Genomic DNA, 57671 nt, shown 5'->3' with positions numbered 1-57671 from the left:
CAATTTGCCGAATTCGGCAAGATTTGTTGCTTGAGAAGCAGAATGTGCAGAGCGGGGAGGGCGCTGGCGCCCTGTGAAGGACGGGTTGAAACAGGTATAATGCCGGCACATGCGATCGGCCCATTCAGCGCCGGCGCAATTTGCGTGATTCCGAACCGCCGTTGAGCCTCAGTTCTGTGCCTATTTCAGTGCCCATTTCTTTAATCCGCAGCCTCGCTGCATCAACTCGCTCCCAACCATGTTGATACTCCCGGGCTCCAATGCCCTGTCCGCGTTTCGTAGCCAGCGTCTTCTCACCCAACTGCAGGCCGTGCTTCCCGCCGTGACCGCGGTCCAGGCCCGGTACGTGCACTTCGTCGATACCCAGGCGGCGCTGTCCGAGCAGGACCTCGCACGCCTCGACGGCCTGCTGACCTATGGCGAACCGGCCCAGCCCGACGTCGACGATGGCGTGGTGGAGGAGTTCTTCGTGATTCCGCGCTTCGGCACGATCTCGCCATGGGCATCGAAGGCTACGGACATCGTGCACAACTGCGGCATGACGCACATCCACCGCGTCGAGCGGGGCGTGGCCTACCGGGTGATCCTGAAGGGCGGCATCCTGGGCAGCAGTATCGGCGCGGCGAAAGCCTTGAGCCCGGAGCAGGCACAGGCTGTCGCGGCGCTGCTGCACGACCGCATGACGGAGTCGGTGCTGCGCGACGCAAGCCAGGCGCAGGACCTGTTCCGCAGCCTGGAAGGCAAGGCGCTTGAATCGATCGACGTGATCGGCGCCGGCCGCGACGCGCTGGTGCGCGCCAACACGGACCTGGGCCTGGCCATGTCGATCGATGAAATCGACTACCTGTACGAAGCGTTCACGGCGGCCAAGCGCAACCCGACGGACGTGGAACTGATGATGTTCGCGCAGGCGAACTCGGAGCACTGCCGCCACAAGATCTTCAACGCCGACTGGACCATCGACGGCCAAGCGCAGGACAAGTCGCTGTTCAAGATGATCAAGAACACGCACGAGAAGCAGCCGAAGGGCACGATCGTCGCGTATTCGGACAACTCGTCGATCATGCAGGGCGCCGAAGTGACGCGCTTCCATCCGCGCGGCGAAGGCCATGAATACGGCGCGTCGACGGAACTGATCCACACCTTGATGAAGGTCGAGACGCACAACCACCCGACGGCGATTTCGCCGTTCCCGGGCGCCTCCACGGGCGCCGGCGGCGAGATCCGCGACGAGGGCGCGACGGGCCGCGGCGCCAAGCCGAAGGCCGGCCTGACGGGCTTCACGGTATCGAACCTGATGCTGCCGGATGCCGTGCGGCCATGGGAAAACGCGCAGGATGTGACGAATTCGGTCACGGCCAGGGACGCGCGTACCGAAGCAGCCTACGGCAAGCCGGAACGCATCGCGTCGCCGCTGCAGATCATGATCGACGGCCCGCTGGGCGGCGCCGCGTTCTCGAACGAATTCGGCCGCCCGGTGCTGGGCGGTTACTTCCGTACCTACGAACAGAACGCGGGCGACGCCGTGTACGGCTACCACAAGCCGATCATGATCGCGGGCGGCATCGGCAATATCTCGGCGCAGCACACGCACAAGAACGACATCCCCGTCGGCAGCCTGCTGATCCAGCTGGGCGGCCCCGGCATGCGCATCGGCATGGGCGGCTCGGCCGCATCGTCGATGGCGACCGGCACCAATACGGCCGACCTGGACTTCGACTCGGTCCAGCGCGGCAACCCGGAGATGGAGCGCCGCGCCCAGGAAGTCATCAACGGCTGCTGGCAGCTGGGTGACAAGAACCCGATCCTGTCGATCCACGACGTGGGTGCGGGCGGGCTGTCGAACGCCTTCCCGGAAATCACGAACGACGCCAAGCGCGGCGCGATCTTCGACCTGCGCAAGATCCCGCTGGAAGAATCGGGCATGGCGCCGAAGGAGATCTGGTCGAACGAATCGCAGGAGCGCTACGTGCTCGCGATCGCACCGGAAAGCCTCGACACGTTCCGCGCGCTGTGCGAACGCGAGCGCTGCCCGTTCGCCGTCGTCGGTACGGCGACGGAAGAGCGCCAGCTGCAGCTGTACGATCCGGAGCAGGACAATTCGCCGGTGGACATGCCGATGGAAGTCTTGCTCGGCAAACCGCCGAAGATGCACCGCGATGTGCAGCACGTGCAGCGCGACTACCCGGCCGTGGACCTGACCGGCGTCGCGCTGGAAGAGGCGGCCGAACGCGTGCTGCTGAACCCGACCGTGGCGGATAAAAGCTTCCTCATCACGATCGGCGACCGCACCGTGGGCGGCACGTCGGTGCGCGACCAGATGGTGGGCCCGTGGCAGGTGCCGGTGGCCGATTGCGCCGTCACGTCGCTGTCGTACGAAGGCTACCTGGGCGAGGCGATGGCGATGGGCGAGCGCACGCCGCTGGCCGTCATCGACGCACCGGCATCGGGCCGCATGGCCGTCGGCGAGACGATCACGAACCTGGCCGCGGCACCGATCGAGAGCATCGAGACGATCAAGCTCTCGGCCAACTGGATGGCCGCGTGCGGCCAGCCGGGCCAGGACGCGGCGCTGTTCGACACCGTCAAGGCCGTCGGCATGGAGCTGTGCCCGGCACTCGGGATCTCGATCCCCGTCGGCAAGGATTCGCTGTCGATGCGTACCACGTGGAACGATGACGGCGAGCAGAAAGCCGTGGTGTCGCCGGTGTCGCTGATCGTGTCCGGCTTCGCGCCCGTGTACGACACGCGCAAGTCGCTGACGCCGCAGCTCCGCACGGACCTGGGCGAGACGTCGATCATTGTGATCGACCTGGGCCGCGGCAAGCACCGCGTGGGCGCCTCGATCCTGGCGCAGGTGCTGGGCCAGCTGGGCAACGATGCGCCGGACGTCGACAATCCGGACGACCTGAAGGCGTTCTTCGCGGCGATCCAGCAACTGAACCGCGAAGGCAAGCTGCTGGCTTACCACGACCGTTCCGACGGCGGCCTGTACGCGACGCTCGTCGAGATGGCGTTTGCCGGCCGCGCCGGCCTGTCGATCAACCTCGACATGCTGACGCACGAAGGCGACAACGCCGACTGGGGTGATGCGAAGAACTGGGCTGGCCAGGTGGCCGAGCGCCGCAACGAGCTGACGTTGCGCGCGCTGTTCGCCGAGGAACTGGGCGCCGTGATCCAGGTACGCGCCGACGAGAAGTCGGCCGTGATGGACGTGCTGCGTTCGTACGGCCTGGGCGCCTGCAGCCACATCATCGGCAAGCCGAACGACCGCGGCGTCATTGAATTCACGCGCGACGCGAAGATCATCTACAGCCAGGCGCGCGCCGCGCTGCATCGGCTGTGGAGCGACACGAGCTGGCGCATCTCGCGCATGCGCGAGAACCCGGCCACGGCGGACCAGGAATACGAACGCCTGCTGGACGAAGCGGATCCGGGCATGACGCCGAAGCTGACGTTCGACCCGGCCGAGAACGTGGCCGCGCCGTTCCTGGCGACGGGAGTGCGCCCGCGTGTGGCGATCCTGCGCGAGCAGGGCGTCAACTCGCACATCGAGACGGCGTGGGTGATGCACCAGGCAGGCTTCGCGGCGATCGACGTGCACATGAGCGACCTGATCGCGGGCCGCGTCAAGCTGGACGACTTCCAGGGCATCATCGCCGTCGGCGGCTTCTCGTACGGCGACGTGCTGGGCGCCGGGGAAGGCTGGGCCAAGTCGATCCTGTTCAATCCGGCGCTGTCGGAACAGTTCGCGCGCTTCTTCCAGCGCAAGGACAGCTTTGGCCTGGGTGTCTGTAACGGCTGCCAGATGATGAGCAACCTGAAGTCGATCATCCCGGGTGCGCACGCGTGGCCAAAGTTCACGACCAACAAGTCGGAGAAATTCGAGGCGCGCTTCTCGATGGTCGAGGTGCTCGATTCGCCGTCGATCTTCTTCAACGGCATGGCCGGCACGCAGACGCCGATCGCCATCGCCCACGGCGAGGGTTACGCGGACTTCACCCAGACGGGCAATATCGCCGAGGCGATCGGCGCGCTGCGCTTCGTCGACAACCGCGGCAACACGACGGAAGTCTACCCGTTCAACCCGAACGGTTCGCCGCAGGGCCTGACCGCCGTGACGACGCCGGACGGCCGGTTCACGGTGATGATGCCGCACGCCGAACGCGTGTTCCGCACCGTACAGCACTCGTGGGCGCCGGACGGCTGGGGCGAGGATTCGCCGTGGATGCGGATGTTCCGCAACGCGCGCAAGTTCGTCGGCTGATCGCTGGAGACGCCAAAAAAGAAGCCGGGCTTGCCCGGCTTTTTTCATGCTGCGCCGTATTGCTGCCGCGTGCTACCATTGAAAAGTTTTCTTTTTTATCACAGGAGCACACGATGCCAATTTCGATCCGCCAGACCCTCGCACTCGCCGTGTTCGCGGCCGCCGCCCATGCGCAAGCCGCTGACCTGACGGTGCAGATGCATGCCGTCGACACGACGACGGGCAAGGGCAAGGCACTGGGGTCCATCACGATCGCCGAATCCGCCGGCGGGCTGACGTTTACGCCGTCGCTGACTGGCCTGCCGCCGGGGCCGCACGGCTTCCACGTGCACATGAACGGCAGATGCGAGCCGAACGAGCAGGATGGTAAGAAGGTACCGGCCGGCGCGGCGGGTGGGCATCTCGACCCGCATGGCACCAAGGCGCACCAGGGCCCTGGCAAGGCAGGCCACACGGGCGACCTGCCGGCGTTGCAGGTGGCGGAAGACGGCAGCGCGAAACAGCCGGTGCAGGCACCGCAGCTGAAAACCCTGGCCGACGTGAAGGGGCGCGCGCTGATGATCCATGCCGGTGGCGACAACTACGCCGACCAGCCGGCCCCGCTGGGCGGTGGCGGCGCGCGGATCGCGTGCGGCGTGATCGGCGGCTGAGTACCGTCCACCCAACCAAGCCGGGCGCCGCCCGGCTTTTTTTAAGGGCGCTGTCACCCGGTGACTGCGCCTTTTTATTGCGCGCTCAGCGCAGCCAGACGAGGTTCGCGAAGATCCGCTTCAAAGTACTGGAGTAGCTGGGCACCGGCTGCGGCGCACTCTGGCTCGGTGCCTCGGCGGGGCGGCACGGCACGGCGTTCTGGCAGCCTGGGGCGGCGCTCTGGGGGATGGGCTTGTACATGTCGCGCTCCTTTTGCGGATTCTTGCTGTAATCGAAGGCGGCTACCGCTGATAGCCGCCGGGTGAGGTATATTCTCCGCTGGTGCCACGATGTGAACAAACGAGTAATTTTGTGGGGAAGGCCAAGTTATCCTTATGCTAGATGGCGGTTCGAGAACCCTGCGCAGCCTGTCAGGCCTGATCGATTTCGATTGCGCGGCGCGCTGGGGCAGCTTTACCCTGGCGGCCCAGGAGCTGCACAAGACGCCGGCCGCCATCAGCCTGCAGGTCAAGCAGCTGGAGGAGGTGATGGGGTTCGCGCTGTTCGTGCGCCACCCGCGCCACATCACGCTGACGGAGAAGGGACAGGAGCTGGCGATCACGGTGGCGCGGCTGCTGAAGGAACTGCGCACCAAGGTCGACGCGCTGCGCGGCGGCGACGAGGAACACGTGCTGCGCATCTCGACGACCCATTCGTTCGCGCTGAAGTGGCTGGCACCGCGCCTTGGGCAATTCACGCAGCTGTATCCGGAGATCGACCTCCAGCTCGATTCGAGCGAGCGGCTGGTGGACGTCGAGCATGGCGACGTCGACGTGGCGATCCGCCATGGCGTCGTGGCCGAGCACCCGGGCATGCTGTTTCACGAACGGATGGTCGTCGTGTACAGCCCGGCGTTGCTGGCTGACGGCCAGGAAGAGCTGACGCTGCCGGACCTCGGCCGGCATCCGCTGCTGTATGACGACTCGACGCAATTCTGGGCGCAGCTGCTGCGCGCCTACGGCGTGCTGGAGGGCGAGTTCGAGTTCTCGCGGGGCTTCACGAACATGGCCGTGGCCACGCAGGCGGCCGTGGCGGGGCAGGGGATCGCATTGGTCACGTATTCGATCGCGCGCGACGACCTCCACCGCAGCGCGCTTCGGCTGATGCGTGGACTCAGCATCCCTTATCCGCGCAGCTACTTTCTTGTCATTTCCAGCCGCAAGGCGCAGCGCGAGAAGGTGGTGCGCTTCCGCGGCTGGATCGAAGAACAGATGGCGGCCATGCAGCGCGAGTTGGATGAGCTGACGGCCACCACCCCTTGATGCCAAGGCGGCTCACGATGTGCTGCCGCTAGCCGCGCGACCTAGCTACGACGTCGCGCCGCGATGCCTACCGCCACCAGGTCGGCGCCCAGTAGCCAGGCCGCGGCTGGTTCCGGGACCGGTGGGGGAGAAATTTCAAAACGGGTCTGGTCGGTCCACAGCCACGTCACGCTGGTGCTGCCCCAGGGCGAGTAGCCACCGAAGCTCACTCTATCGCCGGCCACCATGGTGTAGGAGCTGTATGAGATCTCGTCCTCGTACACGATGTTCGCCCTGAAGGAGAGCTGGCCGCGGTGCAGGTCATAGCTAAAGCCCGTCAACGTGCAAAAGCGATTGGGGTTGCAAGCACGCGGATCCATCAGGTCGGGGAACTCGTCGACGGAGAAGCTCATCAGCTCGGACTGTTGCAGGACGCCATTTGCATCGATGTCTTCGCCGACGAAAGTGCCGCGGTAGTTCCAGTCGGCGACAAACTGCCCGGTCTCCGCATTCTCGAAGCCGGTGTAGCGGAACGTCCACCTGGTTTCCAGGGCGCTTGCGGCTCCCGCAGCGATGCACAGACCCACGGCGCATAAAGTCGTTTTGAGCATGTGTCACTCCTGATCGAAAAGTTACGTTGATCAAAAATTAACTTGAGCGCCAATTGTAGTGGACTGGCAGGTAGAAATGGGATTTCGGTCGAACGATTTTTGCCCGAAGCCTGGCGCAATCGGTAACGGGGATGGCGTCTTCGCCAGCGCTGGCGGCCGGCAGCCCATCAGATCTTTGTTGATGACGCGCCGCGGGCGGCGAACCAGGCGGTCATCGCAGCCGCGAGTGGCAGCGCAAGGAGGGTGCTTTCGCAAGGAGGCAGATGACCGGGAACTGGATGAGTTGGCCGTGTCGCCCGTGACACCGCGGCACCGCCGGCACGAAACGCCCGGTGCCGGCGATGCTGCCGGGTAGTGCTCAGCGGCGGCGTCGCGCCGCCACGCCTACCGCCGCCAGGCCTATGCCCAATAGCCAGGCGGTCGCAGGTTCCGGCACCGGTGCCGGCGTGATCTCGAAGCGGGTCTGATCGGTCCACAGCCACGTCACGCTGCCGCTACCCGTGGGGGTGTAGCCGTCGGCACTCACGTAACTCCCCGCCACGATCTCGTAATGGCTCGCGGCTGCCTCGTCCCGGTACACGGTGCTCGCCGTGAAGGTCAGCTCCCCGCTGCGCAGGTCATAGCTAAAGCCGGTCAATTCACACGAGTTGTAGATGGCTTTGCACTCGTCGGGACCTATCAAGTCTCGGCTAGAGTCTACCCAGAACCTGCTCAGCTCGGACTGTTGGAGGACGCCATCCCCGTCGACGTCTTTCCCGGAGAAGGCACCAAGGTGATGCTCTGTGGCGACAAATTGCCCGGTCTCGGCTCTCTGGAATCCCGTATAGCCGAACTGCCACACGGTATCAGCTGCGCTTGCCGTTCCAGTGGCGACGCACAGCGCGACAGTGCCCAGCAGTTTTTTAAGCATGAGTAACTCCACTTTGAGAAGTTTATGTTAAAAAAAAGTAAATGCGCCCGTATTGTAGCGTGCCGATGCGTAGAGGTGACGTTACCAAATGCGTAGAGAATGGTGGCGCCGTGCAGCATTCCGGCCGACGCGCATAAAAAAAGCGCTCCACACGGGAGCGCTTTCTTGTGCCGGGCGAGACGGCTTACTGCACCTTGGCCTTCTTCACCAGCTCGTCGCGGTAAGCGGCGATCTTGCGCTGGGTCAGGCCTTGCTCGATCTGGCCTTTGACTTCTTCCAGCGTCGGGAACTTCGCGGCGCGCGAGCCTTCCAGCTTGATCACGTGGTAGCCGAACTGCGATTGCACGGGCTTCTCGGTGATCTGGCCATCCTTCAGTGCCACCATCGCGTCGGAGAACGGCTTGACGAAGTTGGACGGGCTGGCCCAATCCAGGTCGCCGCCGTTGGCTGCCGAACCCGGGTCCTTCGACTGCTTGGCCAGGTCCTCGAACTTGGCGCCGCCTTTCAGCTTGGCGATGATGTCCTGCGCTTCCTTCTCGGTCGCAACCAGGATGTGGCGGGCGTGGTATTCCTTGTCGCCGTTGGCTGCCTTCGCCTTGTCGTACTCGGCCTTGATTTCGGCATCCTTGACCGGGTTCTTCTTCACGTAGTCGGCCAGCATCGCATTGATGACGATGCTCTGGCGGGTGTTTTCGAGCGCCTGCTTGACGTCCGGCTTGTTGCTGTAGCCTTGCTTGTCCGCTTCCTGCACCAGCACTTCGCGGGCGATCAGGTCTTTCTTGATCGCGTCGCGCAGTTGCGGGCTGTCCGGCTGCTTGCTTTGCGCGGTCACGGTCTTGACGGCGGCTTCCAGGCGCGATGCCGGGATCGCTTTGCCGTTAACGGTGGCCATGTTCTGAGCGAACGCCGGCGCGGCGGCGATGGCGATCAGTGCGGTCAACAGGCGGGCTGGCTTCAAAATCATTATCACGTCCTATAAAAAAACTTCAGATCGCCCCTCGGGGCGGAGAATCCGACCAGAGCCGGCGCCGGGCGCCGGCATCCGGGCAATTTACTGGATCTTTGCCTTCTTGACCAGCTCTTCCTGGTAAGCCTGCAGCTTGCGCTGCGCGAGCGCTTCCTCGATCTGCGGCTTGACTTCTTCCAGCGTCGGCAGCTTCGCCGCGCGCACGTCGTCCACCTTGATCACGTGGAAGCCGTTCTGCGTCTGCACCGGCTTCTCGGTGACCTGGCCCTTTTGCAGGCCGACGAACGCCTTCGAGAACACTTCCGGGAATGCGGACGGGGTTGCCCAGTCCAGGTCGCCGCCGTTATTGGCCGAGCCGGTGTCTTTCGACTGCTTGGCAAGGTCCTCGAACTTGGCGCCGCCTTTCAGCTTGGCGATGATGTCGTTGGCTTGCGCTTCCGTCTCCACGAGGATGTGGCGCACGTGGTATTCCTTGTCGCCCGTCTCCTTGACGAAGCGGTCGTACTCGGCCTTCACGTCGGCGTCTTTGACGGGATTCTTCTTCATGTAGTCGCCGATCATCGCCTGCACCACGATGCTCTGGCGCGCATTCTCCATCTGCTGCTTCACCTCGGCGCTTTTCGCGTAACCCTGCTTTTCCGCCTCCTGCATCAGCACTTCGCGGCTGATCAGTTCCTTCTTGATCGCGTCGCGCAGTTCCGGGCTATCCTTTTGCTGGCCCTGAGCGACCACCTGCTTGACGATCGCGTCCACGCGCGTGGTAGGGATGCCCTTGCCATTGACGACGGCGATGTTCTGTGCAAATGCGGGGGCGGCCGCGACGGCGAGCGACGCAACCAGAATACGGGCAGCAAGGGCAGAACGGGCTGGCTTGAGAGTCATTATTATTTCCTACGGGAAAAGTTCTTGTAAATCGCGGGAAGAGAAGGGACTTAAGACGCGGAGTGGCCTCTGCAATTCATTCGTACCAAAACATCACGCACATCATTCAAGTGAATCAGATTTCCGATGGAGCCACTGCGGTGATGGCCAATGCATGAATTTCTTTATGCATCATATCGTGCACGGCATCATACACCAGACGATGGCGCGTGACGAGGTTCAGGCCCGCGAATTTCGCTGAGGAGATCCTTAAGCGGTAATGGCCCCCGCCGGAGGCGGCGCCGGCATGGCCGGCGTGCAGTGCCGACTCGTCCTCGAGGACGATGTCGGCCGGACCGAACGCGGCCAGCAGGCGCTCGCGGATTTTATCGAGGCGCGGATCGCTCATGCTTCATCCTTGATATGTTTGGCCAGATAAAAACCCTGGGCGACAAAGAAAGCCAGCATCAGGCCGGTAACGCCGAATGCCTTGAAACTCACCCACGCATTCGTGTCCGCCTTGAACAGCACGAATGCCACGAACAGGTTCAGCAGGCCGAGCGCTATCCAGAACATGATCCAGGCCGTGTTCAGCCGGTGCCAGATCTCGTCCGGCAGGCCGATCTGCTTTTCCATCGCGGCACGAATCAGGTTCTTGCCGAAGAAGCGCTGTGCGACGATCATCGCGATCGCGAAGCTCCAGTAAATGATCGTCGGTTTCCACTTGATGAAGTCGTCGTCGTGGAAGTAGATCGTCAGGCCGCCGAAGAACAGGAACACGACCATCGACACCCACAGCGCGCCGTCCACCTTGCGCCGGCGCAGCAGCAAATAGCCGATCTGCAGGGCGGTGGCGACAATACCGGTGATCGTGGCCACGATGATCGGCGCCTGGCTGGCCGTGATCGCGCCGCCGGAAATGATGCCGGACAGGTGGCCGTTGACCAGCGCCTGCGCCATCTCCTCGTTGCTGCCGGCCCATTTATAGCTGCCGAAGAAAACCAGCAACGGGAATATATCGAACAGGAATTTCATCATGGTTATTCAGCTTCCGGAGTAAAACGCAGCGACGCCGAATTGATGCAGTAACGCAGACCCGTCGGCGGCGGGCCGTCCGGAAATACATGCCCCAGGTGGGCATCGCAGACGGCGCAAATGATTTCGGTGCGCAGCATACCATGGGAGCGGTCGATTTTCTCGATCACATTGGCGGGATCGAGCGCTTCAAAATAACTAGGCCAGCCGCAGCCGGAATCGAATTTCGCGTCCGAGCGGAACAGCGGGGTATTGCAGCACACGCAGGTGTAAATGCCGCGCTCGTGATGGTCCCAGTATTTGCCGGTGAACGCGCGTTCCGTCGCGGCGTGGCGGGTGACCTGGTATTGCATCGGATCGAGTTCGGCGCGCCATTCGGCGTCCGATTTCACTACTTTCTTCGTTGGATTGCTCATGGCTCGCTTCGTTCGTTATGCTTGGTTCGTTCGTTGTGCTTGGTTAGTGCGTTGCGCTTCGTTGGTCAGGAGGAGCAGCTCACTTCCACTTCGGTCGCCCAGTCCGGCGGCAGCGCGGCATACTGCTCGTGCTCCGGTTGCTCGTCGAACGGCCGCTGCAGCACCTTCAGCAAGCGCTCCACCTCGGAGAAATCCTTGTGCTGTGCCTTTTCGATCGCCACCTGGGCAAGATAGTTGCGTAAAACGTACTTGGGATTGACGCCGTTCATGGCAACGCGGCGTTCCGCGTCGACGCTGCCTTCCGCGCGCAGCCGTTGCCGGTACTTGCCCGCCCATGCGTCGAAGGCCGGCCGGTCGATGAACAGGTCGCGCAGCGGCTCGTCGCCCGCATCCGAGGCGGCGTGGACGCCGGAGAGGCGGCGGAAGAACAGCGTGAAGTCGGTGTGGTTCGCTTGCAGGATGCCGAACAGCTCGTCCAGCAGCGCGCGGTCCTCCTCCCGTTGCTCCTTCATCCCGAGCTTCGCGTGCAGCAGCTCGTCGACCTTGGTGCCGAACGCGCCCTGGTAGACGTCCAGCGCCTGCTGGGTGGCTTCGACGCTGCCGATCAGCGGCACCAGCGCCTGCGCCAGCGCATAACAGTTCCAGTGGCCGATCTGCGGCTGCATCGCGTACGAATAGCGGCCCTGCTGGTCGGTGTGGTTGCAGATGTGCTGCGCGTTGAACGCTTCCATGAAGCCGAACGGGCCGTAGTCCAGCGTCTGGCCGAGGATCGACATATTGTCGGTGTTCATCACGCCATGCATGAAGCCGACTGCCTGCCAGTGTGCGATCAGGGTGGCGGTGCGGCGCGTGACTTCTTCCAGCATTGCCGCGTAGGGATTGTCCTCGTCGCGCAACTCCGGGTAGAAGCGGTCGATGACGTAGTCGGCCAAGACGCGCAGGCGCGCTTCGTCGTTCCGATAGAACCAGTGTTCGAACGAGCCGAAGCGCACGAACGTGGGCGCCATCCTGACCACGACGGCGGCCGTCTCGATCGTCTCGCGCACGACGCCGTGGTCGCTGCCGATGACCGACAGCGCGCGGGTCGTCGGAATGCCCAGCGCATGCATCGCCTCGGAACACAGGAACTCGCGGATCGACGAGCGCAGCACGGCGCGGCCGTCACCCATCCGCGAATACGGCGTCAGGCCGGCGCCTTTCAGCTGCAGCTCCACGGGGCCCGCTTCGGTCGCCACATCGCCCAGCAGGATCGCGCGGCCGTCGCCCAGCTGCCCGGCCCAGACGCCGAACTGGTGGCCCGAATACACGGCAGCCAGCGGGCTGGCGCGGTCCGGCACGCGGTTGCCGGCCAGGACGTCGATCGCGTCCGCGTCCAGCTGCGCCGGGTCGAGCCCGATCAGCCGGGCCGCATCCTCGCTGACGCCGACCAGGTAGGGAGCGGGCAGCGGCGTGGGCATCAGCCTGGTGAAGAACTCGGGCGGCAGGGCCGCGAACGAATTTTCAAAGGGGAGGGTGAGGGCAGCGATGGCGGTTCCTGACGATGAAAGAAGGTTATCAGAAGCGGATTTTACCGCAGGCGGCCGGAACACAGCGGACGGTGGCGCGCGAAATAGCACGGTCGAACTATTGCAGCGTATTGTGCGGTATAGTGGATGGATTCCCTGACAACTTACAAGAGGAAACGAGACATGAGTGCGGATTACGTAGTCCACGGCGACGTCGCCGTCATCACGCTGAACAACCCGCCCGTCAATGGGCTGGGCCTTGCGACGCGCACCGCGGCCGTCGACGGCCTGCGCCGCGCGCAAATGGATGCCAACGTGAAGGCCATCGTCATCACGGGGGCCGGCAAGGCATTTTCCGGCGGCGCCGACATCCGTGAATTCAATTCGCCGAAGGCGCTGACGGAACCCACGCTGCACACCCTGATCCGCACCGCCGAGGAAGCGGTAAAACCCGTGGTCGCCGCGATCCACAGCGTCTGCATGGGCGGCGGCCTGGAACTGGCGCTCGGCTGCCACTACCGCGTGGCGCTGCCCGGCGCCCAGATCGCGCTGCCGGAAGTGAAGCTTGGCCTGCTGCCCGGCGCTGGCGGCACGCAACGCCTGCCGCGCGCGCTGGGCCTGGAGCCTGCGCTGAAGATGATCGTGACGGGTAATCCGGTACCGTCCGAGAAGCTGCCGGCGTTGTTCGACGAAGTGTATGCCGCCGGCACCGACCTGGTTGCCGCGGCGGTTGCCTTCGCCGAGCGCATCGCCGACGTCCGCCCGTTGCCGAAGGTACGCGAGCGCAAGGTGGACCACCCCGACCTGGAGGCGTTCCTGCGCAAGACGCGTGAAGAAGTGCTGGCCACCTCCGCCCGCTTCCCGGCGCCGGCCGAATGCGTCGACACGGTCGCCGCGTCCGCGACGATGCCGTTCGAGGACGGCCTGAAGTTCGAACGCGAGCGCTTCATGCACCTGATGGGCACGACGGAATCGAAGGCGCTGCGCCATGCGTTCTTCGCCGAGCGCGAAGCGGCCAAGGTGCCGGACGTCCCGGCCGATACGCCGCAACGCCGCATCGCCCAGGCCGCCGTGATCGGCGCCGGCACGATGGGCGGCGGCATCGCGATGAATTTCGCGAACGCAGGGATTCCCGTGACGGTGCTGGAGACGAAACAGGAAGCGCTGGACGCCGGCATTGCGAAGATCCGCGCCGTCTACGAGGCGTCGGTCGCGAAGGGCAAGCTGACTTCCGAGCAGCTGGCGCAGCGCATCGCGCTGATCACGCCCACGCTGCGCTACGAGGACGTGGCGCAGGCCGACATCGTCGTCGAGGCGGTGTTCGAGGAGATGGCCGTCAAGGAAGCCGTGTTCCGCAAGCTGGACGACGTGATGAAGCCGGGCGCGATCCTGGCAACCAACACGTCGACGCTGGACGTCGACCGCATCGCAGCGTTCACGCGCCGGCCGCAGGACGTGATCGGCACGCATTTCTTCAGCCCGGCCCACGTGATGAAGCTGCTGGAGATCGTGCGCGGCAAGGCCACCGGCAAGGACGTGCTGGCGACCACCCTGGCGCTGGCGAAGAAATTGAAGAAGACGGGCGTCGTCAGCGGCGTTTGCGATGGCTTCATCGGCAACCGGATGATCGAGCAGTACGTGCGCCAGGCGGGCTTCCTGCTGGACGAAGGCTGCCTCCCCGAGCAGGTGGACCGGGCGATCGAAGCGTTTGGCTTTGCGATGGGGCCGTTCCGGATGGGCGACCTGGCCGGCAACGACATCGGCTGGGCGATCCGCAAGCGCCGCCAGGTCGAGCAGCCCGGAATGCGCTATTCGAAGACGGCCGACCTGCTGTGCGAAATGGGGCGCTTCGGCCAGAAGACGGGCGCCGGCTGGTACGACTACCCGGCCGGCCAGCGCACGCCGCAGCCGAACGCACAGGTCAACGACATGATCGTCGCGCACTCGCAGGCGCTGGGCATCGCGCGGCGCGATATCGGCGACGACGAGATCGTCGAACGCCTCGTCTACGCGCTGGTCAACGAAGGCGCGCGCATCCTCGAGGAAGGCATCGCGCTGCGGGCGTCCGACATCGACATGGTCTACCTGACGGGCTACGGCTTCCCGCTGTTCCGCGGCGGGCCGATGTTTTATGCCGATACGGTCGGCCTGCCCAACGTGCTGGCCGCGATCGAGCGCTTTGCGGCCGGGCGCAATGGCGAAGCGTGGCAGCCGGCGCCCCTGCTGGCGCGACTGGCCGCGGCGGGCAAAGGCTTCAACAGCAAATGAGCACGCGCTGACACCGGTCGGCGGATGCGTCAGGCGATCGCCTTGCGCATCCGCGCCAGCGGCACCTTGACGCTGCCGGGCAGGTCGATCTCGAACTCCTCGACGCTCTGGTAGCCGACCGAGCGATACAATGGCACGCCCGGCATCGTCGCCGCCATCTCCAGTGCCGTGAAGCCGGCCTGCGCCGCTTCCGCCTCGCAATGGCCGATCAGCATCGTGCCCAGGCCCTGGCGGGGCACGGACGGATCAACGAAGAACGCGCGGATGCGGCCCGGCTGCGTGGCCGGATCGAGCAGCGGATCGGCATCGGCCTTCATGCGGTCGGCGCCGAACAGCGTGGCGCGCTTGCTCCAGCCGCCGCAGGCCAGCAGCGTGCCATCGCGTTCGATGACGAAATACGTGCCATCCTTGAGCAGCTGAGTATCGACGCCGAACACGTGCCGGGTCACCGCCGCGGCCTGTTCGTCCGTATAAAAGCCTTTGCTGAGGGCGATGCCGGAACGCGCGATCAGCGCCTCCATCGCCGGCAGGTCGTCGAACGTGGCGGTGCGCACCTGCACCGTTGGCCCGAACACGAAGCTGGCGTTGGCGATGCGGCCATCCTTCACTTCATACAACCCCATCAGCTCGACGCGGGTCGTACCGCTGAACACGTATTCATGGTCGATCACCGTGTCGCCCAGCACGGTGCGGCGCAGCAGCCGCGCCCGCGGTTGCGATTGCGCGAACCGGTTGGCGAAGCGCTCGCGGATCGCGGCCGTACCGCGTGCCAGCAAGGTGGCCGGGTGCTGGTACTGGCAGGCGTCGTCGGCATAGATGCGGCACAGCGCGTCGACGTCGTGTGCGTTGAATGCGTCCAGCTGCGCCTGGACGACTTGTTCGGGGCTCTGGTTCATCGGCGGTTCGGCGTCAGGATCGTCGGCAGCGCCTTCGGCAGCGTGCCAGGATAGTCGCGCGAGTAGTGCAGGCCGCGGCTTTCGCGCCGCTGCAGCGCGCTGTTGACGATCAGCGCGGCCACGTCCACCAGATTGCGCAGTTCCAGCAGGTCGGCGGTGATGCGGAAGTTGCGGTAGTACTCGTCGATCTCTTCCTTGAGCAGCGCGATGCGGTGCTGCGCGCGTTCCAGGCGCTTCGTCGTGCGCACGATGCCGACGTAGTTCCACATGAAGCGGCGCAGCTCGTCCCAGTTGTGGGCGATGACCACTTCCTCGTCCGCATCCGTGACGCGGCTTTCGTCCCAGTCAGGCAGGTACGGCGTGCCGTTCTTGTCCTGGGCCAGGATGTCCTGGGCACAGGCACGGCCGATGACGACGCATTCGAGCAGCGAGTTGCTGGCCAGCCGATTGGCGCCGTGCAGGCCCGTGCACGCCGTCTCGCCGACCGCGTACAGGCCGGGCAGGTCGGTGCGGCCCAGCATGTCGGTGACGACGCCGCCGCACGTGTAGTGCGCCGCCGGCACGACGGGAATCGGTTCCTTCGTGATGTCGATGCCCAGTTCCAGGCAGCGCGCGTAGATGGTGGGGAAGTGCTCGATCAGGAATTCGGCCGGCTTGTGGCTGATGTCCAGGTGCACGTAGTCCAGGCCGCGCTTCTTGATCTCGAAGTCGATCGCCCGCGCGACGACGTCGCGTGGCGCCAGCTCGGCGCGCGGATCGTGCGCCAGCATGAAGCGCTGGCCGGCGGCGGCGCCCGCCTCGGGCGGCAGCTTCAGCAGGCCGCCTTCGCCGCGCATCGCCTCGGTGATCAGGAACGATTTCGCATACGGGTGGTACAGGCAGGTCGGGTGGAACTGGATGAATTCCATGTTGGCGACGCGGCAGCCGGCGCGCCACGCCATCGCGATGCCGTCGCCGCTCGCGGTGTCCGGGTTCGTCGTGTACAGGTACACCTTGCCGGCGCCGCCCGTGCACATCACCGTGTGTTCGGCGGCGACCGTGTGTACTTCGCCGGTGCGCACGTCCTGCACGTACAGGCCGTGGCACTTCGGCTGCGCGTTGCCGTGCACGGGGCGGGGCCCAAGCTTGTCCGACGTGATCAGGTCGATCGCGCAATGGTGCTCGAACAGGCTGATGTTCGGATGCGCGCGCACCTTCGATTCCAAGGTCACCTGGACGGCGTGGCCCGTCGCATCGGCCGCATGGATGATGCGGCGCTGGCTGTGGCCACCTTCACGGGTCAGGTGGAAGCCCAGTTCGGCGCTGGTGTCGCGGGTGAACGGCACGCCTTGCTCGATCAGCCACTCGATCGCCTCGCGGCCATGTTCAACGATGTAGCGGGTGGCGCCTTCGTCGCACAGGCCCGCGCCGGCGACGAGCGTGTCGGCGATGTGCTCGGCATGGCTGTCGCCCGAATCGAGCACGGCGGCGATGCCGCCCTGCGCCCAGTTGCTGGCTCCATCCAGCAATTCGCGTTTGGAGATGATGGCAACCCGGCGCGTTTGCGCAAGGTGCAATGCTACCGACAGGCCGGCCAACCCGCTGCCGACGATGGCGACGTCAAATTTCATGATGAGTCAGATTCATTCACGGTAAAGAAGCAAGACTATAGACCATTTGCAAACATGCGTCATGCCCGGGGCCGTTTTGCGACCGCTCAAGGCTGAGGCGGCAGCAGTCCGGCATCATGGCTGAGCCATCGGCAGCACGATGGCGGGACGCCCACCGGACGGGCGAAGGAGCCTGACCGTGATCCGGATCTTCAATCATTACGTCTCGCGCACTGGTTTCATCCTGTTGCTGTTCGAGATGCTGATCCTGCATGCCGCCGCCAGCGCGACGGTGCTGTTGTGGGGCATCGCGCCGCGCAATCCCACCAACGTCTACTTGTCCGGCCTCGTGTTCGCCCTCGTGAACGTGTTTGCGATGAGTGCGCTGGGCATGTACCAGCAGCAGTTGCGCGAGGACCTGCGCTCGATGGCGGCGCGCATTGCGCCGGCGTTCGTGCTGGGCTTCCTGTTGATGGCGGTGCTGGCGCAAGTCCTGCCGGCGGCCCGCTTCGCCGGCGCGGGTGGGGTCGGCTTCGTGCTGGGCGGCGCCTGTGTGCTGCTGACGCGCGTGCTGCTGTTTACATCTTCCCAGTCGAACATCCTCGTCGAGCGCCTGATCCTCGTCGGCGACGGCGCACTGGCGCGCGAATGCCTGGAGCTGGCCGCGAGCCGGGGCGGACCGCGGCGCTTCGACGTGGTCGGCTGCGTGCCGATGCCCGGCGAGGTGCGCTGCGTGCCGGCGGCCAAGGTCCTGCCGCCCGGCGAGTCGCTGCTGTCGCTGGCGCGGCGGCACGGCGCCAGCGAACTGGTGGTGTCCGTCAGCGAGCGGCGCAGCGGCGCGTATCCGGTACGCGAACTGCTCGATTGCGCGCTGGGCGGCGTACGCGTCACGGATGCGGCTGCGTTCTTCGAGCGGGAGGCAAGCCAGATCCGCGTCGATTCGCTGCAACCGAGTTACCTGATCTACGGCGGCGGCTTCGACCAGAGCTTTTTCCGCGCCTTCGTCAAACGCTCGTTCGATCTGGTGGCCAGTGCGGCCATCTGCGCGCTGACGCTGCCGGTGATGTTCGTCGCCGCGCTGTGCATCGTGCTGGAAGATGGCGGCCCGGTGATCTTCCGCCAGGAGCGGGTCGGCAAGGATGGAAGGCTGTTCCAGGTGCTGAAGTTCCGCAGCATGGGCACGGACGCGGAGCGCGACGGCCAACCGCGCTGGGCGAGCGCCGGTGATCCCCGCGTCACGCGTGTCGGGCACTGGCTGCGCAAGTTGCGCATCGACGAACTGCCGCAGATGATCAACGTGTTCCGTGGCGAGATGAGCTTTGTCGGTCCGCGGCCGGAGCGCGCGTACTTCGTCGAGAAGCTGGGGCGGGACATCGCCTATTACGACGTGCGCCACAGCATCAAGCCGGGCATCACGGGGCTGGCGCAGGTGCGCTACCAGTATGGTGCGTCGGTGGACGACGCCGTGCGCAAGCTGCAGTACGACTTGTATTATGTGAAGAACAACAGCCTGTTCCTGGACCTGCTGATCCTGATCGACACCGTGCAGGTCGTCCTGTCGGGCAAGGGCGCCAGGTAATGGAAGCGACCGCGCTGGTGGCCGGCGTCAGCCACGGCATCGGGGCCGGCGCCTTTGCCGCATTCGCATTGCTGCTGGTTCTTGGCCGGCGCACGCGCGGCCAGCACCGCGTGCTGCTGCTCGCATGCCTGCTGACAGCGGCGTGGGCGGCCAGCGTCGCGTTCCACGGCTGGCAGGTGTCGGGGCTGGACATGGCGCAGTTGTCGCGCGTGCTGGAAACGCCGCGCACGGTCGGCTGGCTCGTGTTTCTGCTGCTGTTGCTGGTGCCGGCCGGCTTGCCGGTAAGGCCGTTGTTCGGCGTCGTCGCCGTGCTGGCGACGGTGCAGTTGGCGACGGGCGAGCTCGTCACCGGTACGGCGCTGCTGCCAAACGCACTGCAACCGGCCGACGCGGAGCCGGCCGCGCTCGCGGCGATCGCCAGCCGTCTGCTGCTTGCCGTGCTGGGCATCCTGCTCGTCGAACAGCTGTACCGCAGCACGCCGGTGCGCGAGCGCTGGGGCATCAAATATGGCTGCCTGGGCCTTGGCACGCTGTTCGTCTACGACTTCTACCTGTACAGCGATGCGCTGCTGTTCCGCCGCATCCAGCCCGATATCTGGGCAGCGCGGGGCCTTGTCGACGCCCTGTGCGTGCCGCTGCTGGCGATTGCCGCGGCGCGCAATCCCGGCTGGAAGCTGGGCCTCGCGCTGTCGCGCAAGATGATGCTGCGTTCCGCTGCGCTGATCGGCTGCGCGCTGTATCTGTTTGCGATGGCGGCCGGCGGCTGGTACCTGCGGCGCGTTGGCGGCGCGTGGGGCCCGGTGATGCAGCTGGCCTGCCTGTCCGGTGCCGCGCTGCTGCTGGTCGGCGTGCTGTTCTCCGGCACGGCACGGGCGCGCCTGCGCGTCTTCGTCAGCAAGCATTTTTACCAGACCCATTTCGACTACCGCGACGAGTGGCGCCGTTTTACGCATGCGCTGTCGGCCGGTGGCGAGACGCCCGGCGAGCGGGCGATCCAGGCGGTCGCCGCGCTGGTGGAAAGCCCGGCCGGCGCGCTGTGGATCTGCCGCGATGGCGAATTCCGCCCGGCCGCCCAATGGAACGTCCCGCCGCAGTCGGGCTGGGAGCCGGAGGGCAGTCCGTTCTGCCGGCTGCTCGAGGAACGCCAATGGATCGTCCAGCCCGGCGACGGCGATGCCGTCCCGCCGCCGCCCTGGCTGCACGGCATTCCCGGCTTGTGGCTGGTGGTACCGCTGACGCTGCAGGGGCGGCTGTTCGGCTTTGTCGCGCTGACGACACCCCGCACCGACGTCGCGCTGAACTGGGAAGTGTTCGACCTGCTGCGGCTGGCCGGCAGCCAGGCCGCCAGCTGCCTCGCCCATGGGGAGCTGGCCGATCGGCTGGCCGTGGCGCGGCAATTCGAGTCGTTCAACCGCATGTCGACGTTTGTCGTGCACGACCTGAAGAACCTGCTGTCGCAGCATTCGCTGCTGCTGGCGAACGCGGAGCGCCACAAGGCCAATCCCGCCTTCCAGCAGGACATGCTGGAGACGCTCGCGCACTCGGTCAGGAAGATGACGGCGCTACTGCAGCGGCTGTCGCGCGCCGAGCACAAGGATATCATGGTGCCGGTACCGCTGGCCGACGTCGTGCGCAACGCGGCGCGCGGCTATGCCACTGCGCAGCCCCGCCCATCCGTCGTGATCGACGACGCCGAAGCTTGCGCGCTGGCCGATCCGCAGCGACTCGAGCGCACCTTGGCGCACCTGGTCCAGAACGCCGTGGATGCGACGCCGGCCGATGGCGAGATCGCACTGATCCTGCGGCGCCAAGGCGCCAGCGCGGTGATCGAAGTACGCGACAGCGGCGTCGGCATGACGGAGGCGTTCGTCCGCGAGCGGCTGTTCCGCCCGTTCGAGACGACCAAGACGGCGGGCATGGGCATCGGTGTGTATGAAAGCCGCGAATACATCCGCGAGCTGGGCGGGCGGCTGGACGTGGAAAGCCGGCCGGGGCACGGCAGCACGTTCCGGATCGTGCTGCCGCAGTGGCAAGGGACGGCGCGCGGCGCCGCATTGGAACGAACGGAGGCGAACGATGCCGAAGCGTAAATTGTTGGTCGTGGAAGACGATGTTGGCCTGCAGAAGCAGCTGCGCTGGAGCCTGGACGCGTACGACGTCCTGGTCGCCGGCGACCGCGAGAGCGCGCTGACCTTGCTGCGGCGGCACCAGCCGAGCGTCGTCACGATGGATCTCGGCCTGCCGCCGGACGCCGACGGTGCGTCCGAAGGGCTTGCGCTGCTGCAGCAGGTGCTGGCGATCGCGCCGGATACGAAGATCATCGTCCTGTCCGGAAACAAGGACCGTGCCAATGTGTTGAAGGCGATCGGCATGGGGGCTTACGACTTCCACCAGAAGCCGTTCGATGCGGACCTGCTGGGTCTGGTGATCGAGCGCGCGTTTTTCCTGTATGGGGTCCAGCAGGACAACCGGCGAATGCTGCAGACCGCGGCCGATTCGCCGCTGGCCGGCATCATCAGCCGCGATCCGGGCATGCTGAAGGTGTGCCGCAGCGTGGAGAAGGTGGCGCCGTCGTCGGCGACCGTGCTGCTGCTCGGCGCTTCCGGCTGCGGCAAGGAGCTGATCGCGCGGGGCCTGCACCGGCTCTCGGCGCGCCACGACAAGCGGTTCGTCGCGATCAACTGCGCGGCGATTCCCGAGCACCTGCTGGAAAGCGAGTTGTTCGGCTACGAGAAGGGCGCGTTTACAGGCGCCGTGCGGCAGACGCCGGGCAAGATCGAGCTGGCCCAGGGCGGCACGTTCTTTCTTGACGAGATCGGCGACATGGCGATGGCGCTGCAGGCCAAGCTGCTGCGTTTCCTGCAGGAGCGGGTGATCGAGCGTGTCGGCGGGCGCAGCGAAATCCCGGTTGACGTACGCATCGTCTGCGCGACGCACCGCAACCTGAAGGCGCTGGTCGACGAGGGAACCTTCCGCGAAGACCTGTTCTACCGCCTCAGCGAGATCGTGCTGATGATCCCGCCGCTGCGCGACCGTGTCGGCGACACCGTGCTGCTGGCGCAGCACTTCAAGAACCGCTTCTGTGCCAGCGAAGGCCGTTCGACGATGCACTTTTCCGCGGATGCGATGAAGGCGATCGAGGCCTATACCTGGCCTGGCAACGTGCGGGAAATGGAAAACTGCATCAAGCGCGCGGTGATCATGGCGGATGGCACGCAGATCACAGCAGCCGATCTCGGCCTGCCTGAAGGGGCGCCGACCGAGGAGAGCATCGACCTGCGCACGGCGCGCGACGCGGCCGAGTATTGCGTGATGGTCAAGGCGCTGGCACGGTCAGGCGGCAACATCGCCCGCGCGGCCGAGCTGCTCGGCATCAGCCGCCCGACGCTGTACGACCTGATGGCACACCACGGGATCAAGTAGCGTCGGGCGCGCTCATCCGGCACCCGGCAGTTCAGTTCTGCCACTGGCCGGCGGCGACCAGCTTGTTCTTCAGGCCAGGCAGCGGGAAGCCCAGCTCGTAGGCAAGCTTGGCGGCCTCGCGGGCTTTGGGATAGTCCTGCTTGAGGACATACACGAGGCCAAGGTTGTACTGGTTCGTCGCGTTGCGCGGTTCCAGCCGTGCCGCCTCTTCCAGTTGCGCCAGTGCCGCATCCTGCTGGCCAAGGGCGAGCAGGTAGCTGCCGAAGATCGCGCGCACCCGCGCATCGTCGGGGCGGTAGCGGATCGCGCGGTCGAAGTAGCACTCGATCGTGTATTTCGATCCCTTGGGCCGGGAGGACTTCTCGCGCAGGGCCAGCCGCGACAGCGACGTCAGCGCCCGGTGATGGTTGGGGAAGTGCTCCAGCGTATAGCCGATGTCGCCGCCGATATAGCCGGACTGGCCACGCTCGAGCCGTTCTACCTGCGGCGTGAAATGGAAACGCTCGACGACGTCGAGACGCGAGCGGTGCTCGGGATTCGTGTAGTCGCCGCCCGTGATGGTGTTGTTGAACGGCGGGCAATCGTCCGCGGCAAGCGCCAGGCCGGGCAGCAGCAGGGCGAGCATCAGGATTTTCCGGTGTGGCATACGACCTCCGTAACGGGTGAACGTTCCAGCACGTCGGTGTCGAAACGCAGCTGTGGACAGGTGCCAGGGCCCAGCGAGACATGCAGGTACGGCGCGAGCGTGGCGACCATGCACTGATAGCGGCCGATCGTCACGAACGTGGCGCTGCCCATGCGTACGGTACCGAGCCGGGCGTGCGCACGCAGCGAATGGGCGTTGAATGCGGAAATGCGGCTGCAGGTCCAGCGCACACCGCGCGCATGCAGGCGGAAGTGGGCTTCCTCCCACAGCCGGCAAAAAGTCGGGCCGAGGCGCAGGTGGGGCTGCACGAACACGTCGTAGTCCCACGCCGAATACGGCGACGTGAGGCAGTAGCGGACCCGTACTTCGTCCTCCCGGTAGGCGCCGAACTGGTACCACAGGAAGCCCGCGAGTTCGTCGCCGCGCCACGCTGCCAGACTGTGGCCGCCCTGGCGGAAGCGCTCGGCGAGCACGTCGCGCGGCCGCGGATAGCCCCACGGGATATCGGCAAGCATCGCCAGCGGCCGGACCTGGATCGCCTTGCCCCAGCCGCTGCGCTGCGGCGTGGCCGCCACCCGCTGGGCGACGAAGTAATAGCGGTGCAGCCGGATGCCGCAGTGCGCTGCGAGCCGTGCGAAGCAGTAGAGAAGGGCGTTGAACCAGCCCAGTTCCACGGTGGTTTGAAGGAAGCGATTGTTCATCGCTTCATTAAACCTCCGGCCTGCGGCGCGGTATTTGTCCCGACTCAACCGTAGCGGCGCGCGTGGCGGCCGGGTGCCGGATTTGCGACAGGCGGGTGGTCCGGACACCGGGGTGGGCCTGGACCGCGGCGCGGGTGGCCATGATGGCCGCCATCAGGTAATACGGCACGTCCCAGTACAACAGGCTCAGAAACGCACCGCCGACCGCGAAGCCGATCAGGCTCGCCTGGATCATCGCGGCCAATGAGCCTGCCCATTGCAGGTCAGCGTGACCGCGGCTGTGGCGGACGATCCACGCGGCCGAGCGCCACGTGAAAAACCCCAGCAGCAGGTAGAGGCCGAGCCCGATGAAGCCATGTTCTCCCATCGCCTGGAAGTAGATGCTGTGCGCGGCATGTACGTCCGCGGGATTCGGCGCGTACATCGCGAACGTCATCGGCTCGTACATCGCGTAGCCGCCGCCGAAGAACCGGTCCTTCGCGAGGTTGTAGGCCATCTCCCAGGCATTGAGCCGGCCCATCGCGGACTGGTCGGCGTGGTATTCCGTGATCGTGTCCATCCGCGCGCTCCATTGCTGGGGCATGAACAGCAGGGCGAGCGGCACGAGTAACGTCAGCAGCGCGGCGCCCGCCAGCTTGTGCCGGCTCTTCTTCCACATGAACGCCAGCATCGCGACGATCGCCAGGACCCCGCCGCGCGAGTAACTGCCCAGCGCCGCCAGCGCGCACAGCGCCATTGAAGCAAGCATCAGCTGACGCATCCAGCGCTTCGGCAAATCCTGCATCAGGTAGTACATCAGCGGGATCGTCATGATCAGCGCGAGCGCAAGCGCATTGTTGTCGCCGATGAACGTGCCGAGCGGGCCCCACACGCGGTCGTTTCCGCCGCTGCGGATCGTGAAGATGCCGCCCTTGACGCCGTAGTAGCCGAGCGAGATCACCAGTACCCAGATGAGCTTGCGGACGTCGTCGCGTTTGCGCACCACCATCATGACGACGAACGTCATCAGCATGATCTTCATGACCTTGCTCCACTGGTCGAAGGCCGCATGAGGAAACAGCGCAAATGGTGTCGTGATGTTCATCCACAGCACGAAGAACATCAACGTGACGCTGATCGGTGTCATCGCCAGCGTGTTTTTCTCCCGCGACTTCAGCACGCTCAGCAACGTGGTCGCGGCGATCAGCTGGGCAAACGGAAAGGTGGTGGCGAATCCCCAGCCTTGCGTGTGGGGATTCATGACGCTGATCCAAACCCACATCAGGCCACCGACGACGGGGCGCTGCAGCGCGAACGGCAGGCCGGCAAACACGAGCAGGGTGACGAGGATATCGCGCATGGCTGGCTTGTTGACGGGCCTCAACGAAAGGGAAAGGGCCGCCGGTACACTGGTTCAGCCTGGCAGTCCATCTTAAGTCACGGGAGAAACGCCCTTGTTGACCGTTCTCATGGCGACCTACAACGGCGCCGCCACCTTGCCCAAGGTGCTTGATGCGTACTGCCGGCTGATCGCGCCGCGCAGCGGCTGGCGCGTCGTCGTCGCGGACAACGGCAGCACGGACGGTACCCGTGCGCTCCTTGCCACCTATGCCGACCGCTTGCCGCTGTGTGTCGTGAGCGAGCCACGGCGCGGCAAGAATGTCGCGTTGAACGCTGCGTTGCTGTGCGCGCTGTCGGGCGACGATCAGGCGGGGTTGTTCGTCTTCACGGACGACGATGCGACACCCGATCGCGACTGGCTGCTGCGGCTCGAGGAAGCCGCCTGGACCCAGCCGGACTACGACATCTTCGGCGGCGCGATCGCACCCGACTGGGCGACCGAACCGCCGGCATGGCTCGTCCGCCTGGTACCGCTTGGGCTCACGTTCGGCATCACACCGCCCGACACGCCGGAAGGTCCTGTGTTCGCAGGACTTGTCTGGGGCGCGAACATGGCGATCCGCCGCGCGCTGTTCGCGCAGGGATTGCGCTTCGACGAGGCGATCGGTCCGACGGCCGGCGCCTATGCGATGGGCAGCGAGACCCAGCTGACGCGTCACCTCGCCGATATCGGGCATCGCGCGTGGTTTTGCCCCGGCGCCCGGGTGGCGCATCATATCCGCGCGGCGCAGATGACGCGTGAATGGGTGCTCGAACGGGCGTTCCGTTTTGGTCGCGGCAAGTTCCGCCAGGAGTGTCCGGGACGGTTTCCCGAATGGTTCGGCGTGCCGCGCTGGATGTACGCCCGCTACGCCCGCGAAGCGCTGGGCCTTGCCGGTGCCTGGCTGCACCGGGACGCCGACGGACGATTCCAGCGGCGCTGGGAGCTGGCCTACCTGCGCGGCCATTTCCACGAGGCGTGGCGCGGCACGAAGGCGGTCGGCAAGCGCCGCGTGCTGATCACCAGCTATTCAGGTGAGCTGGGTGGCATGGAGCTGCGGATGGCGCAGGAAGCACGGTTCCTGCGCGCGGGCGGGTACGACAGCATGCTTGGCATCCGTGCATTTCCGCGCAGCGAGGAGTGGGCGGAAGAGTTGCGCGCCCGCCGGGTGCCCGTCACCCGCTTCGATCCACCGCCGGTGCTCGAGGACTGGCAATGGCGACGCGTGAACAAATGGCGCGCGCTGTTGTGGGGCCGCCCGGCGCTGCGCCGGCACCGGGCCGACCTGGTGCACGTGGCATTCTGCTGGAACACCTATGGCGCGACCGCATTGTGGCTGGCCGGACGCTGCGGGCTGCCGGCCGTCGTCAGCGTGCACAACACGTTCCCGCCGTGCGAATTCGGCGCCTGGCACCACCGGCTGCTGCGCGAAGCCTTCGCCACGGTACGCGGCATCTATGGCGCCACCGAGTCCGCATTACAGCACTTCCTGGTGCTGTACAAGCCTTACCTGCGTGCCGATGTACGGCTGGCCGTGATCCCGAACTGCGTCGATACGGCGCGCTTCCAACCCTCGCCCGCCATGCGCAGTGCAGCCCGCGAGCGCTGGGGAGTGCCGTCGGACGCGCTGGTCATCGGTTCCGTCGCGCGGCTGTCGCCGCAAAAGCGCCCCGAGGCGCTGGTCACGCTGTTGCACGCATTGCGCCCGCGGTTCCCCAACCTGTTCCTCGTGCTGGCCGGCGCCGGGCCGCTGGAGGCGGCGGTACGCCGGCACGCGGCGGCACTGGGCGTCGAGCGGTACGTCATCTTCGCCGGCTACCAGCAGCGCGTCGAGGAGCTGATCCCGGCGTTCGACCTCCATTTGCTGCTGAGCCGCCGCGAGGGTTTCGGCATCGCGACGATCGAAGCGCTGGCGTGTGGCGTGCCGGCGGTCGCTTCCGACGTGCCCGGCAACGCCGACGTGCTGGCCGGCTGCGCCGGTGGTGAGCTCGTCCCGCTGGACGACGAGGCTGCCGTCGCCGGTACGGTCGCCGCGCTGCTGGCCGATCCGGTGCGGCGCGAACGGATGGGGAAGGAGGGCAGGGAGGATGTCGTCCGCCGGTTCGCGGCGACCCACGTCCAGGCGCTCGTGCACGAGTTTTATCGGGGCCTGGTCTGATGAGCGCCGCGCGCCGGTCGCTGCTGGTGTCGTTCGGCGAACGGTACACGGCGCTGCTGATCGGCACGGCGGGGACGATGATCATCGCGCGGCTGCTGCCGCCCGCGGAAATCGGGGTGTTCTCGATCGGTGCGGTACTGGTCGGCCTGGCGCAGGCACTGCGCGACTTTGGGGTGGGGCAGTACGTCGTCTCGGCGCCCGCGCTGGAGCGGGCACAGCTGCGGGCGGCGCTGGGCGTCTCGTTACTGGCCGCGTGGTCGCTGGCGGCGCTGGTCGCGGTGCTGGCCGCGCCGATGGCAGTCTTCTACGGTGAGCCGCGGCTGCAGGACGTGATGCGCCTGCTAGCGATCAATTTCGTGCTGGTGCCATTCACGTCGCTGACGCTGTCCTGCCTGCGGCGCCAACTGCGCATGTCGGCCATCTACCTGATCAATACGTCGCACAGCCTGACCCAGCTGACCTGTACGGTATGGCTGGCCACGCGCGGTTTCGGCTGCCTCAGCCTCGCATGGGGTACGGTGGCGGCCGCTATGGTGGCGATCGTCGTCAGCCTGCCGTTGCGGCCGGCAGGCCTGCCGTGGCTGCCGTCCTGGCGTGGCGCGCGCGCAGTGCTTGAATTCGGCATGTATGCAACGGGCGGCAACCTGATCGACGAAGCCGGCGTCGCCGCGCCCGACCTGGTCATCGGCAAGCTGCTGGGCCCGGAATCGGTGGCGATGTTTGGCAAGGCGCAGGCCTTGCTCAACCTGTTCAACCAGGCTGTCACCAGCGCGATCTCGCCCGTCCTGCTCCCGTTGTTCGCGGCGGACGCCCGTGCGGGGCGCGATCCGCGCCATGGATATCTCACGACGGTAGCGTGCGTGACCGCGGTGGCGTGGCCATTTTTTACATTGCTGGGCTTGCTGGCGTTGCCCGTCCTCCGGCTCGTGTACGGCGAGCAATGGGACTCCGCTGCGCCGTTGATACGCATCATGTGTTGCTCCGCAGCGCTGTATAGCATGTTCAGCATGGCTCGCTATTTGTTCATCGCAACAGGACACGTACGCGACCAGGCCCGGCTGGATACCTGGGCCGTGGCGGTCCGCGTCGGCGTGCTCGTACCCGCCGCCGGGCTGGGGTTGCGGTGGGTGGCCGGGGCGGTCGTCGTTGGTGCCGTGTTCCGCTGCTGGTTGACGGCGCGCTACCTGGCCCGGTTGGCCTGCGTCGACGTGACGGCGCTGGCCAGGGCCGTCGCGCGCAGTGGGGGATTGACGGCATTGACGGCACTGGCGCCCGCCGCGGCGCTGATGTCGATGCGCCCGGGGACCGCACAGGTATTGGCGGCGGTCGCCGGAGCAATACCGCTGTGGTTTGCCGGTGTCGTGCTGTTCCGGCATCCGCTGGCGGAGGAACTGGAGCTTGCATGGCGCAAGGTCCGTCGTCGCGATGCAGTTTGAGAGGGAGGTTCGCCATGCGTGTAGGCATATTGTCATATCCGATGCTGTTCCAGCGCGAAGGGGGCCTGCAAGTGCAGGTCCGCGAGACGATCGCCGCGCTGAACCGGCTGGGCGCCGACGAGGCCCATCCCCTGCAGGCGCAGCTCGTGGACCCGAACCGCCAGCGGCTCGACGACTTCGACCTGATCCACGTCTTCTCGGCGATTAACGGCAACTACCGCCTGGTCGAAGCCGCCAGCGAAATGGGCGTACCCGTTGTGCTGTCGCCACTGCTGTCACCCGGCTGGGATCGTTCGTCGGGCTTCCGTGCACGCGTGGCGGACCGGCTTGCCGGACGGTTGACGGCTTGGAACGTCCAGACGAGCTATGCGCAGACAAAACGGGCGCTGCAACTTGCCCGGCTGGTCATCGCGCTGGGTGAGGCCGAGCGGGACGCGATCATTTCCGGCTTTCTCACCGATCCCGCGAAGATCCGGGTGTTCCCGAACGGGATCAGCCGCCACTTCTTCACCTCCAAGCCTGAATTGTTCCGGCATCGCACGGGGATCACGGGTCCTTTCGTGCTGATGGCCGGCGCCATCAATCCTTACAAGAACCAGCTCGGCCTGGTGCAGGCGCTGGCCGGTCTGGACTTGCCGATCGTGCTGATCGGCCGGGTGGCGCGGCAGGACCAGGTGTACCTGGAAACGGTAATGCGGTCGCCATGGGTCAGGTGGCTGGGCGAACTGCGTCACGACGACCCGTTGCTGGCCAGCGCATTTTGTGCCGCTTCCGTTGTCGCGTTGCCCAGCCATGGCGAAGTGTTCCCGCTGGCCGTCCTGGAGGCGCTGGCCGCTGGCACCCCGGTCGTCATGACGGACGAGAACGCGCTGGACTTGCGCGAAAGCGCTTTTGCCTTGCGCAAGGTGCCGTGGCACGACGCCGCAGCACAGCGCGAAGCGATCCAGGCCTTTGTTGCGGAGCCACCGGAGCGCGAAGCGGTTCGTTCGCTGGTAGAGGAATACACGTGGCAGCGCGTCGCGTCGGAGATCGCCAACTGCTACTTTGAACTCGACGCGCAACTGCGCAGTGAGCGCAGCCAGGCGCAGACGCTCGCCGTCCCTGCCGCCAAGGCCGCCGATGCCGAGGCACTTGACGCCACGGTCGTGACGGCGGCGCCGGAGCCCGAGCGGACGCTGTCCTGAGTGTAGTGTTGTGCGGCGTCGCGATGCGGGCACGACGTCCGTGTTGCGACGTGCCGGGCGACGGGCCAGGCCTCTGCCGATCGTCGTTGTTTTTGCTCTGCCAGCGTTTCCTCCGCCAGCGTTTCCCGCCGCTTTCCCCCTGCGCTCGACCCAATAGTTCCTGCGCGCATCCGCTCCGGATTCGGCTGGGCTTTCTGCGAGCTCCGCGCTCCCATTTTTCCATGCTCAGCCGGCGTCCGCCGTGCTGTAGGTTTGCCTTACCGACATCAAGCCCGCGGCCGCGTTGTTCGCGGTGAACGCGCACGGTCAATGTGGAGCGATTCCTGCCGGCGCTGCGCTACGGGCCGCGGTACCGAGCCTTCAGTCAGGTCGCGAGCTGCCCGTTCGAGGACCTTGGGATCCATGCGCAACGAGGGGCAGCGAAAGGATTGAGCGGAACGGATGGCCTGGCCAAGGCCTGAGAAGTGTGGCCGGGCGCAGGCGTGGGGGATCAGCAGGCGTAGTGAGGAGCAGGCGTGGCTGGGGTAGCAGGCGCGGGAGCCGGATCCAGCCCTGGGGTCATGCACAGCGCGATAAGCGTCGCGTGGCGCGCCGGAGGTTGCTGCGCGGTCAGGCCCGTGGGCGGTAGCGCAGGACGGCAGCGCCTTTTTCACAGGCGAGCGGGCGCTGTTCGATCTCGGGGTACTCGTCGGCCCAGCGGCGCAGGATCTGCTGCTCGTCGGGACGCCGCGCATCGTCGAGGAAGATCGCCGCGCCAGGGGCCAGGCGGCCGAACAACGCCGGGCCGGCCGGGTAACGGGCCAAGGCGCGTGTCGCTTGCGGCGGCCCATCGATGACGAGCATGTCGATTTCGCCGGCGGCCGGCAAGCCGGTAGTGGAATACCACGGCCACGTGGCGCCGCCGAAATCCTGTGCCGTCAGCGGCGCATCCAGCACGACCGCCCAGTCGGACAGCCCGTGGCGCGCCAGTTGCTGGCGCGTCTGGCGGGCGAAGATCGGATCGTGTTCCAGGCTGTACACCTTGCCGGCGCCGTTGATCTGCATGCAGCGCGCCAGGACCAGCGTCGACGTGCCGCTGCTGCATTCGACGACGAACCGCGGTCGCTCGGCCTGCGCATGGCGCGTCAGCTCCAGCAGGAAATCCGGCGACGCGGCCCAGCCGCGCGTGTCGGGCAGGCTGTGCGTGAGGCCGAGGTCCGTGTACAGACCTTGCAGCGCTTCCAGCTGGCGGAACAGCCCCGCGTTATCGCGATGGGTCTGGTCGCGGACGTCGTGCAGCATCAGGTGAATCAGCCGGACCTTGTGCAGCGTGTAGGCGCACAACAGCAGGACCGCGCCGATGAACAGGAAGGACGTGAGTGGAAACATGGCATGCCTAGTCGTAGTAATCGTAGTGGTCGTTGCCCGTGAACGACTGGATCTTGTTGTAGATCAGGTTGACATGCCGGCACGATTCGATCTGGCGCAGGGCCTCGCGCACCGCGCTGTGCGTCGTGCGCTCCGCCTCGACGACCATGACGACCTGCCCCATTTGCGCCGCGAGCACGGACGCCTCGGACGTGATCAGCAACGGTGGCGAATCAAAGATGACGATCCGGTCGGGATAGCGGGTGGCGATGTCGTCCAGCAGCCGCGACATGCCACGGCTGGCCAGCAATTCCGTCGCGTGCTTGTTGCGCCGGCCGGCCGGCAGCAGGCTCAATGCCGGAACGTTCGTCTTCAGGATGACGTCGGAAAGATCGAGGTCGTCGTCGAGCAGCACGTCCATCAGGCCGGCCCGCGCCTCGAGCCCCAGCACGTTGAGCAGCGATGGCCGGGCGACATCCGCGTCGACCAGCAACACGGTGGTGTCGCGCTCCATCGCCATGCTCATCGCCAGGTTGATCGCGCAAAAGGTTTTGCCCTCGCCCGGCAAGGCACTCGTCACGACGATCAGGTTGCCATGCCGGATCGGCGGGCCATCGGCGCCCCGTGCGCTGCGCAGCAGGGGACGCTTGATGATGCGGAAATCCTCGGCGACGCCCGTGCGTCCACCGTCGTGGGTGACCATGCCCAGCTGTTGCAGGCGGGTCAGGTTGATGTCGGCGTACCGGCCCTCAGGGCCGGCCAGTTGCGGCTCCAGGCGGGGGCCGTCCGTGAATGGGATCATCGCGGGCTCCCGCTACGAGTAAATGAAGGTCAGGGCCATCACCCCGCCGTACGATGCGAACAGGCAGGCGACGCCTGCGCCGAACCCGATTTGCGCGCGGCGCCGTTTCTTGCGCTGCGGCTCCGTCCACGTCATCGCCACCGCACCCAGCACGCGCAGCCCCGTCGCGTCGCGTAGTTCCGCCGGACTCAGATAGGTCGGGCGTACCTGGCTGACCAGCAGCGCCGTGGCCGCACCGGCGACCAGGGCAACGCCCAGTACGATGCTGTACAACATCAGCCGGTTCGGGCCGATCGGGCGCAGCGGCATCGTCGGCGGGTCGATGATCTTGAAGCTCATCATGTCGCTGGTGGTGGTGAGGTCGCCCGACAGTTTTGCCGCCTCGCGCCGGCCGATCAGCTTCTCGTAGTTTTCCTTGTTGATCTGGTAGTCGCGCGTCAACTGGGCGAGCTGCGACTCGACTTCCGGCACAGCCTTGCTTTGTTCGAGCAGCCCGTCGTGCCGCTGCTGCATCTCGGCAACGCGTGCCTTGATCGATGCGACGCGCGCATCCGCCTCCGCCAGCGCCACCTTGAGCTGCTGCAGCATCGGGCTGTAGTTCTTGCCGGGATCGGCCGGCGCGACGTGATTCTTCGCATCCTGCACCTTGCGCTCTTCGAGCAAGGCGATCAGGCGCCGGGTCGAGATGATGTCGGGGTGTGCCTCGGTATATTGCAGCAGCAGTGCGTCGAGCGACTTGTTCAGCGCGGCGATGCGCCCGTCGATCTCGGGATTGTCGATCGACGCGGGATTCGGTTCGCCATCGAGTACCGGCACGTCGCCCTGGATCTGGGCGTTGATCGCGTTACGTGCCTGCTCGGCCTCGACCAGCTCCAGCTTCGCATTGTTCAGCGCATCGGAGGACATCAGCAACTGCGCGCCGTAGTCGATGCCCTGGCGCGGCAGCAGGAAATTGTGCTTCAGCTTGAACTCCTTGACGGAATTCTCGGCCGCCAGCAGCTTGTCCTCGTAGGCGCGAATCTGGTCGTCGATGAATTGCACGGCCTTCTCGGACTCGCCCCTCTTGCCCTTGAAACTGCCTTCGACGAAGATCGTCAGCAGCGATTGCACGACGTCGCGCACCTGGCGGGGATTGCTGTTGTTGTAGCTGATCGTGTAGATGTCGTAGGTGCTGGTGCCGCCGATGCGGATCTTCTGCATCAGCTCATCGACCTGCTTCTCGTGGTCGCGCGGCGTTTTCGCGCTGATGTCCATGTCCACCATGCGGATCACGCGCTCGACGTTGGGGCGGGACAGGAGCGTGCGGCTCATGATCGCGACCTGCTGTTCCACGTTCGGCACGGACGTCATGCCCGACAACAGCGGCTTCAGGATGCTCTGCGTGTCGACGAACACCCGGGCCGTCGTCTGGTAGTCGTCCGGCAGCATGAAGACCCTTGCCCAGCCGGCCGTCGCCACGAGCCACGTGACGATGACCGCGCACCAGCGGTATTTCCAGATGCCCTTCAACCCGGATTGCAGCTGGGCGATGATTTCTTCCATAACCAGTCTCTCCGAGTGAAACCTAGTCCGTCCGATTATATGGCTGGGGTCGCGCGCCTCGCGGCGTACCTGCCCGGTCATTGAGTCGCATCAAAAACGGCGTACCGTCAAGACTTCCGACGGTACGCCCGTAAGTGACGAGGGGGATGCGGCGTATCAGGTACGGCGCCGGCGGCTGACGAACGACATGCCCAGGAGGCCACCGGCGATGATCGCCAGCGTTGCCGGTTCCGGCACTTCCTGCTGCAGCGCGTTGGCAAGCGTGTTGTGCTGGATCGTGATCTGGTACGTCGTGCCGGCGGTCAGCAGCGGGGTCGTGGCCAGGAACGAATATACGGTGCCAGCGGCGTTGTACTCCAGCAGGCCGGTGTCGCCGTTGGTGCGGCTGACGGCCGACAACGCATTCAGCTCGTCAGGCGCGAAGGTAAACACCGAGGTGCCGGTGGTCAGGTTGACGATGTTGATGCTCCACGACAGCCGCGCATTCGCGTTCGACGTTTCGCCGGCTCCCGGCGATACGAAGGCCGCGGAGTAGGGGGTCGCATCGAACGACACCGTCATCGAGTCGGCTGCGCCCAATGTGAACTCGAACGTCGTCGACGTGCCGACATCGGAGTTGCCCGAGGCGACCTGGATATTCTGCGAGGTCGACGCATCGGCGCGGGTCTGCGCGTGCGCGCCGGCGGGGCCGCCGTTGATGGAGATCGACGAGCCGACGAGGCGCTGGTCGGCGTAGCCGAAGTTACCCGGCACCGGCGGCGGCGCGCCGAAGCGCGTGAAGTTGTTTTCGCCGACCGGCGGGCACGGTGCGCCCACGCATTGCTGCGGCACGTCGGGCTGGATGCCCGACAGGATCGGACGGGAGTCGGCGGCGGCCGCGAAGACACCGTTCAGCGACGCCGTGGCGTGGGCATCGTTGGTGCCGGTCAGCGTCGCGAAGTCGGCGGTCGAGTACACGGCGCCACTTGCATGCAGCAGGCGGAAGTTGTTGATGTCCAGGATCGCCGACGCAAAGGTGTCAGCGCGGGCGCTGCTCATCGCTCCGATACCGAGAGTCGCGGCGGCTGCCGTGACCAGAAGACCCTTTCTGATGATGTTCATGGCGTGCTACTCCTTGATAAGTGGTTACGGCCGCAGGGGTGTGCCGACGAACACTACTCAGCAGCATTCGTGCCACTTTCGATGGGTACGCAGAATCAATCACTTAGGGTGCGGAACTGGCGCGGATGGACAAACTTGAAAAAAAGTCCGACGGTGTGCGGAACTCCAGGCTCCGACAGCGGTCTGAAGAGCATCCACTCTTTCATCACCACCGGGAGCAGACGTGCAACACGACGACACCATCATATCCTTCGAAGCCGCGGCCAAACTGCGCGACCTGGTCATCCGCGAGCAGGACGCCAGTGCGACCCATACCCATCCCATCGACATGCAGGTGTTTCATATCCGGATGGCCAGCACCGCCGGCCGCAGGGAAGCGGCAAGCCTGCTGTTGCGCAAAATGTACGGCTGGCGGGGGTATGACGTCGAAGCGGGCACCGAGCACGCCCCGAACCGTATCACGCTGTACGCGGAGACCCAGGGGGCGACCGTCGGTACCATGTCGTTGTGCCTGGACGATCCGGAACTGGGCCTGCCGGCCGACGATAACTTCCGCGACAAGCTCGACGTGCTGCGCGCGGAGGGCCGGCGGCTGTGCGAACCGTCGCGCCTCGCGATCGACAAGGACGTGACGAAACGCGTGTTCGCGGCGCTGATTCACATCTCGTACATTTACGCGCACAACATCCACGGCTTTTCCGACTACGTGATCGAGGTCAATCCACGCCACGTGATGTTCTACAAGCGGATGCTGGGGTTCCGCGACTTCGGGGGCGAGCGCCCGTGCACGCGGGTCGGCGCGCCGGCCGTGCTGCTGCGGCTCGAGCTGGATTACATGGGTGAACAGATCCGCAAGTTCGGCGGCCAGATGGAGCACGCGCCGGGCGAGCGTTCGTTCTATCCATACTTCTTCCCGCTGCGCGACGAGCCGGGTATCACCACGCGTCTGATCCAGGGGCGCGACTGAAATGGCCGGCGCGACCGAGGCGCTGGCGTTGTGGCGCGCGCTGCTGGGGCCCGAGCGCGTACTGACGGACGACGCGACGCTGGCGCGCTATGCGGCCAGCACGTCGTCGTGGAGCACGCGGCCATGCGCCATCCTGCGTCCGCGCAGCACTGCTGAAGTGGCGCAGGTGGCGCGGCTCGCCACCGCGCACCGGGTGCCGCTGTATCCGATCAGCGCGGGCCGCAACTGGGGGTATGGCGATGCCTGCGCGCTGACGGACGGCCATGCGATCGTCGACCTGTCCGGGATGAACCGCATCCTCGAAGTGGATGCGACGCTGGCGTACGTGGTCATCGAACCCGGCGTCACGCAGCGGCAGTTGTCGCGTCATCTGATCGAGCACGACCTGCCGCTGTGGATGGATTGCACGGGCGCGGGGCCGGACACGAGCCTGATGGGGAACATCCTCGAACGGGGCTTCGGCCATTCGCCTTACGGCAACCGCTTCCAGAACGTGGCCAGCATGGAGCTGGTGCTGGCGGACGGAGAGGTGGTGCACACGGGCTTCGGCCACTACGCGTCGTCGGTGAACCGGCGCGTGTATCCGTATGGCGTCGGGCCGTATGTCGACGGATTGTTCACGCAGTCGAACATGGGCATCGTCACGAGCCTCGGCCTGTGGCTGATGCCGAAGACGGAGGCGTTGAATCACTTCCTGTGCATGGTCGACGAGCATGCGCGGATCGCTCCCGTGATCGACGCATTGCGCCCGCTGCGGCTGGACGGCACGTTGCGCAGCATTCTCCACATCGGCAACGACCTGCGCATCATTTCGGGCGGTACGACATACCCGCGCGAACTCGCCGGCGGCAAGGTACCGCTGCCGGACGCGGTACGCGCACAGCTGCGCGCGGCCGCCGGCGTGGGCGCATGGGCGGTGTCGGGGGCCCTGTACGGCAGCAACGCGCAGGTGGCCGCTGCGCGCCGCGCGCTGCGCAAGGCGCTGGCGCCGACGGCGGCGCGAGTACAGTTTCTCGATGAGCGCAAGCTCGATCTGGCGGAGCGGATGGCGCGCATGCTTGGTGCCACGGGGCCCGGCCGGCGCCTCGCGGCGAAAGTGGCGCTGGGCCGCTCGCTGTTCGAGATGAACCGCGGCATTCCGAATGGCCGCTTCCTCGCCGGAGCCTATTGGCGCCGGCGCGGCGGCCTGCCGCCGGGGTTTCCGGCCGACGCCAACCCGGCGCTGGACAACTGCGGCATGCTGTGGGTGTCGCCTGTGCTGCCGATGCGCGGCGCGGACCTGCTGCGCGTGCATGCGCTGGCCGAACCGATCTTCCGTACGCACGGCTTCGACCTGTTCGTCACGTTCAGCATGATCAACGAGCGCGCGCTGGGCGGTGTGCTGACGATCGCCTACGACAAGGAAGACCCGGCGGAAACGGAGCGTGCACGTTTGTGCTACCGCCAGGTCTTCGAGACGATGATGGGAGCGGGCTATATTCCGTACCGGGTGGGATTGCAGTCGATGGCCGACCTGGACGACGGCAACGACTCCTATTGGCGCATGGTCGGGCGGATCAAACGGGCCCTGGACCCGGCCAACGTGATCGCGCCCGGACGGTACTCACAGCGTGCGCCGGAGTGATGGGCACGCGCCGCTGTACGGCCGGTCCGCCTGGACGCCATGAGCATACCGGCGGTTCGCCGGCAGCCATGGCGTCGCCCGTCCTGCAGCGCAACCAATGGGGGAGGGCACGGTGCGGGCCAGTGATCGTGGCTGGGCGCAGCGCAGCCCATCGTGGGCCGGGTGGGCGCCGGGAGCGCGCCGGGAGGGCCGTCGCACCCGCCCGCCGCGCCGTTTGCGGTAGCGGGCGCGGCGCCGCATGTCACATCTGCGCCATCAGTGCGCGCACCTCGGCCTGCCCTTTGAAGTCGGGCATCGCCAGGAGTTGCTCGCACTGACCCCGTGCGCCCTTGCGGTCGCCCGCCTTGAGCAGCGCCTGCGCCAGGTGCAGCCGGATGTCGCCGGCGGACGGGGCCTGTTCGACGGCCTTCTTCAGCAAGGGCACGGCGCGCGCCGTATTGCCTTTGTCGAGCAGGATCGCCGCCAGCGTGTCGGCGACCGCCGGATTCTTCGGCGCCAGCTGGTACGCCTTCTCGGCGAAACCGAGCGCACGGCCATCCTTCAGCTGCAGCAGCGACCACGCGAGGTCGTTCAGCGCGATCACATTGTCCGGCGCGCGCTGGACGATCAGCTCGTATTGCGCGCTGGCGCTCCTGAAATCGCCGCCCGCCAGCAGCGCGCTGGCGTAGTAGATGCGGGTCGGCTGGTCCGCCGGATACTTGTCGAGCCATTGCCGGATCGCGGCGGCGGCTTCGTTTTGCTGGCCCGCTGCCAGCAGGGCGCGGTGCCGCGCGATCACGAGCGGGCCGGACGGTGCCAGTTCGAACGCGCGCTCATAACGCTGCAGCGCCTCGCGATGCTTCTGCTGGGCCATCAGCACATCGCCCTCGAGCTTGAAGCCGACCGGCGAGTCCGGCTGCCGGCTCTGCACACCTTGCGCCAGGGTGGCCGCTTCGAACAGCGCTTTTTTCTCGATCAGCAAGCTGTTTTGCAGCAGCAGCGCGTCGACGTTTGCCGGTTCGGCCGTCACGGCCCGGCGCGCCGCGTGCAACGCGTCGTCGAGCCGGTTTGCCTGCAGATACAGGCCGGCGACCCGCAGCTGTGCGGCTGCCGACTTCGGTTGCAGGCCCGCCAGGCGCTCGTAGCTTTCGATTGCCGCGTCGTTCTGGCCGTTGTCCGCCTGCGCCTGGGCGAGCAGCGCAAGCGCTTCCGGATTTTCCGTGTCCGTCGCCTGCAGCTTCTGCGCGAGCGTCAGCGCCTTCTGCTTGTCGCCGGCCCGCAGGTAATACGCGGCCAGCAACTGGGCTGGCGCCGTCGCGTTGGGGTTCTCCCTGGTTGCCTGTTCCAGCCACTGGGCGGCTTGCGCGGTACGGCCCAGGCGTGTTTCCAGGCGGGCGAGGGCGGTCATCACCGCGACGTTCTTCTTGTCGCGGGCCAGCGCCTGTTCATAGCGCTTGCGCGCCTCCTCCGGCTTTTTCTCGACGATGTCGAGCTGCGCCAGGTTGTCCAGCGCCGGCAGGTACAGCGGATCGAGTTCGAGCGCCTTCAGGAAGCCGGCCCGGGCGCCGTCGACGTCGCTGCGCGCCAGCAGTACGCCGCCGCGCAGGTTCTGCAGCATCGGATTGTCGCCGCTGCGGATCATCGCGTCGACCGCTTCGAGCGCCTTGTCGAACTGCTTGCCGCGCAGTTGCGTCAGTACGAGCAGCACGCCGGCCCGGCCGCCGGCGGGGCCGCCCTGGCTCGCATGCTCGAGTTCCGCGATCGCCCGCGGATTCTCGCCCAGCCCCAGCCGGCTGATGCCGTGCGCGAGGCGCAGTTCCGACGCTTCCGGCTTCAGTTCGCTGGCCTTTTCGAAATACGCCGCGGCCTTGTCGAAGTGCCGCGCGCGCATCTCCGTTTCACCGGCCAGCGCCAGCAATTCGACGTCGTCGGGCGTCTCCTTCATCAGTGGGCGGACCAGTTTCAATGCCTCTTCCGGCTGACCATTGCGCAGCGCGACGGTGGCCAGCAGCTTGGTGGCGTAGGCGTTGCCGGGATTAGCCTGCAGGAACCGCGTCAGGTTTTGTTCCGCCTCCGTGTAGGAGCCCATCGCCAACTGGACGGCGCCCGTCAGCAGCACGCTTGGCATATGGTCCGGCACGGCACGCAAGACCTGCTGCAATTGCTCCAGTGACGTCTTGAAATTCCCTTCGCGGAAGTCGAGCAAGGCTTGCGAATACAAGATCAGCAAGCTGTTCGGTTGGGACTTACGGGCCAGCTTGATCTGCTCCCGTGCATCCTTGAACTGGCCTGCTTCGATGTCGAGGTTGGCCAGGTCGACGCGCGCCTGTACGTTGTCCGGCTTCATGCTGAGGATGCGTTCGTACGTGGTGCGCGCCGCCGTGCGATCGTTGCGAGCCCGCTGCAGATCGCCCTTCAGGCGCAGCGCATCCACGCTGTCCGGGTTTTGCGCGGCCGCCTGCTCGACGAGCTGGTTGGCCTGGTCCGTGTGATTGGCCGCCAGCGCCACCTTGGCCAGGCCGAGTGTGGCCTCGGCCAGCCCGGGCTTGCGCTGCAGTGCCTGCTGGAACTGCGCCTTCGCCTCGTCGCGCCGGTCCAGGCCCAGCAGTGCCTGGCCGCGCAATGCCATCGTCACCGCATTGGCCGGATCGTCCGGAATCTCGTTCAGCAAGCGTTCGTACTGTCCCTGCAGCAGCAAGGCCTTGCCCAGTGCGGGCAGCACATCCCCGGCCGGCGTGCCCAGGTCACGGGCGCGCCGCAGCTCCTTTTCCGCGGACAGCATGTCGCCGCTCTCGATGTACAGCTGGCCTAGCATCAAGCGGGCCGGCGCATGGTCCGGCTGCTGCTGGACGACGTTCTTCAGCTGGATGATCGCGGCCTTCGCATCCCCTTGGGCGCGGTAGCGGCGCGCGTCGGCGATCAGGTCGTCGGTGGCCTGGGGCCGGTGGCAGGCACCCAGCGCCAACAGCAGTGGCAGGGCGGACAGGGCGGTAAGTAGGCGTTTCGACATGGCGGTCTCCAGTGCGGGCTGAACTGCCAGCGTAGGAAATCGCAGGGCGGGCTCGTTGATCGCCCTCAACAATGACCATTGTCGAGCTGGGGAAGTGCGCTTGCCGTCGGACCGCGCTCAGTCGCGCACTTCCCCGGGGAATGGCAAACCTTACTGTAACGTCGGGGCCTTTTGCTGGCGTTCGGCGCGCAGCGCGGGCCCGCCGATCAACCCGCGCTGGGCGGCGACGACGACGGCGTGGGTACGGGCCGTCGCGTCGAGCTTGCTCATCAAGCCTTTCACATGGGTCTTCACCGTGCCGACGCCAATGCCAAGCTCGCGGGCGATCGACTTGTTGCAGCAGCCTTTCGCCAGCAACTGCAGCACGTCCGTCTCGCGCCCCGTCAGCGTCTCGCGGCTCAGGCTGTCCGCGACGCAGCGCGTCACGGCCTCGGCCAGGTAGCGCATGCCCTGGCTCAGCTGTTGCACGGCCTTGTGCAATTCGTCCGCGCTGCAGCCCTGCAGCAAATAGCCGTGGACGCCGCTGTCCATTGCCGTGCGCACCTGCCATTCCTTGTCCAGTTGCGTGACGATCAGGATGCGTGGGCCGGGGCCGTGGCGGTCCTGGGCCAGCTGGCGTGCCAGCGCGATGCCGGCATCGTAGTCGGCCACGATGACCCGGGCGTGTGCCTGGCCCTGGGGTTGGCGTTCCCGCGTCGTCAGATAAAAACCGCCGCGCTCGGCGAGCAGGGCATGCAGCCCGGCCGTCATGACGGCATCGGCATGCATGATGTGGACGGAAGGCTGGTTCGCTTGCATGTCGTTCTCCTGTTCCGCAACAGCGCCATGCTGTTGCTTCTCATGCATTCATGATGGAACTGCAAGAGCACAATGGCAAGTTAAGTGATGTTAAAAGCGTTAACGTGAGCGGAACGCGGCCAACCTTGAAGCTAAGCGGACGACAAAAACGGCAGCGGCGGCACCGGGCCGCCGCGCAGGGTCAATGACGAAGGGAGAATTACTTCAGCTGGCTGCTGGCCGCAAGCCAGCGGGCGGCTTCTTCGCTGCCGTCCTTGGCCAGCGCGGCAAGCCGCAGCGCCGCCTTCGGATGCTGGTGACCGGCGGCCTGGGCGTACAGCGGCCAGGCCTTGTCGGGCTCGCCCTTGTCCGTCGCGTGGTACATCTCGGCAAGCTGGAACGCCGACTCGGCGTCGCCGGCACGGGCTGCCTCCTCGAACAGGCGCATGGCTTCCTGCCGCATCGGAGCCTTGTTCTGGTACAGCATGCCCAATTCCCGTTTCGCGACAACGGAACCCTGTTCGGCCCACTCGCGCAAGCGGCGCTCGGCGGCGACGCCGCCGTGTTCGTTGAGGCGTTGGGCGACCGCTTCGATGACGGGCGCCGGAGGCACCACGTCCTCCTTGGCCTGGCAGGCTATCAAGGCGCCTACCATGACGAGAACCGACGACAACAGGACGCCGGACTTATTGAATAATTCCATGTTCTTCTTCTTGCCTTATTCAAGCCTGCACAGCTCGGATGAAAGGGTGGCAATGATACCAGTTCGTGCACAATTTCCCTAAAGAAAATGGTGCGCCGCAATGCATCCGGTGTCGGCGTGCGGTTCAAACGCGCCAGATCGTTATCGATCTTAACATGTTGACTTTGCGGAAAGGCAGGAGAAGTTCAGCGGTGCGGGTAACAATTGTAACGATTCGTTAGTACGGTTCAGGCGCGATCGCTCGCGCGGCCGGCATGCTGGTCGAGCCAGGCGCCGGCATGTTCCATCACGAGGCGCAGCTCGCTCTCGGCCGCCGTGAACAGCAGCGGGATCTCGATGACCTTGCCCTCGGTGAGCGCCAGTTCAAGCGCAAGGCAGGCACCGACGAAGCGGCTGGCGCCCAGTTCGCTGACTTCGTTGCGCAGATTGTGCAGGATGCGGCGCGCCTCCATGAAGCGTGCTTGCTGGACGGCTTCGCCGGCCATGTTCAACGGGTCGATGCCGTTGCCGATCACTTCGCGTACGCGCCGTATCACTTTCGCGACCGCACGGGCGTCGTTGCCCATCTCCTCGACTAGCTCGTCGACACAGAAAATTGTTTCATCCGAGGCACTTGCATAGGCCGTCATGTGGCTCTCCTACTCGTTGAAGGTCCAGTAGCGTCCGCCGGGACCGTCCACGGCATGCAGGCCGGGGCGCTGTCCGGCCCGCAACTGCTGGCTGATCAGGTAATGCATGTCCGCCAGCGTCGAACGGCCCTGCGCGTAGTACGAATGGCCGATGAAACTGGTATCGACCTTGCTCGCATCGATCGTCTCCACTCCGGGCACCACGACGAGCCCCGCGCCGCTGTCGCCGGCCCGGGCATGGCCATGCATCCGCTGCGACACCTGCAGCGCGCTGTCTTCGGACGATGCGTACAGCGTCACCGGATTGCCCGCCGTGGACAGGGCCGGCGCGATATCGTGCCGGAACACGTCGGCATCGATGTCCGGCGCTGTCAGGATGATCTCGCGCAGCCTCCCGGCAAGGTCGGGCCGGTCGGCAATGATCGCGGCGGCAGCCCGGACCAGTGCCCGGTTGCCCATGCCGTGGCCCAGCAGGTAGACATGCTCGGCCTGCGTCTGCTCCAGGAAGTCCGTCAGGAACTCCGTCAGTTGGGACTGTGCCCACTCGATATTGGTTTCATCGATCATGTAGCCGGATAGCCGGCCCTGCGACGGCCAGCTGTAGAACACGGGTACGCCAGTGAACTGCAGGTCGTAGGCGATCTGCCCGGTACGCCGCGCGGCATCCTCGAAGCTGACGCGGTAGCCATGCACGAACAGCAGTGCCGCCTGTGTGGCACCGCGGCCGACGCGGTCGGCAACCGTGGGAAAGAACTGCTCGCGGGTTGCCGTCTCGATGCGCAGCAGCACGACGTGGCGGTCCGGGTCGGGCCGGAACTGCAGGCGCAACACGGAAGGGGATTCCAGCGCACCGACCCGGTGGTCGCGCGGGATGCCGACTTCGCAGCTGCCGTAGCTGAGCGGGCCGCGGGCGGCGCCGAACAGCCGGGCCGGGTGGCGGTCGCCCGTCTGCTGGCGATCGGTGGCAAAGAACACCTGCATGACGACGTGGTTCGGTTCGCCCGCTTGCGCCTGCGCCGGGTGCAGCGGCCGGCGCCGTTCGGTCTCTTCGATCAGGTTGCGGGCGGCGGCGCGCAGGTAGCGGTCGCCGGCGAGGCCCGCCGCCGCCAGCGCATCCGACACCGCGAACTGGCGCGACAGCGAGCCCGGGTCTTCCTCGAGGTCGGCGATGGCTTCATCGACACGCGGCGACCTGCCCGCCAGGCGGGCCTTCAGCATCTGGTAGGCGGCGTTGGTGCCGCCGTCGGCGATCGCCGCGGTCAATGCGGTGGTGATGACGTCCATGCGGGCTTGCTCCGGGCTGCGGTAGGACGTATCTCACCACAGCCCGCAATGCAAGTCCAGTCAGAAGTCAAGCGTGCCGGACAATGCGAACGTGCGCGGCGCGCCTTGCACCAGGTAGCCGGCACCGGATGCGCCGCCGGCCGATGCCCAGTAGCTGCGGTCGAATACATTGTCGATGCGGGCGCGCAGCGTCACGGAGTGTTCGCCCAGACGGGTGATGTAGCGCACGCCCGCGTCCGTGCGGGTCCACGACGGCACCTGCTGCAGGTTCGCGCCATCCAGGTATTGCTTGGAGGTGTAGGTGACGCGGCCATTCAACGCGAGGCCGGCCACGCCCGGCACGTCCCAGTCGGCGTTCAGGTTCAGCTGGGTGTCAGGGACGCCCAGCGCGTCGTTGCCGTCGAAGGTACCGCCCGCGGTGCGGCGCTGCTTCGCGTCGAGGAAGGTCACGCCGCCCAGCAGGCGCAGGCCGCGCAGCGGCTGGCCGAACACGTTCAGTTCGACGCCGCGGTTGCGCGATTCGCCGTTCAGGCCGTAGACCTGATTCACCACGTAGGCCTGCGGCACCGCCGTCGAGAACAGCGCGGCCGTGATGCCCACCTTGCCGGCGTCGTACTTGGCGCCGATCTCGCGCTGGCGCGACACCGTCGGCGGGAACATCGCGCCCTGGTTCAGCACGCCGGTACCCGACGCGACCTTACCCTGCTGCAGCGCCTCGATATAGTTCGCGTACAGCGACAGCTCGCGCAGCGGCTTGAACACGATCGCGGCGACCGGCGTATTGCGGCTCTTGTCGTAGGCCGCGTTCTGGATGCCCGTGTCGTAGTTGTAGTTGAACGTCTTGATGCGCTGGTGGCGCAAGCCCACGGTGGCGAGCACGGTGTCGTCCGCGAACGACAGCGTATCGGCGATCGCATAGCTGGACAGGATCGCCTTCGTCGTCGTCAGCGGCGCATCGAGACGGCCGCCGATGACCACCGTGGCGGCCGGTGCCGGCGCATCGACCGGCGTGTAAATGTTCGTCGCCAACGCGCCGGACAGGCTCGTCGCATAGGCGTTGCGCGAATCGCTGTGGAAGCCCGTCGCGCTGGCGCTGATGCTGTGGCCGACGGCACCGGTGCGCAGCTTGGTGCGGACACCGATCTCGCCGGTACGCACGGTGTCCTTGCGCTCGTTATCGAAGCGGTAGGTCGTGGCGGCGCCGTCGGCCGATATCACCGTCGGCGTGCCCAGCGTGTTCGATTCGCGACCGGAACGGGCACCGAAGGCGGCCCAGGCTACCGTGTCCTTCGCCAGGTCGAGTTCGCCGCGCAACGTGCCGAACGTGTCGCGTTCGTTCGAATGCGTCCATGGCTGTGCGTAGTTGCTGTCGCTGTCCGGCGCCGCGGGGACGGCAACGCCGGCCTTCACGTTGACGCTCGGGCGGGCGGCGGTCAGTTTGTGGTCCTGGTAGCCGGCGTCGGCCGACAGGCGATAATTGCCGCCGTTCCAGTCGAACCCTACCGAGGCCAGCGACAGCTCGCGCTGTTCGCGGTCGATGACCGTGTCGCCGTCGCGCCGCACCGCGTTGACGCGGATGCCGGCGCGGTTGTCAGGGCCGAAGCGGCGGCCGATGTCCGCCGCCGCGTATTTCTGGCCGCCCGATTCGAAGCCGGCCGTGAACGACGTCAGCGGATCGTTGCCCGCGCGTTTCGGCAGCAGGTTGATCGACCCGCCGATGCCGCCACCGCCCGGCGCCGCGCCGTTCAGGAACGCGCTGGCGCCGCGGAACACCTCGACCCGCTCAAGCAGTTCGGTGGCCACGTACTGGCGCGGCAGGATGCCGTACAGGCCGTTGTACGCGAGATCGTCCGAATTGGCGGCGAAGCCGCGGATCATGTACATCTCCTGGTAGTTGCCGAAGCCGCGCGTCACCCGCACGCCGGCATCGTTCTGCAGTACGTCGGCGACGCTGTGCGTCTGCTGGTCCTGCAACAGCTGCTGGGTGTAAGCCGTGCCGTTGAACGGCGTATCCATCATGTCGACGTTGCCCAGCAGGCCGATGCGGCCGCCGCGCGCCACCTGGCCGCCGGAGTAGGCTTTCGTCAAGCCCTGCGCGGAAGCGTCGGCGGACGCGGTGACGACAACGGTCTGCATCGTCTGCTCGGTGGCGGCGGTTTCCTGGGCGTGGGCGGCGCCGGCGGCGAACAGTGCGGCGGCGCAGGCGAGGGGAGTGAGGGTAAAGACGGGTTTGGACATGGCAGTGTTGTAATGATGTTCAGTAATGAATGAGTTTTATTATTGTAGCCGTTCATCGCTCTATGGTAAATGAGAATGGTTTGCATTATCATCCTCATATCGCCAATCCGACCGATCAATACAATGACTCCTGTCGCCATCCGCCGTTGGGCCTGGATCCATAAATGGAGCAGCCTCGTCTGCACCGTCTTCATGCTGCTGCTGTGCGTTACCGGCCTGCCGCTGATCTACCACCACGAGATCGGCCATCTGCTGGGCAACGAGGTGGAAGCGAAAGCGCTGCCGGCCGATACGCCGAAGGCCAACCTCGACAAGATCGTGGCCGCCGGCATGGCCGCCTATCCCGGCAAGAAGATGATGTACATGTCGCAGGAGGCGGACGAACCGAACATCTGGAACCTGACGCTGGGCGACCACGGCACTGACGAGAACTACAAGGCGATCGCCGTCGACGCCCGCACCGCCGAGGTGCTGCCGACCCCGCAATTCGAAGGCAGCTTCATGTCCGTGATGTTCCACCTGCACGTGGACCTGTATGCCGGCCTGTGGGGCAAGCTGTTCCTTGGCCTGATGGGCTTGCTGCTGCTGGTTGCGATCGTCTCCGGCGTCGTGCTGTACGCGCCATTCATGCGCAAGCTCGACTTCGGCACGGTGCGCCGCGAGCGCACCAAGCGCACCAAGTGGCTTGACCTGCACAACCTGCTGGGCATCGTGACGTTGACGTGGGCCTTCGTCGTCGGCGCGACGGGCATGATCAACACATGGGCAGACCTGATGCTGAAGTACTGGCAATCGACGGAGCTGGCCGAGATGCTGGCGCCGTACCGCAACGCGCCGCCGATCGCGACATTCGGCTCGATGGAAGAGGCCGTGCGCCAGGCCCGCGCCGCCGAGCCGGGCATGAAGATCGGCTTCATCGCCTTCCCCGGCACGCCGTATTCCAGCGAACACCACTATGGCGTGTTCATGAACGGCAACCAGCCGTTCACGTCGCGCCTGTACAAGCCGGTGCTGATCGACGCGCAGACGGCCAGGGTGACCGATAGTCGCGAGCTGCCGTGGTATCTGACGGCACTGCTGGTGTCGCAACCGCTGCACTTCGGCGACTACGGCGGTCCCGTCATGCAGTTCCTGTGGGCGGCGCTGGACGTGATCACGATCTTCGTGCTCGGCAGCGGCCTGTACCTGTGGCTCAAGCGCGGCGTGACGGTGCCGGCGCGTGCCGCCAGCGAGCAGGAAGCCGTTGCGGAAGTGGCCGGCATGCCCGCGCTGGCGCAGGGAGAACCGCGATGAGCCCGGCCTTCCTGCGGCTGTGGGGCGTGCCGATCCTGCTCGGCATCCTGACGACGATCGGCCTGCTCGCCGCGCTGCTGGGCGACGGCGTATGGGACGCCGTTTCCGGCGTCACGCTGGCGATCCCCGTGCTGCTGGCGATCTGGCACAGCCTGCGCAAGCAGGGCCGCTGACGGCGGCACCCGACAGTTCCTGGGACTGTTGGGTAAACGCCATTTACAGATCTATTTCCTGCGTGCATCATAGCGGGGCTGACCCAATCAATGTCCGGCAACCAGTCTTGCGGCGCCGTCGCCGCCTTTGCTTTCATTGCCATTGGGTCCCCATGCCGAATTCCCTAGTCCTCACGCCGCCTGCCGGCACCGCACCGAACCTCGCCGCTGCCGACGTCACCCACGTGTGGGCGGGCGCGCTCGCGGTCGGCAGCGGCAATATGGTGTTGACGGCGCTGCTGGGCTCCTGTGTCGGCATCGGCATCCTGTGGCGCCGCAAGAAGCGCTGCGCGCTGGCGCACTGCCTGCTGGCGGAAGCACCGCCGGACGACACGGGCCTCGACCTGCGCTACGTCAGCAACGCGCTGCCTGCGCTGCTGCGCGGGCTCGGCGCCCGCGAGGAAGACTACGCCGAGCTCGAAGTGATCGCGGCCGGCGGCGCCAGCCTGTTCGAACGGGTGCAGTTCCCGCTGCGCGTCGGCGAGCGCAACATCGCCGCGCTGGAGCGCGCCGTGCAGGCGCTTGGCCTGCGGGTCGTCCATCAATTCCTCGGCGGCAGCCACGGCTCCCGCATCACGCTGCACTGCGCCACGCAGACCTACGACACGCGCCGTATCGGCCCCGACGCGGCACGGTAAAATTCCCGCTTTTGCGCGGGAGGACACATGAAAGCCATCGTCACCGGACACAGCCGTGGCCTCGGCGCCGGCATCGCACGTGCGTTGTTGGCCGGCGGCGCCGAAGTGATGGGCCTCGCGCGCCACGCCGGCGACGCGCAGCCGGGCTTGCGTCAGGTCGCGTTGGACCTGGCCGACGCGACCGCGCTGCAGGCGTGGCTGGATGGTGGCGAGCTGGCCGCGTTCCTGGGCGGCGCTCAGCAGGCGCTGCTCATCAACAACGCCGGGGTTGTGCAGCCGGTCGGTGCACCCGGGAGGCTGGGTGGCGCGCAGCTGGCGCAGGCGGTGGCCGTCAACGTATCCGCGGTGCTCGTGCTGACCGACGCCTTTGTCGCCGCGACGGGCACGTGCCCCGATCGCCGCGTGCTGCACGTCTCGAGCGGCGCCGCTCGCGCCCCCTATGCCGGCTGGAGCACGTATTGCGCGACTAAGGCGGCGCTGGACATGCACGCGCGCGCCACCGTGCTCGATGGTGTGCCGGGGCTGGCGATCGCCAGCGTCGCGCCGGGCGTCATCGACACGGGCATGCAGGCGCAGATCCGGGCGATGTCGGCGCGGGACTTCCCGTCGATCGAGCGGTTCGTCGCGTTGCAGCGCGACGGCGCGCTGGACGACCCGTTCGCCGCGGGCGCGCGGCTGGTTGCTTATGCGCTGTCCGGCGCGTTCGGCCGAGAACCGGTGACGGACTTGCGCCAGCTGCGCTGAACGCCCGCTTGCCTCATTTGCGTTCCGCCGTCGTCTTCAAGCCCAGGTAGGTGCCGGCGCTGATGCCCATCAGCCCGAGCAGGGTCACGTCGAAGTCCGGCATCGCCAGGTTGCCGTAGACCTGCTGGATGAACACGATCGACAGCACCAGTGTCCACGCCGCCATCTGGAAGCGGTGGAAGCTGACGCCATAGCTGTCGCTGAGAATGTCCAGCAGCCAGCCGCGGCTCGGCGGCGGAATCGCCGCGGCGCCGGCCGGCGGCTGGTCGATCAGCGACGAGCCGACGACGGTGCCGGCGCTGATGCCCATCAGCCCCAGCACGGTGTTCGTGATCGTCGTCGCATAGTCGCCCGTGACCATGCCGATGAACACGTACGACGCGAGGATCAGGAAGAACCACGTGGCCGCCTGCGTGCGCGCCAGGCTGTAGGGCTTGCGCACGCCGGGCGCCGGCGCCGGGCCGGGGTCGCGCAGCACGTCGCTGCGCCGGGCCAGCACGATGAAGCTGACGCCGAGGACCGCCAGCAGCGTGCTCCACAGGGCAAACCAGCCCATCGGAATCACGCGCAGCCGCAGCGCGACGTCCGACGCCACCGCGGCGCCGTCCTCGAGCCCGACGCTGACGGGCACATCGCGCGGCGCGAAGGTGGGCTTGCCGAGCAGGTGGGTCCAGACGTCGCGCGACGTTTCGGTGCGGTTCAACACGAAATGCAACGTCTGCTGTTGGCCATTGCTGGGCGGGTAGGGGACGATGTCGGGCAGCGGCCGGCCGTCGAGGAACAGCACCACCTTGTGGCGCTGCGCCGTGCAGGCCGCTTGCCGCAGCAGCACCGGCAAGCCTTCGACGGTCACCGTGATGCCGTCGCGCAGCGACGCCTCGGGCAGCGGGCGGCCCGGATGGCGCGGATTGAAGGCGCTGACGGCCGTCACGCGCAGCGCGTCCAGTTCCTGCTCCGTGGGGCATTCGGCAGCGGCGTTCGCACCGCAGACGAATGCGGCGGCGAGCATGGCCGCCCGGAGCATCAGGACGCTCCCGCGATCAGTGCCAGGTCGGGGCCACCGAACGACGGCCACGCGAAGCGGGCCCGGTCCAGCACGGCGCCGTCGAAATCGCCGCGCCGGCAGATGCTGCGGCCGAAGTCGGCACCATGCGCGCTGGCCTGCTGCAGGCGCGCGCCGATCAGGCTGCAGAACGGGAAATGGGCACTGTCCAGCTTCGCGCCTGACAAGTCGCACGTGCCGAAATCCGTGCGCAGGAAGCGCCCGCCCGTCAGCTCCGCACCCGCCATGCGGGCGCCATGGAAGTCGCAGTCCGTTGCGCGCGTGCCGCGCAGCACGGCATCGCGCCAGTCGGTGCCTGCCGCGCCCTGCGTCTCCTGTAATTCCGCGTAATGCCAGCTACTGGCGGACAGGTCGGCGCCGTTGAACGCGCAGCCCTGCATCCGCGTCTGCCGGAAATCGGCCCGGGCCAGGCGGGCCCGCAGTGCCAGCACCCGGTCCCAGCGCGCGCCGCGCCAGCGGCTGGCTTCCGCACGCGCATCGAGCAGCACCATCGCGCGGGCATGCGAGCGGTCCAGCACGGCGCGGGACAGGTCGATGCCGGCAGCCATGAATTCGTCCAGGCAGGCATCGCTGAGATCGGCGCCGGGCCAGCTGGCATCGTTTGCGCGCACACCCCGCAGCGAGGCGCCGCAGAAGCGCGCATGCTCGGCGCGGCTGCCGTCCAGGCAGGCACCGTCGAAGCGCACCTGGGAGCAATCTGCCTCGTCGAGCAGGGCACCGGCCAGCAGCGCCTGCCGCAGCGACGCACCGCGCAGCCTGGCGCCGCGCAGGTCCGCCCCTTCCAGCACGATGCCGGTGAGATCGGCGCCGTCAAGAACGATGCCCGACAGGTCGGCGCCGGATAGATCGCGCCCCGCCAGCGATTCGCCCTGTTGCAGCCAGTCGGCCAGCTGCGTGGCGGCGGTGCGTGGCCGGCCCCGCGTGGCGGCTGGTGCCGGCCGTTCGGAACGGAGGGAAGGGCTGCGCAACCTGCCCAATAACGCGGAGGGAACGATTTTCATGACGGTCCTCGTCGGTTCGGGCGCGGCGACGGAGCGTGTCTGCACCCATGAGGCCGATTATGGACCTGTCGACGCGTTTAATTAAGCGGTTCGCAGTTCCAGTCGCATAACTTTTGATAAAGCGCAAACAACTCATCCATACGGCTGAGCGGTCAGAATTGGCGGGTGTAGCTGGCGGAGAACGTGCGGCCGCGCCCCGCGAAGTACGACAGCGGATCCTTGAAATTGACCGATTGCGGGTAGTAGCCGATGTAGTGCCGGTCCGCCACGTTCTCGATACCGAAACCAAAGCGGCCCCAGCGGCTGTCGACCGTTCCCGCCACGTCGGCCAGCGTGTAGCCGCGGAAGTGTTCTTCCAGGTTCACCGGGCCGGACGTGCGCCCGATGTTGATGTCCCGGTCCGCCAGGCGGGTGGCCTGTACGCGCAGCTGCGTCTTCGGCAGCGGCGTCCAGTTCGCAGCCAGCACAAGCTTGTCCGGCGCCTGCGAGCGGGCGCCCAGCGCCACATCCATCGGCCGGCCGGCGGCAAGCGCCGTCCTGCCCATCGTCTTCGCGTAGGCAGCCGACGCGGCCAGTGTGCGCGTCACGCGCACCTCGCCGGAGACTTCCCAGCCGCGCACCGTCGTCGGCACCCGATCGAGCACGCCCAGGCCTTCCGCGTTGATCCGCATGACGGTGCCCAGCTTCGAGCGCGAGTCGTAGAACGAGGCGCCGGCGCTGCCGCGCGCGCCGCGCCAGTTGACGCCGATCTCCTGGTTGCGCGTGATGACGGGCTGCAGGTCGAACAGCTGGTCCACCGACTGGTTCGGCCGGTTCACGCCGCGCAGCACGATGCCCACGTCCGGCAGGCCGAAGCCTTCCGACGACGACAAGAACGCCGACCACTTGGGCGCGAACCGCCACACCGCGCCGATGTTCTTCACGGCCTTGTCGAACGAGCGCTCGCCACCCTGCACCGTGAAGCCGCCGTACGCCCACAAGGTCGTGTACGTATCCACCTTCAGGTGGGCCGATTCGCGCCGCACACCGCCGCGGATCGTCACCGGACCTGCCTCGTATTCCAGCTGCACGAACGGCGCGGTGGACGTGAAGTCCAGGGTCGGCACCCAGGTGCGGTTGGTGGCGGCCATGCGCTGGCCGCTGCGATCGCGCAGGTGGTCGATGCCCAGCGTCCACTCGAGGCCAGGCACCAGCAGGTCCGGGCGGACCCACGTCACCTTCGCGCCGTATTTGTCGGCATGGATTTCCGACTGGTCGTACAGCTGGCCCAGCGGCGCCAGGCGCACGTCCTGGAACGTGCTCGTGTTGCTGCCGCCAAACAGTGCCGTGAAGTCCTGGCTGAACAGCTGGGCAGTGAAACTGCCGCTGAACAGCGCGGCGTGACGGTAATCCAGTGTGGCCGTCCGCACATCGTTGCGGGGCGGATTGCCGGGCGGCGCACCCGGCGCCGACGTCGTCGGCGTGCCGCGCAGGAAGTCGGCCGGCACGGTGCGGTAATCGCTGCGCCCCCGGAAGTAGAACCGGTTGACGGTCAGCTGCACGCGCTGGTCGCCGAAATCGCGGCCCAGCTTGACGAACAGGTCCTGGCCGCCCGCGTCCAGCGTGTCGCCCTGCAGCGCGTCGATGCCCACCAGCCGGCCTGTGCCGTCATACGCCATGCCGCGGCGCTGCACGCTCGCATACGCGAAGACGTCGAAGTCGCCCGCCTTGTGCGCCACCGACACGCCCGTCTTCCAGTCCAGGCTGTCGTGGCGGAACTGGTTCGATACCCGGGCGTTCACCGTATATTCGGTACCGGCCGTGCGTGGGCGCTTCGTGATGTAGTTGATGATGCCGCCCGTCGCGCCCATCCCCTGGATCGCGGACGCGCCGTTGATCACCTCGATGCGCTCGATGATCGCCGTGTCGGCGAAATACCCTTCGCGGCTGCCGGAGCGGAGCGGGTTCGACTGCGGCACGCCATCGAGCAGGATCAGCGGGGTGCGGCCGCGCAGCGATTCGCCCGTCGACGAGATCTTCTGCCGGCTGGGTGCGTAGCCGGGAACGTAGGTGGCCAGCGCGGCCGACGGGTCGTCCGCCAGCAGGTATTGCGTTTCCAGCTCGCGCGGCGTGATGACGCTGACGGCACCGGGAATCTTGTCGACGGATTTGGCATTGCGCGTCGCCGTCACGACGACCTCGGCGAGGGGCTCGTCCGGCGCTTCCTGTCCCCAGGCGGGCACGTGCGCGAGGCACGCAAGCGCCACGGCGCGGGCGAGGGGGCGGGGACGCAGCATGCGGCTCTCTCCTGTAAGGTTTCGATCTGAAAGTCGCAAATGATAACCGTTATCATTTACCGCGGCAATGCGCTACAATCGGCCATTCTGTCACTGTCAAATATCAATGATCATCGGTACTTCGCGCAAATTGTTGCGCACGTTACACCTGTACCTGGCGCTGGCGTTCGGCCTGCCGTTCGTGCTGGCCGGCATCACCGGCGTGGCGCTGGCGTGGATGCCGGAACTGGATGGTACGTTGAATCCCGGGCTGATGCGGGTGCCGGGCCGGACCGCGCCACTGCCCGCGCCCGGCCCGCTGGCCGAGCGTGCCGCGCTGATGCTGGCGCAAGACGCACGCTACGGCAAGCCGACCGGCCTGCAGTTGCCGGAAGAGCCGGATGGCGTCATCGTCGCGTCGTATCGCACCGCCAAGCCTGCTTCCAGCACGGCACTGGCCGTGACACGCCAGGTGATGGTCGACCCCGTTACGTTGACGGTGTTGGGCGAACGCAACTGGGGAGAGTTCGGGTTGTCCCGCCCGCTGTTGACGTCGACGCTGTTCCACCTGCACCGCTACCTGTTCGCGGGCGAGGCGGGCAAGACGGTGATGGGCGTCGCCGGCCTGGCGCTGGCGCTGGTCGCAGCGGTGGGCATCGCGCTGTGGTGGCCGCGGGCGACGTGGAATGCGTTCGTCAAATCGTTCGCGATCGCCGGCCACTGGCGCACGCTGCGCTTTCACTACAGCTTCCACCGCAGCGCCGGCATGATCGCCGCACCCGTGCTGCTGGTGCTGGGCTTTTCGGGACTGTATTTCAACCTGCCGGACTGGGTCCGGCCGGCCGTCGCGGCCGTTGCGACGGTGACGCCGCCGGCCAAGCCGAAGAACGCCGGCAAGACCGGCACCGACATCGGCGCCGCGCAAGCCGTCGCGGCGGCGCAAGCGTACAACCCGGCCGGCCGGGTGTCGCGTATCGGCCTGCCTGCCGGGCCCCGTGCGCCGTACGAGATCCGCATGCGCCAGCCAGGAGAAGTGCGCAAGGGCGACGGCAACACGCGCCTCTTCATCGATGCATACACGGGCAGGCTCGTTGGCGTACGCGACCCGCTGCGCGCACCGGCCGGCGACACGTTCCTGAACTGGCAGTACCCGCTGCACACCGGCGAAGCGTTCGGCACCCCGGGGCGGCTGCTGATCAGCGTGGCCGGCATCACGCCGCTCGCTTTCATGGTCACGGGTCTCGTGCTGTGGTTGAGCCGCCGGCGCCGGCGTGCCGCGGTCGCCCAACCGGCTCCGGCGAGCTCACCTCTGGAAACACTACATAAAGCGTAGTATTATCTTCAGGGTTGATGAGGAGTATCATTTGGAAACCGCCCTGACCGCCGAAACCCAGCTGTTGAACGATGTCGAAGCGCTGCGCGCGCAGCACCCGAACACGCAGGACCTGTACCGCGAAGTCTGTACCGTGATGTTTTTCCGCTACGGCATGACGCCGACGGCGAACCGGCTGTACCAGCTGGTGCGCAAGGGCAGCATGTCGGCGCCGGCGGAAGCGTTGAACAAGTTCTGGAACCAGCTGCGCGAACGCAGCCGCGTGCAGATCGAGGGTGCCGACTTGCCGGAAGCGCTGAAGACGGGCGCCGGCGAACTGTTGTCGGCGCTGTGGAAGCAGGCGCAGCAAGAAGCGGCTGGCGCGCTGGCGGCACTGCGCGAGGAGGCCGATGCGAAAGTCGCCGCCGCCCAGGCAGCGCAGGCGGAAGCGGACGTCCGCGCCGCGCAGCTGGAGTCCGCCCTGGCCGCCAGCCGCACCGAACTGGCGGCCGCACGCGCCGAAACCACCGACCTGCGCCGCCAACTGGCGGCCGCCGAAGCGCTGCAAGGGAAGCTGCGCGAACGGGTCGACGACGCCCGCAAGGAATTGAACGAACAGCACGCCTGGTTCAAGACCGTCGAGCGCGACCATGCCGCCGCGCTCGACAAGCTGCGCGACCAGCTGAAGGCCGAGCAGCAAGCCGCCGAGACGGCCCGTGCGCATCTCGTCACCGAACTGGACCGCGAGCGGGCCGATGCGGGCCGGCTGCAAAAGGCCGTCGACGCCGAACGGGAAGCCGCCGCGGCGGCGACGGAACGGCATCGCGCCGAGCTGCGCGACATGCTGGCGCAACTGGCTGGACTGCACCAGCGCATCGGCGCCCTGGAAGGCAGCGCCGCGGCGGCCGGTACCACCCGCGACCACGCGTTGGAACAGCTGGCGGCCGCGCACCGCGAACTGGCCGCTGCCCAGGCCCGCGCGGCGGCAGCGGAAGGGCGCGCGGCCGCGCTGGAGACGGCGCTGCGGCACGGTACCGATGCCGAGCCCGCGCCGAAGCAAGCCAAAGCAAGGAAAGCGTAACCCAGGGCACCCGCCTGCAGCGGCACCGTCATCCCGCCGTGAACAAATTCGCCTATGCATCGGGCAACTGAGCCCATCCATCAGCTCGTGTGACAGCGCCTTCGCTACGCGCGTGCCTGACCTGCGCCGCGCGCCAGCAGCGCATCGGCATGGGCCATCACTTCGCGGGCCCGTTCGCCGCCGGGGTCCCACAGGCAGCGGTGCAGGTCCGTGTCTTCCGGCGCCCAGCGCGTGATGTCGGCCTTGTTGAAGAGGACGACGCTGGGCAGCTTCAGGCCCGCGGCGAGGTGCGACACGCCCGTGTCGTTACAGACCAGCAGCCGTGCCCCCGCCATCAGCGCGGCCATCGCGCCAATCGAGATCGGCCCGGCGGCGATCCGCGCCGGCGCCTGCATCCGCTCTGCGACGGCATGCGCCAGGCCGGCCTCGTTGGCCGCGCCGGTAAGCACGGGTGTCAGCGCCCACGCCTGCGCGATGTGGTCGGCCACCTCGGCAAAGCGCTCGATCGGCCAGCACTTGTCGCGGCTGCGCGCCCCGGGATGGATGCAGAAGTACTGTCCCGGTTCGAGGTCGTCGGCCAGGCCTGATGCGTGCAGTTCCGCGTCGTCCGCCGGGTACAGGGGAAATTCCAGGTGCGTGCCGTGCGCCGGTGCGCCCAGGTGTTCCATCAGCGGCAGCAGCCGGTGCGGCTCCAGCCCCGTTGCGGGCCATGGCACGCCATCCCAGCCCGGCAGCGGGCTTTCGCCGGCCGGATGGAAGCCGGCGTTGGCCCGCGCGCCGAATCCCGCCACGATGGCGTTGGTGCGCGAACCGTCGCCATGCAGCTGGATCGCGAGATCGGGATGGCGCCGTGCCAGCGCCATATGGAAGGCGGGCAGCTCCTCGTGCCGCAACGCCTGCTCCGGCAGCGTGTGATGGCCGGGGAAGGCGATGAAGTCATCGAGATAATGCGGGTAGCGGAGGCGCAGCTGCGCGGCCCACGGCAGGCCGACCAGCGTGATGCGGGCGGTTGGTGCGGCGGCCCGCAACGCGCGCAATGCCGGCACGGCGCACAGCATGTCGCCCAGTTGCAGCGCGCGGAACACGAGGATGCGCTGCGGCCTCAGGGTGTCCAGCAGGCCAGTCACCAGCCAGTCTCCAGCACATGCGTGTCGACAGTACGGGTGTTGCGCGCGACGCGCTCGTCCAACGCCGTCGGTACAGCCGTCATGGTCACCTCCGTGGCAGAAACGGCCCAGTGTAGCGCTCGTCACCGGGCTGCAGGCGCGGAAATGACGGCCGCACGCGGCTTTTTTGACCAGCCGCTGTTGCGATTTCGATACAGCACCGGGCTGCGACCAGCTTCGCTCACCCATTTGATCGGAACGCCGCGGTTGCGCTCACATTTTGCTTGTCAGCACGGTCGTTCGAAACCTAAGTCTCTGTTCCGTAAAGGATTCCCGGTGTGGCAACAACCTGCGAGAACGAAACCCCGTGTTGCCCGGAATGTGGGAGCGAACCTGGCCAATGATATTCATATCGATATCGAAAAACGCGAAAAAATCATTGGATCGGTAAGGGTGCGGTCACTAATATTGGCTCCCGGAACGAAAGTAACAGTATTGCCACACCCTTTTTACAAAAACTATAACTGACAGGAGACCTTCATGGCACCGTCCTCCATCGGGCATTCCGCGCCGTCCCGAAACCTGCAACTCAAGCTGTCCGTCGCCGTGCTGGCCGGCGCGGGCATTCTCTCCAGCGCGTCCGTGCGGGCCCAGGATGCCCAGGCCGCCGCCGACAAGGCGCAGGCCGACGCGCAGATCAGCTCCGTGGTCGTCACCGGCGTGCGCCGTGCGGCGCAAAGCGCGCAGACGATCAAGCGCAACTCCGACGAAGTGATCGACTCGATCGTCGCGGAAGATGCCGGCAAGTTCCCCGACAAGAACGTGGCCGAGGTGCTGGGCCGCGTGACCGGCGTGCAGGTGCTGCGCGCCGGCGGCGAGGCCAGCACGGTCATCATCCGCGGCCTGCCGGGCCTGACCACCTTGCTGAACGGCCGCGAGGTGTACACGTCGAGCGGCCGCAGCCTGTACCTGTCGGACATCCCGACGACGATGCTGCAGCGTGTCGACGTCTACAAGACGCAGGGCGCCGAGATGGTCGAAGGCGGTACCGCCGGCGTGATCGACGTACGCACGTCGCGCCCGTTCGACTTCAAGGGCTTCTCGGCGAGCCTGAACGGCCGCGTGGAGAACCGCGACAAGTCGAACAAGAACGACCCACAAGTGGCGGGCATGGTCTCGAACCGCTGGAAGACGGACATCGGCGAATTCGGCGCGCTGGT

The 57671-nt window shown here is 66.6% G+C and carries 48 protein-coding genes (1 of these 48 only partly in view); 20 read left to right on the top strand and 28 right to left on the bottom strand.

Annotation, left to right across the window (positions count from 1 at the left end):
- Positions 1-238 precede the first annotated feature (238 nt).
- The gene (purL, locus tag IP92_RS15020) at positions 239-4267 is read left to right on the top strand and encodes a phosphoribosylformylglycinamidine synthase (RefSeq protein ID WP_145876268.1); all 4029 of its coding nucleotides are present in this window, start codon (positions 239-241) and stop codon (positions 4265-4267) included.
- A 113-nt stretch (positions 4268-4380) separates the two neighbouring features.
- The gene (gene sodC, locus IP92_RS15015; RefSeq protein WP_145876266.1) at positions 4381-4917 is read left to right on the top strand and encodes a superoxide dismutase family protein; all 537 of its coding nucleotides are present in this window, start codon (positions 4381-4383) and stop codon (positions 4915-4917) included.
- An 85-nt stretch (positions 4918-5002) separates the two neighbouring features.
- On the opposite strand, the gene IP92_RS29905 is transcribed toward sodC, so the two are convergent.
- Positions 5003-5158 carry a hypothetical protein gene (locus tag IP92_RS29905; RefSeq protein ID WP_158206644.1) on the bottom strand — a complete coding sequence of 52 codons (156 nt, stop codon included), beginning with the start codon at positions 5156-5158 and terminating at the stop codon, positions 5003-5005.
- Between the two features lie 134 nt (positions 5159-5292).
- On the opposite strand from IP92_RS29905, the gene IP92_RS15010 reads away from it, so the two are divergent.
- Positions 5293-6219 carry a LysR substrate-binding domain-containing protein gene (locus IP92_RS15010; protein WP_145876264.1) on the top strand — a complete coding sequence of 309 codons (927 nt, stop codon included), beginning with the start codon at positions 5293-5295 and terminating at the stop codon, positions 6217-6219.
- A 41-nt stretch (positions 6220-6260) separates the two neighbouring features.
- Here IP92_RS15010 and IP92_RS15005 read toward each other — a convergent pair whose 3' ends face one another.
- The 8 genes from IP92_RS15005 to IP92_RS14970 all read right to left on the bottom strand — a co-directional run bounded on the left by IP92_RS15005 (position 6261) and on the right by IP92_RS14970 (position 12524).
- Positions 6261-6809 (bottom strand): hypothetical protein, encoded by a 549-nt coding sequence (locus tag IP92_RS15005; protein ID WP_145876262.1) that lies wholly within the window; start codon positions 6807-6809, stop codon positions 6261-6263.
- 358 nt (positions 6810-7167) lie between these two features.
- Positions 7168-7719, bottom strand: a complete 552-nt coding sequence (locus IP92_RS15000) for a PEP-CTERM sorting domain-containing protein (RefSeq protein WP_145876260.1) — start codon at positions 7717-7719, stop codon at positions 7168-7170.
- A 184-nt stretch (positions 7720-7903) separates the two neighbouring features.
- Positions 7904-8683: a peptidylprolyl isomerase gene (locus IP92_RS14995; protein ID WP_145876258.1), complete on the bottom strand. Its 780-nt coding sequence runs from the start codon at positions 8681-8683 to the stop codon at positions 7904-7906.
- 87 nt (positions 8684-8770) lie between these two features.
- Entirely contained in the window at positions 8771-9568 is a 798-nt protein-coding gene (locus IP92_RS14990) for a peptidylprolyl isomerase (RefSeq protein WP_145876256.1), read from the bottom strand.
- A 115-nt stretch (positions 9569-9683) separates the two neighbouring features.
- Complete coding sequence (locus tag IP92_RS14985) at positions 9684-9956, bottom strand: BolA family protein (protein WP_145876254.1); 273 nt, start codon at positions 9954-9956, stop codon at positions 9684-9686.
- The gene (locus IP92_RS14980; protein WP_145876666.1) at positions 9953-10582 is read right to left on the bottom strand and encodes a septation protein A; all 630 of its coding nucleotides are present in this window, start codon (positions 10580-10582) and stop codon (positions 9953-9955) included. Before IP92_RS14980 ends, IP92_RS14985 begins: the two co-directional genes overlap by 4 nt.
- A 5-nt stretch (positions 10583-10587) precedes the next feature.
- Entirely contained in the window at positions 10588-10998 is a 411-nt protein-coding gene (gene msrB / locus IP92_RS14975; protein ID WP_145876252.1) for a peptide-methionine (R)-S-oxide reductase MsrB, read from the bottom strand.
- A 65-nt stretch (positions 10999-11063) separates the two neighbouring features.
- Positions 11064-12524 (bottom strand): protein adenylyltransferase SelO, encoded by a 1461-nt coding sequence (locus IP92_RS14970; RefSeq protein WP_145876664.1) that lies wholly within the window; start codon positions 12522-12524, stop codon positions 11064-11066.
- Between the two features lie 162 nt (positions 12525-12686).
- On the opposite strand from IP92_RS14970, the gene IP92_RS14965 reads away from it, so the two are divergent.
- On the top strand, positions 12687-14771 hold the full coding sequence (locus IP92_RS14965) for a 3-hydroxyacyl-CoA dehydrogenase NAD-binding domain-containing protein (RefSeq protein ID WP_145876250.1): 2085 nt from the start codon (positions 12687-12689) through the stop codon (positions 14769-14771).
- 29 nt (positions 14772-14800) lie between these two features.
- On the opposite strand, the gene IP92_RS14960 is transcribed toward IP92_RS14965, so the two are convergent.
- Positions 14801-15667: a GNAT family N-acetyltransferase gene (locus IP92_RS14960; protein WP_145876247.1), complete on the bottom strand. Its 867-nt coding sequence runs from the start codon at positions 15665-15667 to the stop codon at positions 14801-14803.
- Positions 15664-17277, bottom strand: coding sequence for an L-aspartate oxidase (gene nadB / locus IP92_RS14955; RefSeq protein ID WP_145876244.1), 1614 nt, complete (start codon positions 17275-17277; stop codon positions 15664-15666). Before nadB ends, IP92_RS14960 begins: the two co-directional genes overlap by 4 nt.
- 178 nt (positions 17278-17455) lie before the next feature.
- On the opposite strand from nadB, the gene IP92_RS14950 reads away from it, so the two are divergent.
- The 3 genes from IP92_RS14950 to prsR are packed head-to-tail and all read left to right on the top strand — an operon-like array spanning position 17456 to position 22258.
- Positions 17456-18835: a TIGR03013 family XrtA/PEP-CTERM system glycosyltransferase gene (locus tag IP92_RS14950; RefSeq protein ID WP_145876242.1), complete on the top strand. Its 1380-nt coding sequence runs from the start codon at positions 17456-17458 to the stop codon at positions 18833-18835.
- Positions 18835-20925, top strand: coding sequence for an XrtA/PEP-CTERM system histidine kinase PrsK (gene prsK, locus IP92_RS14945; protein ID WP_145876240.1), 2091 nt, complete (start codon positions 18835-18837; stop codon positions 20923-20925). The genes IP92_RS14950 and prsK overlap by 1 nt, the downstream gene beginning before the upstream one ends.
- Complete coding sequence (gene prsR / locus IP92_RS14940) at positions 20912-22258, top strand: PEP-CTERM-box response regulator transcription factor (protein WP_145876238.1); 1347 nt, start codon at positions 20912-20914, stop codon at positions 22256-22258. The genes prsK and prsR overlap by 14 nt, the downstream gene beginning before the upstream one ends.
- A 31-nt stretch (positions 22259-22289) precedes the next feature.
- On the opposite strand, the gene IP92_RS14935 is transcribed toward prsR, so the two are convergent.
- From IP92_RS14935 to IP92_RS14925, 3 genes are read right to left on the bottom strand one after another with little or no spacing between them, the layout of a single operon-like run.
- Positions 22290-22904 (bottom strand): tetratricopeptide repeat protein, encoded by a 615-nt coding sequence (locus IP92_RS14935; protein WP_145876236.1) that lies wholly within the window; start codon positions 22902-22904, stop codon positions 22290-22292.
- Positions 22883-23605, bottom strand: a complete 723-nt coding sequence (locus tag IP92_RS14930; RefSeq protein WP_145876235.1) for a GNAT family N-acetyltransferase — start codon at positions 23603-23605, stop codon at positions 22883-22885. The genes IP92_RS14935 and IP92_RS14930 overlap by 22 nt, the downstream gene beginning before the upstream one ends.
- Before the next feature lie 7 nt (positions 23606-23612).
- The gene (locus tag IP92_RS14925) at positions 23613-24944 is read right to left on the bottom strand and encodes a putative O-glycosylation ligase, exosortase A system-associated (protein WP_145876233.1); all 1332 of its coding nucleotides are present in this window, start codon (positions 24942-24944) and stop codon (positions 23613-23615) included.
- Between the two features lie 94 nt (positions 24945-25038).
- Here IP92_RS14925 and IP92_RS14920 point away from each other — a divergent pair, with 94 nt between their 5' ends.
- The 3 genes from IP92_RS14920 to IP92_RS14910 are packed head-to-tail and all read left to right on the top strand — an operon-like array spanning position 25039 to position 29743.
- Positions 25039-27123, top strand: coding sequence for a glycosyltransferase (locus IP92_RS14920; protein WP_229418797.1), 2085 nt, complete (start codon positions 25039-25041; stop codon positions 27121-27123).
- Positions 27123-28559: an oligosaccharide flippase family protein gene (locus IP92_RS14915; protein WP_145876231.1), complete on the top strand. Its 1437-nt coding sequence runs from the start codon at positions 27123-27125 to the stop codon at positions 28557-28559. Before IP92_RS14920 ends, IP92_RS14915 begins: the two co-directional genes overlap by 1 nt.
- A gap of 14 nt (positions 28560-28573) precedes the next feature.
- Entirely contained in the window at positions 28574-29743 is a 1170-nt protein-coding gene (locus IP92_RS14910) for a glycosyltransferase (RefSeq protein ID WP_145876229.1), read from the top strand.
- Between the two features lie 609 nt (positions 29744-30352).
- On the opposite strand, the gene IP92_RS14905 is transcribed toward IP92_RS14910, so the two are convergent.
- From IP92_RS14905 to IP92_RS14890, 4 genes are all read right to left on the bottom strand, one after another.
- The gene (locus IP92_RS14905) at positions 30353-31111 is read right to left on the bottom strand and encodes a class I SAM-dependent methyltransferase (RefSeq protein WP_145876228.1); all 759 of its coding nucleotides are present in this window, start codon (positions 31109-31111) and stop codon (positions 30353-30355) included.
- A 7-nt stretch (positions 31112-31118) separates the two neighbouring features.
- Entirely contained in the window at positions 31119-31892 is a 774-nt protein-coding gene (locus IP92_RS14900) for an XrtA-associated tyrosine autokinase (RefSeq protein ID WP_145876226.1), read from the bottom strand.
- A gap of 12 nt (positions 31893-31904) precedes the next feature.
- On the bottom strand, positions 31905-33434 hold the full coding sequence (locus IP92_RS14895) for an XrtA system polysaccharide chain length determinant (RefSeq protein ID WP_145876224.1): 1530 nt from the start codon (positions 33432-33434) through the stop codon (positions 31905-31907).
- Between the two features lie 156 nt (positions 33435-33590).
- A complete protein-coding gene (locus tag IP92_RS14890) occupies positions 33591-34535 on the bottom strand; it encodes an EDSAP-1 family PEP-CTERM protein (protein WP_145876222.1) in 945 nt (314 codons plus the stop codon).
- A 223-nt stretch (positions 34536-34758) separates the two neighbouring features.
- On the opposite strand from IP92_RS14890, the gene IP92_RS14885 reads away from it, so the two are divergent.
- Positions 34759-35502: an N-acyl amino acid synthase FeeM domain-containing protein gene (locus IP92_RS14885; protein WP_145876219.1), complete on the top strand. Its 744-nt coding sequence runs from the start codon at positions 34759-34761 to the stop codon at positions 35500-35502.
- Position 35503: 1 nt separating this feature from the next.
- Positions 35504-37126 (top strand): FAD-binding oxidoreductase, encoded by a 1623-nt coding sequence (locus tag IP92_RS14880; protein WP_145876217.1) that lies wholly within the window; start codon positions 35504-35506, stop codon positions 37124-37126.
- 241 nt (positions 37127-37367) lie between these two features.
- Here the strand turns inward: IP92_RS14880 and prsT are convergent, their stop codons facing one another.
- From prsT to IP92_RS14850, 6 genes are all read right to left on the bottom strand, one after another.
- On the bottom strand, positions 37368-40115 hold the full coding sequence (gene prsT / locus IP92_RS14875) for an XrtA/PEP-CTERM system TPR-repeat protein PrsT (protein WP_229418796.1): 2748 nt from the start codon (positions 40113-40115) through the stop codon (positions 37368-37370).
- Positions 40116-40265: 150 nt separating this feature from the next.
- The gene (locus IP92_RS14870; RefSeq protein WP_229418795.1) at positions 40266-40913 is read right to left on the bottom strand and encodes a response regulator transcription factor; all 648 of its coding nucleotides are present in this window, start codon (positions 40911-40913) and stop codon (positions 40266-40268) included.
- Between the two features lie 199 nt (positions 40914-41112).
- Positions 41113-41595, bottom strand: coding sequence for an SEL1-like repeat protein (locus IP92_RS30215; protein WP_199271873.1), 483 nt, complete (start codon positions 41593-41595; stop codon positions 41113-41115).
- Between the two features lie 227 nt (positions 41596-41822).
- Positions 41823-42224: an Hpt domain-containing protein gene (locus tag IP92_RS14860; protein ID WP_145876215.1), complete on the bottom strand. Its 402-nt coding sequence runs from the start codon at positions 42222-42224 to the stop codon at positions 41823-41825.
- A gap of 9 nt (positions 42225-42233) precedes the next feature.
- The gene (locus tag IP92_RS14855) at positions 42234-43508 is read right to left on the bottom strand and encodes an alpha/beta hydrolase (protein WP_229418794.1); all 1275 of its coding nucleotides are present in this window, start codon (positions 43506-43508) and stop codon (positions 42234-42236) included.
- Between the two features lie 60 nt (positions 43509-43568).
- The gene (locus IP92_RS14850; RefSeq protein ID WP_145876213.1) at positions 43569-45746 is read right to left on the bottom strand and encodes a TonB-dependent receptor; all 2178 of its coding nucleotides are present in this window, start codon (positions 45744-45746) and stop codon (positions 43569-43571) included.
- A 123-nt stretch (positions 45747-45869) separates the two neighbouring features.
- On the opposite strand from IP92_RS14850, the gene IP92_RS14845 reads away from it, so the two are divergent.
- The 4 genes from IP92_RS14845 to IP92_RS14835 all read left to right on the top strand — a co-directional run bounded on the left by IP92_RS14845 (position 45870) and on the right by IP92_RS14835 (position 48633).
- The gene (locus IP92_RS14845) at positions 45870-47039 is read left to right on the top strand and encodes a PepSY-associated TM helix domain-containing protein (protein WP_145876211.1); all 1170 of its coding nucleotides are present in this window, start codon (positions 45870-45872) and stop codon (positions 47037-47039) included.
- Entirely contained in the window at positions 47036-47212 is a 177-nt protein-coding gene (locus IP92_RS30210; RefSeq protein ID WP_199271872.1) for a hypothetical protein, read from the top strand. The genes IP92_RS14845 and IP92_RS30210 overlap by 4 nt, the downstream gene beginning before the upstream one ends.
- A 152-nt stretch (positions 47213-47364) precedes the next feature.
- On the top strand, positions 47365-47889 hold the full coding sequence (locus IP92_RS14840; protein WP_158206643.1) for a chemotaxis protein CheD: 525 nt from the start codon (positions 47365-47367) through the stop codon (positions 47887-47889).
- A 27-nt stretch (positions 47890-47916) separates the two neighbouring features.
- Entirely contained in the window at positions 47917-48633 is a 717-nt protein-coding gene (locus IP92_RS14835) for an SDR family NAD(P)-dependent oxidoreductase (protein WP_145876207.1), read from the top strand.
- A gap of 13 nt (positions 48634-48646) precedes the next feature.
- On the opposite strand, the gene IP92_RS14830 is transcribed toward IP92_RS14835, so the two are convergent.
- The 3 genes from IP92_RS14830 to IP92_RS14820 form a co-directional block, all read right to left on the bottom strand.
- Positions 48647-49657: a hypothetical protein gene (locus IP92_RS14830; protein WP_145876205.1), complete on the bottom strand. Its 1011-nt coding sequence runs from the start codon at positions 49655-49657 to the stop codon at positions 48647-48649.
- A complete protein-coding gene (locus IP92_RS14825) occupies positions 49657-50697 on the bottom strand; it encodes a pentapeptide repeat-containing protein (protein WP_145876203.1) in 1041 nt (346 codons plus the stop codon). The genes IP92_RS14830 and IP92_RS14825 overlap by 1 nt, the downstream gene beginning before the upstream one ends.
- Positions 50698-50849: 152 nt before the next feature.
- The gene (locus IP92_RS14820) at positions 50850-52973 is read right to left on the bottom strand and encodes a TonB-dependent receptor (protein ID WP_229418793.1); all 2124 of its coding nucleotides are present in this window, start codon (positions 52971-52973) and stop codon (positions 50850-50852) included.
- A gap of 106 nt (positions 52974-53079) precedes the next feature.
- Here IP92_RS14820 and IP92_RS14815 point away from each other — a divergent pair, with 106 nt between their 5' ends.
- Together IP92_RS14815 and IP92_RS14810 are read left to right on the top strand one after the other, a co-directional pair.
- Complete coding sequence (locus tag IP92_RS14815; RefSeq protein ID WP_145876201.1) at positions 53080-54285, top strand: PepSY-associated TM helix domain-containing protein; 1206 nt, start codon at positions 53080-53082, stop codon at positions 54283-54285.
- Between the two features lie 31 nt (positions 54286-54316).
- A complete protein-coding gene (locus IP92_RS14810; RefSeq protein ID WP_145876199.1) occupies positions 54317-55345 on the top strand; it encodes a DNA-binding protein in 1029 nt (342 codons plus the stop codon).
- A gap of 104 nt (positions 55346-55449) precedes the next feature.
- Here the strand turns inward: IP92_RS14810 and IP92_RS14805 are convergent, their stop codons facing one another.
- Positions 55450-56472 (bottom strand): glycosyltransferase family 9 protein, encoded by a 1023-nt coding sequence (locus tag IP92_RS14805; protein ID WP_229418792.1) that lies wholly within the window; start codon positions 56470-56472, stop codon positions 55450-55452.
- A 144-nt stretch (positions 56473-56616) separates the two neighbouring features.
- On the opposite strand from IP92_RS14805, the gene IP92_RS14800 reads away from it, so the two are divergent.
- Both IP92_RS14800 and IP92_RS14795 read left to right on the top strand, forming a co-directional pair.
- Positions 56617-56979 carry a hypothetical protein gene (locus IP92_RS14800; protein ID WP_145876198.1) on the top strand — a complete coding sequence of 121 codons (363 nt, stop codon included), beginning with the start codon at positions 56617-56619 and terminating at the stop codon, positions 56977-56979.
- Between the two features lie 12 nt (positions 56980-56991).
- Positions 56992-57671 carry the 5' end (the start) of a TonB-dependent receptor gene (locus IP92_RS14795; protein WP_229418791.1) on the top strand. Its footprint extends 1960 nt past the window's final position, so the window shows 680 of its 2640 coding nt (coding positions 1-680); it begins with the start codon at positions 56992-56994; its stop codon lies beyond the right edge, outside the window.

It is taken from the genome of Pseudoduganella flava, from assembly GCF_007830495.1.
GTDB classification, from domain to species: domain Bacteria; phylum Pseudomonadota; class Gammaproteobacteria; order Burkholderiales; family Burkholderiaceae_D; genus Rugamonas; species Rugamonas flava.
Note: the sequence above shows the minus strand (reverse complement) of the source record. Positions and strands in the feature narration are given on the sequence as shown.

Excerpts from the sequence above, each read along its gene's own strand:
- IP92_RS14965 (WP_145876250.1), top strand. The coding sequence starts at position 12,687 with ATGAGTGCGGATTACGTAGTCCACGGCGACGTCGCCGTCATCACGCTG.
- IP92_RS15000 (WP_145876260.1), bottom strand. The coding sequence starts at position 7,719 with ATGCTTAAAAAACTGCTGGGCACTGTCGCGCTGTGCGTCGCCACTGGA.
- prsK (WP_145876240.1), top strand. The coding sequence starts at position 18,835 with ATGGAAGCGACCGCGCTGGTGGCCGGCGTCAGCCACGGCATCGGGGCC.
- nadB (WP_145876244.1), bottom strand. The coding sequence starts at position 17,277 with ATGAAATTTGACGTCGCCATCGTCGGCAGCGGGTTGGCCGGCCTGTCG.
- IP92_RS30210 (WP_199271872.1), top strand. The coding sequence starts at position 47,036 with ATGAGCCCGGCCTTCCTGCGGCTGTGGGGCGTGCCGATCCTGCTCGGC.
- IP92_RS14990 (WP_145876256.1), bottom strand. The coding sequence starts at position 9,568 with ATGACTCTCAAGCCAGCCCGTTCTGCCCTTGCTGCCCGTATTCTGGTT.
- IP92_RS14845 (WP_145876211.1), top strand. The coding sequence starts at position 45,870 with ATGACTCCTGTCGCCATCCGCCGTTGGGCCTGGATCCATAAATGGAGC.
- IP92_RS14860 (WP_145876215.1), bottom strand. The coding sequence starts at position 42,224 with ATGACGGCCTATGCAAGTGCCTCGGATGAAACAATTTTCTGTGTCGAC.
- IP92_RS14870 (WP_229418795.1), bottom strand. The coding sequence starts at position 40,913 with ATGCAAGCGAACCAGCCTTCCGTCCACATCATGCATGCCGATGCCGTC.
- msrB (WP_145876252.1), bottom strand. The coding sequence starts at position 10,998 with ATGAGCAATCCAACGAAGAAAGTAGTGAAATCGGACGCCGAATGGCGC.
- IP92_RS14815 (WP_145876201.1), top strand. The coding sequence starts at position 53,080 with ATGATCATCGGTACTTCGCGCAAATTGTTGCGCACGTTACACCTGTAC.
- IP92_RS14960 (WP_145876247.1), bottom strand. The coding sequence starts at position 15,667 with ATGAACCAGAGCCCCGAACAAGTCGTCCAGGCGCAGCTGGACGCATTC.
- IP92_RS14900 (WP_145876226.1), bottom strand. The coding sequence starts at position 31,892 with ATGATCCCATTCACGGACGGCCCCCGCCTGGAGCCGCAACTGGCCGGC.
- IP92_RS15010 (WP_145876264.1), top strand. The coding sequence starts at position 5,293 with ATGCTAGATGGCGGTTCGAGAACCCTGCGCAGCCTGTCAGGCCTGATC.
- IP92_RS14800 (WP_145876198.1), top strand. The coding sequence starts at position 56,617 with ATGACGGCCGCACGCGGCTTTTTTGACCAGCCGCTGTTGCGATTTCGA.
- IP92_RS14820 (WP_229418793.1), bottom strand. The coding sequence starts at position 52,973 with ATGCTGCGTCCCCGCCCCCTCGCCCGCGCCGTGGCGCTTGCGTGCCTC.
- IP92_RS14880 (WP_145876217.1), top strand. The coding sequence starts at position 35,504 with ATGGCCGGCGCGACCGAGGCGCTGGCGTTGTGGCGCGCGCTGCTGGGG.
- prsT (WP_229418796.1), bottom strand. The coding sequence starts at position 40,115 with ATGTCGAAACGCCTACTTACCGCCCTGTCCGCCCTGCCACTGCTGTTG.
- IP92_RS14910 (WP_145876229.1), top strand. The coding sequence starts at position 28,574 with ATGCGTGTAGGCATATTGTCATATCCGATGCTGTTCCAGCGCGAAGGG.
- IP92_RS14825 (WP_145876203.1), bottom strand. The coding sequence starts at position 50,697 with ATGAAAATCGTTCCCTCCGCGTTATTGGGCAGGTTGCGCAGCCCTTCC.
- IP92_RS29905 (WP_158206644.1), bottom strand. The coding sequence starts at position 5,158 with ATGTACAAGCCCATCCCCCAGAGCGCCGCCCCAGGCTGCCAGAACGCC.
- IP92_RS14840 (WP_158206643.1), top strand. The coding sequence starts at position 47,365 with ATGCCGAATTCCCTAGTCCTCACGCCGCCTGCCGGCACCGCACCGAAC.
- IP92_RS14850 (WP_145876213.1), bottom strand. The coding sequence starts at position 45,746 with ATGTCCAAACCCGTCTTTACCCTCACTCCCCTCGCCTGCGCCGCCGCA.
- IP92_RS14835 (WP_145876207.1), top strand. The coding sequence starts at position 47,917 with ATGAAAGCCATCGTCACCGGACACAGCCGTGGCCTCGGCGCCGGCATC.
- IP92_RS14905 (WP_145876228.1), bottom strand. The coding sequence starts at position 31,111 with ATGTTTCCACTCACGTCCTTCCTGTTCATCGGCGCGGTCCTGCTGTTG.
- IP92_RS14830 (WP_145876205.1), bottom strand. The coding sequence starts at position 49,657 with ATGCTCCGGGCGGCCATGCTCGCCGCCGCATTCGTCTGCGGTGCGAAC.
- IP92_RS14935 (WP_145876236.1), bottom strand. The coding sequence starts at position 22,904 with ATGCCACACCGGAAAATCCTGATGCTCGCCCTGCTGCTGCCCGGCCTG.
- IP92_RS14995 (WP_145876258.1), bottom strand. The coding sequence starts at position 8,683 with ATGATTTTGAAGCCAGCCCGCCTGTTGACCGCACTGATCGCCATCGCC.
- IP92_RS14890 (WP_145876222.1), bottom strand. The coding sequence starts at position 34,535 with ATGAACATCATCAGAAAGGGTCTTCTGGTCACGGCAGCCGCCGCGACT.
- IP92_RS14985 (WP_145876254.1), bottom strand. The coding sequence starts at position 9,956 with ATGAGCGATCCGCGCCTCGATAAAATCCGCGAGCGCCTGCTGGCCGCG.
- IP92_RS14895 (WP_145876224.1), bottom strand. The coding sequence starts at position 33,434 with ATGGAAGAAATCATCGCCCAGCTGCAATCCGGGTTGAAGGGCATCTGG.
- sodC (WP_145876266.1), top strand. The coding sequence starts at position 4,381 with ATGCCAATTTCGATCCGCCAGACCCTCGCACTCGCCGTGTTCGCGGCC.
- prsR (WP_145876238.1), top strand. The coding sequence starts at position 20,912 with ATGCCGAAGCGTAAATTGTTGGTCGTGGAAGACGATGTTGGCCTGCAG.
- IP92_RS14855 (WP_229418794.1), bottom strand. The coding sequence starts at position 43,508 with ATGGACGTCATCACCACCGCATTGACCGCGGCGATCGCCGACGGCGGC.
- IP92_RS14925 (WP_145876233.1), bottom strand. The coding sequence starts at position 24,944 with ATGCGCGATATCCTCGTCACCCTGCTCGTGTTTGCCGGCCTGCCGTTC.
- IP92_RS30215 (WP_199271873.1), bottom strand. The coding sequence starts at position 41,595 with ATGGAATTATTCAATAAGTCCGGCGTCCTGTTGTCGTCGGTTCTCGTC.
- IP92_RS14930 (WP_145876235.1), bottom strand. The coding sequence starts at position 23,605 with ATGAACAATCGCTTCCTTCAAACCACCGTGGAACTGGGCTGGTTCAAC.
- IP92_RS14915 (WP_145876231.1), top strand. The coding sequence starts at position 27,123 with ATGAGCGCCGCGCGCCGGTCGCTGCTGGTGTCGTTCGGCGAACGGTAC.
- IP92_RS15005 (WP_145876262.1), bottom strand. The coding sequence starts at position 6,809 with ATGCTCAAAACGACTTTATGCGCCGTGGGTCTGTGCATCGCTGCGGGA.
- purL (WP_145876268.1), top strand. The coding sequence starts at position 239 with ATGTTGATACTCCCGGGCTCCAATGCCCTGTCCGCGTTTCGTAGCCAG.
- IP92_RS14980 (WP_145876666.1), bottom strand. The coding sequence starts at position 10,582 with ATGAAATTCCTGTTCGATATATTCCCGTTGCTGGTTTTCTTCGGCAGC.